The sequence below is a fragment of the Roseibium aggregatum IAM 12614 genome, from assembly GCF_000168975.1.
Lineage (GTDB): Bacteria > Pseudomonadota > Alphaproteobacteria > Rhizobiales > Stappiaceae > Roseibium > Roseibium aggregatum.
The window spans coordinates 115,344-162,809 of sequence record NZ_AAUW01000018.1 but is presented as its reverse complement, the minus strand read 5'-3'; the positions used below and the strand labels follow the sequence as shown (position 1 = coordinate 162,809).

Here is a 47,466-nt window from a genome sequence, read left to right as displayed (position 1 = left end):
TTGAAACCACCCCAGAATATGATGCCCATGATGAAGCCGCCGAGGGTCAGAAAGCCGAGGCTGTAGTGCACGCTCGGGCGGCGGATGGTGGTCCAGAGCCTTTTGAGGAAGGCCAGCATCATTTGGCTCCCTCTTTTGATTTCACATATTCGAGAACTTCATCGACATCGACGAAGTCGTTTTCGACCAGTGGCCGGGCGTCGGTCTGCGGCACGTGGCATTGATTGCAGAAGTACCGGCGGGGCGTGACGGACGCCAGGAACTGGTTGTCCCGGTTCATGAAATGCGTGATCGACACCATCGGAGCCTGGCTGACTTCAACGGCTGTGCGGGCATGACAGCTCAGGCACTTGTTGGAGTTCTTGTCGATCTGATAGCCCTCGATCGTGTGCGGGATCAGAGGTGGCTGTTCGGGGTAATTCCGCACCTGGCGAATGTCGGAGTTCACCGGCTTGGGCATGGGGGCGGGCGTCCCGTTTTCAGCCAGCGGTGTTGTCGGGCGCAGGGTTGCGATGTTTTCCTGGGCGACTGCAGCAGCAGCAACAAACAGGGCGGCGCAGGCAAGGCCGATTGCAAAGCGTTTCATGGCTCACCTCACACTGCTTCTACGCGCACGGCGCATTTCTTGAAGTCGGTCTGCTTCGACAGCGGATCGGTCGCGTCCAGCGTGACCTTGTTGATCAACTGACGGGCGTCGAACCAGGGCACGAAAATCAGCCCCTTGGGCGGTTTGTTGCGGCCTCTGGTTTCAACACGGGTGAGGATCTCCCCGCGTCTGGATTTGATGCGCACTTCCGCACCGCGCCTCAGGCCAAGAGCTTCGGCATCGTCCGGATGCATGAAGCAGAGGGCGTCTGGCACGGCCTTGTAGAGTTCAGGCACGCGCTGCGTCATCGATCCGGAGTGCCAGTGCTCCAGCACCCGGCCGGTGGACAACCAGAAGGGATATTCTTCGTCCGGGCTTTCCGCGGGCGGTTCAAAGGGCAGGGCGAAGGCGACCGCCCTGCCGTCCGGTTTGCCGTAGAAATCGAACTCCGCTCCCTCTTTTACGTAAGGGTCGTATTTGCCGTTGTAGCGCCAGCGGGTTTCCTTGCCGTCGACCACGGGCCAGCGTAGCCCGCGTACCTGGTGGTAGGTATCGAAATCCGCCAGATCGTGGCCGTGTCCGCGGCCGAACTGGGCATATTCCTCGAACAGGCCTTTCTGGATATAAAAACCGAATTCGTCGGCTTCGCGGTTGGCGTAGTCTTCCGCCCGCTCGCTGTTGGAAAAGGCGTTGACGTTGCCATTTTCGAACAGAACCTCGTACAGGGTCTTTCCCCTGTAATCGGGATTGTCGGCCAGAAGCTCGGGCGGCCAGACTTCGTCCGTTGTGAACCGTTTGGAAAATTCGACGAGCTGCCACAGGTCGGACATGGCCCCTTCCGGTGCGTCGACGAGCTGGTGCCAGAACTGGGTGCGGCGCTCGGCATTGCCATAGGCGCCTTCCTTTTCAACCCACATGGCAGTTGGCAGCACAAGGTCGGCGGCTTCTGCCGTCACGGTCGGGTAGGCATCGGACACGACGATGAAGTTTTCCGGATTGCGATATCCGGGCAGGCCTTCTTCCATCATGTTCGGGGCGGCCTGCATGTTGTTGTTGACCTGCACCCAGTAGCAGTTGATTTCGCCGTCCTTGAGTTTCCGGTTTTGAAGGACTGCGTGCGCACCAATCCATTCCGGAACGGTTCCGGACGGCAGTTTCCAGATCTTTTCGGCTGTTGCCCGGTGCTCGGGATTTGCGACCAGGAGGTCGGCAGGCAGGCGATGGGCGAAGGTGCCGACTTCGCGGGCGGTGCCGCAGGCAGACGGCTGACCCGTCAGGGAGAAGGGCGAATTGCCGGGCTGGGCGATTTTGCCGGTCAACAGGTGGATGTTATAGATGAGGTTGTTCATCCACACACCGCGGGTGTGCTGGTTGACACCCATCGTCCAGAGGGACATCACCTTGGTGTCGGGATCGGCATAAAGCTCCGCGATCTGTTGTAGCCGCTCCTTCGAAACGCCGGATTTTTCGGCCGCGTAGTCCAGAGTGTAGGGCTTTACGAATTCGGCGAAATCCTCGAGCGTCATCGGCTCGGAATCGCCGCTGCCGGCATTGGCTGCTGCCGCTTCAAGCGGATTTTCCGGACGCAGACCATAGCCGATGTCCTGTGCGCCCTTGCGGAAATTGACGTGCTTGGAGACGAAGTCCTCGTTCACCGCGCCGGACTGGATGATGTGGTTTGCAATGTAGTTGGCGATGATCAGGTCCGTCTGGGGAACGAAGACGCCGGGAATGTCCGCCAGATCGAAGCTGCGATGTTCGAAGGTGGACAGCACCGCAACCTTGACATGCGGATGGCTGAGACGCCGGTCTGCGATCCTGGTCCACAGGATGGGGTGCATCTCGGCCATGTTGGAGCCCCACAGCACAAAGGCATCTGCATTTTCGAAGTCGTCGTAGCAGCCCATGGGTTCGTCAATGCCGAAGGCGCGGATGAAACCGACGACCGCCGAGGCCATGCAGTGGCGAGCGTTGGGGTCGATATTGTTGGAGCGGAACCCGGCCTTCATCAGTTTGGAAGCCGCATAGCCTTCCCAGACCGTCCATTGGCCCGAGCCGAACATGCCGACGGCCTTCGGGCCCTTGGCCTTCAGTGTCGCCTTCCATTTCTCGGCCATGATGTCGAAGGCCTCGTCCCAGGACACCGGTTCGAAATCGCCGTCCTTGTCGAACTTGCCGTTCTTCTTGCGCAGGAGAGGTGTCGTCAACCGGTCCTTGCCGTACATGATCTTCGACAGGAAGTAGCCTTTGACGCAGTTGAGGCCTCGGTTCACCTCCGCCTCCGCGTCGCCGTGGGTCGCAACCACGCGGCCAGCCTTGGTCGCGACCATGATGGAGCAGCCGGTGCCGCAGAACCGGCAGGCGGCCTTGGACCATTTCAGGTCGGTCAGATTCGCCTGAGTGACAAGGTTCTGCGCGGCGGCAGGCACGGGAAGTCCCGCCGCGGCCGCAGCAGCCGCAACCGCCTGCGCCTTGATGACATCGCGTCTGCTTATTCCGCTCATTTTATGTCTCCTTGAAGGGAGGTGGGTGCTGCCTCGGGCGCACCGTCTGTCTGGTGATAAACAAGGGAAGCGCTGACAACGCCGGTGAGCAGCTGGATATCGGTGAGAGCCTGTACGATTTCCGCCTCGTTGGCGGTTTCCAGCGTCACGATAAGGCGGCCCTGCTCATCGGAATGGGCTATCTCTGCGCCGTCGATGGCAAGCAAATTGCGCTCGACTTGCGATATCGCCTCGGCCCGCGCGTGGACGAGAAGACTGGCTATGTGGACTGTTGCGTTCATGCTGTCTCCACATCCTCTTCGGGTTGGGCAATCGCCAGGGCATCCTGCGGACAGACCGGCAGGCAGGCGCCGCAGCCCGTGCAGGCGTCGGTTTCAATGCGAAGCCGGCCAAAGGGTCGTTTGGTGAGATCTATGCGGATTGCCGAAGTGGGGCAGATATCCCGGCACACCTGGCAGGCTATGCCGTGATCCTGCAGACACCCTGGCTGAAATTCAGCCTTCATTGGCCAGGCCGGCGTGCGCTCCGTGTCAAAGACATCCTGTGCACAGGCGTCTGCGCATTTGCCGCAGAAAGTGCACTCGCCGCCATCGAAGACAACTTCTGGCCGAACGGTGTCGTCCGGTCTCAGGATGGACTCGGGGCAAGCCTTGCTGCAGGCGTTGCAACCGGTGCAGCGCGCAGCAACCAAGGCTTCGTCCGTCCAGGGCGGACGAAGCCTATTGATATCCGGTTGGCTGGGCAGTTTCAGAAATGCTCTGCGGCTGGCCGAAAAATGTGGATCGGGTGACATGGAATCAGCCCGTCGGCGGTCCAAGGACCAGCTGAGTCATCCAGATAATAAAGCCGTAGCCGCCAACAATTACGACGGAAAGCGCCGGTGCCAGCACAACGGCCAGCAGGATGAACGCAATCCGTTCGTCCCGTTTGCTTGGAACACTGTTCTCCGCCATAGCCTCTCCCTCAGCTTGCGGTCGATCAGGAATTAGGCACGGGATGTTGGTCTTGTTGTTCGTACCTGATGGAAACTTAGGCAGAAGATAGGTTGTTGATATATACGTATTACTACTTATAAGATAGATATATATGTTCGAATGTATTCGATTTTGAAATATTTTAAGGGTGCTTATTTAGTTTTGGAGAGCGCAATCAACGAACATATATCGTAAGTGCAAAATATTTTCCGAATTCTCAGGAGCAGATTTCTTGAAAAAATCTCCGGAACATTTTCCGATCTTATTTTTGACGTCAAAACTAAAATCTATGCCAAGTAAAATTAACAAAGCACTGACTGATGTCAGTGCTTTGCGCTGTTAGTGCTCGAGAAGCTATTGAAATGTCTTCAAGTACGCAATGACGTTCTCAATTTCCTCGTCCTTGCGCAGACCGGCAAAGGACATTTTTGTCTTTGGGACGACATCCTTGGGTTTGTGCAGATAAGCTGTCAGGGTTTCTTCGTCCCAAACTAGGCCGCCTTCGGCCTTTTCGGTCATGCTGGCGGAGTATTTGTAGCCCTCGACCTGGCCTGCAGGCGCGCCGACAATCCCGTTGAGGGCCGGTCCGACCTTGTTCTTGGCGCCGTCACCAACCGCGTGGCAGGCCTGGCATTTCTTGAAGATCTTTTCTCCGGCAGCAGCGTCGCCGTCAGCCCAGGCAGGAGCCGCCGCGAGGAGACCTGCAAGCGTGACAAGGCAGGTGAGTGTCTTTCTCATGATGTTTCCTTTCCTGATGCCGACACATTGCCGACAATACGGTCGGCGGACGGCTTCGGTGTTTTGTCATGGTGCCCGGGCAAACCCTGTTTGCCCGGCCTGACCGGTCCGTCTCCAGGCCTCATTGTCGGACGGACGAGGTCATGGTGATGGTGCAAAGCCAGAAAGCCGGTGATCGCCTTTCACATCCTTGACATCCGTCAAGCGGCCCCGCGCCTATTCGGCGGCAACGGGCTGCCTTGCCAGATAGCATTGCGACCAAAGCGAATGCAGTGCGCAGACCAGCCGGTCGACATCACCGGATGTGTGAACCGGCGAAGGGGTGATCCGAAGCCTCTCGGTTCCCTTGGGAACGGTCGGGTAGTTGATCGGCTGGATGTAGATGCCGAAATCTTCCAGAAGCGTGTCCGACAGGAACTTGCACTTCGCCGGATTGCCGACGATCACCGGTATGATGTGGCTGGGATTGTCGACATGTGGAATGCCGAGGGTATCGAGACGCCGTCGCACCCGGGCGACGATGGCCTTGTGGGCCTCCCGTTCCACCGAGCTTTGCTTCAGATGCCTGATGGACGCCGTTGCGGCCGCTGCTATGGCGGGGGGAAGGGCCGTGGTGAAGATGAAGCCGCTGGCGAAACTTCGCACGAAATCACAAAGTTCGGCAGAAGCTGCGATATATCCGCCGACAACGCCGAAAGCCTTGCCAAGCGTTCCTTCGATAACGGTCAGGCGGTCCATCACGCCTTCCCGCTCTGCAATGCCGCCACCGCGGGGCCCATAAAGGCCGACGGCATGGACCTCGTCCAGATAGGTCATGGCGCCATACCGGTCGGCAAGGTCGCATATCTGTGAAATCGGAGCGATATCCCCATCCATGGAGTAGACGCTCTCAAAGGCGATCAGCTTCGGTTTTGCCGGGTCTGCAGCCCTCAGTTTCGCCTCCAGGTCATCCAGGTCGTTGTGTTTCCAGATCACCTTTTCAGCACGGGACTGGCGAATGCCTTCGATCATCGAAGCATGGTTCAGGCCGTCGGAAAAAACGATGCAATCGGGGATCTGCGATGCGAGCGTGCCGAGCGCAGCCCAGTTTGAAACATAGCCGGACGTGAAAACCAGGGCAGCTTCCTTGCCATGCAAGTCTGCCAGTTCGGCTTCCAGAAGCACATGATCGTGCGTGGTGCCGGAAATGTTGCGGGTTCCACCTGCTCCGGCGCCACAGCGGTCGGCAGCCTCGTGCAAGGCCGCCAGAACCTTCGGGTGTTGACCCATACCGAGGTAATCGTTGGAGCACCAGATGGAGACATCCTTTGTGCCGTCGTCGCTGGTCCATTTTGCTTCCGGAAAATTGCCGCGCTTGCGCTGAAGGTCGATGAAGACACGGTAGTTTCCGGCGTGCTTCAGATCCGCAAGACGACTTTTGAAAAAGGCTTGATAGTCCATGACGTCCCCGCTTTCTCAAGTGTTCGGTAGACGCTAGTTGCGGGGCAGGGCAGGCTGAATGACAATAGTCAAGAAAGACACAAATCCGTCGATGATCCGAGCTTGCTATTGTGCAAAGTCACTAGCTCGGGCTAGACGTTCTTGCACATCACTTGAGCAGGACCTTCACCGATGCCCACTGATCGCCAGCGGAAAATTGCCCAGAACTCCCTGCTTCTCAAAAGCTTCCCGCAGGAGATCTGCGACATGGTGCTCGGCATGTCGAGCTGGCGGACCTACGACCGAGGCGAGACGTTGTTCCTGCATGGCGAGACAGCGCAAGCAATTCACATCGTCATGGACGGCTGGGTCAAGCTGTACCGGATCGCCCCCAATGGCGGCGAGGCGGTGGTGAATGTCTTTGCCAAGGGAGAAAGCTTTGGCGAAGCTGTTGCGTTCCGCGGGCTTGCCTATCCGGTTTCGGCGGAAGCGGTAACGGCTTGCGAAGTCATGCGCATACCAAGCACGGCCGTTCTGGAGGCCATGCGCAAGGACCCGGACATTGCGGTTTCCGTGGTGGCTTCGACCTTCATTCACCTGCACTCCCTCGTTTCGCAACTGGAGCAGCTTAAGGCGCAAACCGGACCGCAAAGGGTCGCCGAGTTCTTGCTGGAATTGTGTGAGCAGGAAAGTGGTAGCTGCGAAGTGACCCTGCCTTACGACAAGTTCCTTATTGCGGGCCGTCTCGGCATGAAGCCGGAAAGCCTGTCGCGGTCATTTGCACGGTTGAAATTTGCGGGCGTCCGCATCAATCGCAATCACGCGGAAATCAAGGATATCGAACGGCTGCGGGCCTTCTCCGAAGAGGATCCCGTAGACGCCTGGACCAAGGGCTGACGATGAAACTGGAAACTGCTCTAGCGGCTATCGACAGCGCGAATGCTGCTGACCCCAACCAGGAAGGCGGCAAGCCCGCGGCCTTGCTGTATGGGCAAAGAATGAGCGAAGAGCTGGACCGACTCTATCCGGAGGCAACCGATCCGTTGAAGATTGCGGCCAGGGGCCAGCACATCGAGCGCTGGATCACTCCGCGCCAGTCCTACCCGGAAGGCAAGGCCGGCTATCACGCCTGGCGCCGGGATCAGGCCCATCACCACGTGGACCGCGTCGGTGAAATCATGGCAGAGGCAGGCTATTCACCGGAAGAGATCGAGGCAGCGGCGAAGATGCTGCGCAAGGAAGGCCTCAAGCGGGACGTGGATGTGCAGGCGCTGGAAAACGTGATCTGCTTTGTGTTCCTGAAATGGTATTTCGCCCCCTTTGCCGCCAAGCACGAGGACAGCAAGGTGCTTGATATCGTGCAGAAAACGGCGCGGAAAATGTCTGAAGACGGACGCGCGCGGGTGCTTGCCGAATTCGATCTGCCGCAGCAGCTTGCCGACGCTTTCAGGGACTGAACCCCGGTGCCACGTATAGCACAAGCAACAGCAGGCAAAAGAACCCGATTACCCAACTGAAGCCGGACAGCCAGACAGGTGCCTGCCATAGCCCGAGATATCGGGCCAGGATAATCCGCGCCTTGAGGAATGCCAGCAGCAGCAGAAGTCCACCGAAAAGTACCGGACTGAAATGGCCGGTCCCACCTGTCGTCACCAGAACGGTGGCGGCCGACAGGCCCAGCAGAGCGATCCAGGCCAGTGTAACGGAGGGCAGGGTCATCTTTCTCTATCCCAGGACATAAATCACCGGAAACAAGAGCACCCAGATGAGATCGACCATATGCCAGAAGGCGGTTCCGGTTTCGATGGTGCGAGGGTCGTCTTTCCAGGCAACCAGACCAAGCACAACGATCCCCGCGAGCACATGAGCGGCGTGGAACCCTGTGAGCAGGTAATAGAACATGAAGAAGGGATGGGTCTCCGTGGAGATCCCCTCCGCAACCTTGGCTGCATATTCCTGCACCTTGATGGCAAGGAACACACAGCCGAGAGCCATGGCTCCAAAAAGGTGCAACCGCGCGGCGGTCCGCTTCATTGCGAGCCGAAGCTCAAGGCTCCGGGCGGCCAGAAAACCGCTGGTGATCAGCACGATCGTGTTGATGCCGGCAAGTGCCGGATCGAGATGGGTCCTGGCGGCGGCAAATCCTTCCGGATCGGATATCCTGACGCCCATGAAGGCGGCGAGACCGGCACCGAACACCAGCAGTTCACTGACGATGAGCACCCATATCATCAGTTCTCCGGGCAATTCGTCGACGATGCCGGCGTCGACGTCTCGTTCCGGCTTCGGTGTCGGAGCATGCATCAGTGGCTCTAGCCTCCGACAATCTGGCGGTAGATCTGCGGCAAGGCCTGCGTCAGCCGGTCGGGATGCGGGATAACGGCAAAGCCGCCTTGCCCGAATAGCCGCGGGAACCACGACTTTGCCGACTTGTCGATGGTGACGCCAAAGACGGATTGGCCTGCCCTCCGGGCTTCGCGTACCGCCATCCTGGTGTCTTCGATGCCGTGCCGTCCCTCATAGTGATCGAGATCGTTCGGTTTGCCGTCCGTGATCACCAGAAGGAGCTTGCGTTTGCGCGACTGCGCCGCCAGATCGGTGGACACATGACGAATGGCAGCCCCCAGACGCGTGTAGAAGCCGGGCCGCAGCGTGCCGATCCTCTGTTCGACAAGGGCATTCATCGGTTCGTTGAAGCCCTTGCAGGATTGGAGGTACACGCGCTGCCGTTTCAGGGATGAAAACGCAGTGATGGCGAAATCATCCCCGCAGGCGTTCAGACCCCAGGCAAGAGCGGTCAAGGCTTCCCGTTCGATATCGATCACGGCGCGTCCGGTGACGGCGCTTTCGGTCGAGCGGGACACGTCAAGCAGGATGGAAACCGCAAGATCGCGCGCTTCCGGACGGGTCTGCAGCCAGATCCGTTCTGAGCCGGTCCCACCTGCCATCCGCTCCGCTTCGGAGCGCACGGCAGCATCAAGGTCCAGTCCGTCTCCCTCCAGGTGTCCGCGTGTCGTTACCCGGCCAGGCCGAAGGGCTTCGAACTGTTTCTTCACCGAGCGGATGCGCCGTTTTGCGACGTCATCCATGCCGGCCGAGCCTTTCTCCGGATCCGCTTCCGCAGTGCTGGTCAGAACGCAGACGTGGTCCGCCAGATAGCGGCCGCTGCGAGTGTCCCATTCCGGGTAGAGATGCCGTCCGGACAGTCTTTCGCGATCAACGTCTTCCGGTGCCAGATCAAGATGCAGTTTCAGGCGTGTTGCCGGTGCCTTTGAGATCTGGCCAAGGCCGATCTCCTCCTGATCGTCAGCCGCCTTCTTGGCGCTGTCGTGGTCGTCGTCATCGACACGGCGATTGAGATTGAGAAACTCTGCCCAGCTGAGAATGGCTTCGAATTTGTGCAGGATCAGGCTGTCCTTGCGTTCTGCCTGGTCTGCCTTGCGCCTGCGGGCGCGCACTGTCTTGCCGGTCGCTTCCTCTGGAGGGCCGTCTGTCTCTCGGCTGTCGACTTCGTCTCCCGCGGAAAACACGACCTCTCTTAGATCCGGCCAGAGCGGCACCGGCCGGAAAGGACGATATCCACGCGGGGCGGTTATCTCCTCGAACGAATTCCGGTCGACCCGATTCAGCAGTTCCAGGACATCGCCGGGAGGATGCGCGGGGTCTCCCAGCATATGACGCACGAGCCTGTCGACCCTTGCTTCCATTGCCGGTAACGGGGCCTGTGGTCTTGTTGCCAGCACCTGCTGGCAGAGCGCGGTGTAAAGGTCCCGCAAGCCTGGAGCCTGTTCAAGTGTGTCCCGAACCATGGCGGAAATCGCCCTGAGGGACTGCAAATCCGCCCGGATCGGGTCCGTTTCGGCGATATGGGTTGGTGCATGGGCCGCAAGCGCCGTCAGCCAGACATAGAGGGCTGCATTTGCCTCCCGCATCGGGAACTCTGCAAGACTGGCCGGCAGTCGCAGGATTTCTCCATCAAAACTGGTGCGTGTGACGGTCTCGGCTTCCGTGCCGAGCCGCCGCAGAAATCCGAGGCGGTGGCGCGAAACCTCCTGGGCGACCGGGCGAAGCTCGACGCTGTGAGCTCCCCCCAGTCCCCGGAAAAGGACAGCAAGCCGCCCGCCGACCTCATCGAGGCCGACCGCGGCTCCATGATGCACCTCGGGTGCATCCAGGCGGCTTGCAAACGCGTGCCACAGTTTCCCGATGGTTTCTTCGGGTTCCCATGGCTCGATGTCGATCTTGCCCATCGGTCTGGCCTCACCCAAACACGGCCGTGACAAGATCAAGGAGCCCGCGTTTCACGTCTTCATCGTCGGTCAGCGGTTCGATCATCGCGGCTTCGATCGCCCTTCCGACAGGCATGTCCTGGGCAATCAGCGTTGCCGCATAGACGACCAGCCGTGTCGACACGCCTTCCTCAAGATCCTGGCCTTTCAGCGCCCTGAGTTTTCCGGCCAGGCGCACCAGCGCGGCGGTCCGGTCGCGGTCGAGGCCGCTTTCCTCGCAAACGACTTCGGTTTCCAGATCCATTGGCGGGAAATCGAATTCAAGCGAGAGGAAACGCTGTCGGGTCGACGGTTTCAGGGTCTTCAGGATGTTCTGGTAACCGGGATTGTAGGAGGCGACGAGCATGAAGCCCGGTGCTGCCACCAGCTCCTCTCCGGTCCTGTCGATCGGCAGGGTTCGGCGATCATCCGTGAGCGGATGCAGCACGACCGTCACATCCTTGCGGGCTTCCACAACCTCGTCGAGATAGCAGATCGCGCCCTCCCTTACAGCCCGGGTCAGCGGTCCGTCCATCCAGACCGTCTCGCCGCCCTTGAGAAGATACCGGCCGATCAGGTCGGCGGCGGCGAGGTCGTCATGACAGGCGACCGTATAAAGCTTGCGGCCGAGCCTTGCCGCCATGTGTGCGACGAAACGGGTCTTGCCGCAGCCAGTTGGGCCTTTCAGCAGAACCGGCAGGCCGTTCCTGTGCGCGGCTTCGAAGACATCGCATTCGTCGCCTTGCGAGAGGTAGAAGGGGGCAGATGCCGCCCCCTTTGCCCTGGAGACACTTGCTTCCATGTCCATCACTCCGCCAGTACGCCGGCTGCTTCACCCGGCTGGATGACTTCGCGGCGTGGAACCGCAACTGCGTAGATGAAAAGGATCGCGCCAAGTACAAAGGCTGCACCGGCCCCGAACCGCATCCAGTAGAAAACGGCCAGCTGGTCCTGAACGTCCATGTAGTATTCGCCCATGACACGTTGCAGGTGGGTTTGCACTGTTCCGGCGAACGTCAGGACGAAGGTCATGAAGGACATGCCGCCGGCCATCAGCCAGAAGGACGCCATGTTGAGCACCTGGTTGTAGGGATCCCGGCCACGCAGAAGCGGCATGGCGTAGGTGATGATCGCCAGGTTCAGGGAAACATAGGCGCCGAAGAAGGCCAGGTGCCCGTGGGCAGCGGTGATCTGCGTGCCGTGGGTGTAGTAGTTCACGCCATGCAGGGTGTGCAGGAAGCCCCAGACACCGGCACCGAAAAAGGCGAGCGTGGCACAACCGAGCGACCACAGCAGCGCAGCCTTGTTGGGGTGGTCCCGACGACCCTTCCAGACCATCACGAAAGCAAAGGCCATCATGGCGAAGAAGGGGATCACTTCCAGCGAGGAGAAGATCGAGCCGATCCACTGCCAGTATCCGGGAGTGCCGATCCAGTAATAGTGGTGACCGGTGCCCAGGATGCCGGAGAACAGCGCGGCAGCGACGATGACGTAGAGCCATTTTTCGATGACTTCGCGGTCGACGCCGGTCAGCTTCAGCATCAGGTAGGCAAGGACCGAGGCCATGATCAGTTCCCAGACACCTTCGACCCACAGGTGCACGACGTTCCACCAGTACTGCTTGTCGAGCGAGAGATTGCTCGGATTGTAGAAACTGAACAGGAACAGGAGTGCCAGACCCCACAGGCCCAGAAGCAGGATGTTGGTGATCGCGGTCTTCTTGCCTTTCAGCACCGTCATGGTGATGTTGAACAGGAAGATCAGCGCGGCAACGACGATGCCGACCTTGACCCATTTGGGCTGTTCGATGAACTCGCGGCCTTCCTTGCCCAGCAGCCAGTTGCCTTCAAACAGGTTGAAGACATAGGTGAGAACAACGCCAAGCGTGCCGACCACCAGGATGATGAGCTGCAGATAGGCGAGCTTGGTGGAATGGATTTCCCGTTCCGCTTCTTCCGGGATCAGGAAGTAGGCGGAGCCCATGAAGCCGAGCAGCAGCCAGACGATCAGGCTGTTTGTGTGCAGCATTCGCACGATGTTGAAGGGGAGCAGCTCCGACAGAAAGTTCGGAGCCACATAGATATAGCCCGCGAGCAGCCCGCCCAGAACCTGGACGGCGAACAGGCCGAGCGCCACGGCGAAATACGCCAGCGCAACCTTTTGAGATTGATATTTCATCTTGGGTTTCCTCAGCGTTCGAAATCAGCCGGCATCGTTCGGCGGCCAGTCCTGGGCGTCGATCTTGTCTGTCCAGATCAGGAAGTTCGAGAGATCGCGGATCTCTTCGTCCGTTAGGTGGAACTGCGGCATCTGCCGGCGGCCTTCGATGCCGGAGGGCTGGGATTCCATCCACCCTTTCAGGGTCTCGAAAGCCAGCTCCGGGTCGTCCAGCACGCCCCAACGGGTCATCACGTTGCCGACTTCGGGGGCGAAATACGCGCCTTCACCCAGGATCGTGTGACAATTGATGCAGGCCTTGTCTTCCCAGACCCGTTTGCCCGCGGCAACGCTTTCGGTCAGCGTCGCCGCATTCGTCGACGTGCTGGTGATGTAAAGGTGGCTGTGCGCCGACAGCCCCACAAAGATGATGATGAAGAAAAGCGACCCGCCATAGAATATGTTTCGGGCCATGCTTTTGGTCATGACTTCGCGCATAGCGCGCTCCTTTCCCCGGAGTTGATCCTGCCGGGAGGGTGACAGCGCGCAGCCGCATTTCCTTAACCAAAGTCAAGTGGACCGGAAAGCAGTACCAAGGGAGATGCAATTCACCAGCAAGGGCCAAGAGGAAGCCCCGAATGTTGCCTCAAAACGCAAGCCCCCTGCGACAATTGTGTCGTTCTGCAAAGGGTGACGTGGTGTTTTCCGTATTGATTTCAGAAGTTTGCAAAAGGAGAAGTCTCCCGGTTTTGCTGGAGTGCGAAGCAGATCAAACCTGCCTGAAAGTCTCAAGTTAACGAAAGTCAAGGAAGCAGACCCTGCCTGCGCGCACCGTCCGACTGCCTCACCAGTCGAACGGAGACTAATCATGATCTCGACAAGAGCCATTCGGAGAAATGCGCTGCTGATGAGTGTGGCTTTCACACTCGGACTGTCGGCAGTCGGCGTTTCTGCGCAGGACAAGCCGGCGGACCACGGAAGTGGTCCCTCGGCTGCCTATGAGCCTAGCATGTCAACACTCGGCCAGCTGAAGGTCGAGATTCCGGGGCGCAAGGAAGGCGATCCCGTGATGACGCCTGACGAATACCAGAATGCAAACCAGATCTATTTCGAACGCTGTGCGGGGTGTCACGGCGTGCTGCGCAAGGGCGCGACCGGCAAGCCGCTGACCACGGACATCACGCGGGAAAATGGTTACGAATATCTGCGCGACTTCATCACCTACGGATCGCCTGCCGGCATGCCGAACTGGGGAACCTCGGGCGAATTGACCGACGAACAGGTCGACATGATGGCGCGCTACATCCTGCTGGAACCGGCGTCACCGCCTGAATTCGGCATGGACGAAATGCGCAAGAGCTGGAAGGTTCTGGTTGCACCGGAAGATCGTCCGAAAGAGAAGATGAACGCTATCGACATCGATAATCTCTTCTCGGTCACGCTGCGCGACAGCGGCCAGGTCGCCCTCATCGACGGTGAAACCTATGCCATCCATGCGGTGATCAACACCGGTTACGCGGTTCATATTTCGCGTATTTCCGCCTCCGGCCGCTATCTTTACGTGATCGGGCGCGATGCGCTTGTGAACATGATCGACCTGTGGATGGAAGAGCCGGCAACAGTGGCGCAGATCAAGGTCGGCACCGAAGCCCGCTCCATCGAAACATCGAAAATGAAGGGTTGGGAAGACAAGTATGCGATCGCCGGTTCCTACTGGCCGCCGCAATATGTGATCATGGACGGCGACACTTTGGAGCCGCTCAAGATCAAGTCCACCCGCGGCATGGTCTACGACGATCAGACCTACCATCCCGAGCCGCGTGTCGCCTCCATCGTGGCGTCGCACTACAACCCGGAATTCATCGTCAACGTGAAGGAAACCGGCAAGATCCTGCTGGTCGACTATTCAGACATCAAGAATCTGAAGACGACCGAGATCGAAGCGGAACGCTTCCTCCACGACGGCGGGTTCGACAGCACCAAGCGTTACTTCCTCGTGGCTGCCAATGCCCGCGGCAAGGTCGCGGTCGTCGACACTAAGGAAGGCAAGCTGACAGCCTTGCTCGAAACAGGCGGTCAGACACCTCACCCGGGACGCGGTGCCAACCTGATCCACCCGACATATGGACCTGTCTGGGTCACGTCGCACCTCGGCGATGAAACCGTTGCCCTGATCGGCACGGATCCCGAAGGCCACCCGGACAACGCCTGGAAGGTCGTTCAGACCCTCTACGGTCTCGGCGGCGGCTCGCTCTTCGTCAAGTCCCATCCGAAGTCGAACCATCTCTACGTGGATGCACCCTTGAACCCGGACGCGGAAGTTTCGGGAGCGATCGCGGTGTTCAATGTCGACGACCTGACGCAGGAAGAGCCCGAATACAAGGTTCTGCCAATTGTCGAATGGGCGAATGTCGGCGAAGGCCAACCGCGCGTCGTTCAGGGCGAGTTCGACCAGGCAGGCGAGGAAATCTGGTTCTCCGTCTGGAACGCCAAGGACAAGGAAAGCGCGATCGTCGTCGTTGACGACAAGACGCTCGAGCTGAAGCACGTCATCAAGGACGAACGGCTGATCACACCGACCGGCAAGTTCAACGTCTTCAACACGCGCGCCGACGTCTACTGACGTCCCGCCGGGAGAGGCGGAACACCGCCTCTCCCTTTTTCTTTCTTCCATGCCGCCTGCAGGAGCAAACGATGAAACAGCCAGGTAAGGTCTATCTGATGGGAGCAGGCCCCGGAGACCCGGAGCTTCTGACACTCAAGGCCCTGCGTATGCTCCAGGAAGCGGATGCCGTTGTATTCGACCGGCTGGTTTCGCCGGAAATCCTGTCGCTTGCACCGCACACCGCCCTGCAGGTGCCGGTGGGAAAATCTCCCGACAATCATCCCGTTCCTCAGGAGCGGATCAACGAGATCCTTGAAGAGCTTGCTCTGGAAGGCATGACCGTTGCCCGCCTTAAAGGTGGGGACCCTTTGATCTTCGGCCGGGGTTCCGAGGAAGCCGAACACCTGATGTCGCGCGGAATCGTAGTCGAATACGCGCCAGGCATAACCGCCGCCCAGGGCGCGGCCTGTGTCACGGGTGTGCCGCTCACCCATCGCGGTTTGGCGACCGGCGTTCGCTACGTGACCGGTCACCGGCAAGCGAACGGGGTTCTCGATCTCGATTGGAAAAGCCTCGCCTGCGAAGACACCACGCTGGTTGTTTACATGGGCGTTGCCAACATCGGGCAGATTGCCCTGCGCCTGATTGCTGAGGGACTGAGCGGGACAACCCCCGTACTTGCCATCGCAAACGCGACGACACCGCGTGAAACCAGGCTTTATTCCGAACTCGACAGGATCGCGATCGATGTGCGCGACGCCAGGCTCAAGGCACCTGTGCTGTTTGTTGTCGGCAAGGTCGTGACCCTGAGTGCCGAATGGCCGGCAACAACCTTTGACGCCATGCTCAGTGCCGTGGACAGCGGCACAGCCGGAAGGCTGGTCCATGCTTAAGACGCTGCTCACCATTGCCTTTTGTCTTCTGGCCATCACCAGTCTGGCCCTTGCAGAGGAACAGGACACGCCTGCGTCATTGGTCAATCTGGTGCGCCAGGACTGCGGCTCGTGTCACGGCATGACGCTGAAAGGCGGCCTTGGACCAGACATCCGGCCGGATGCACTTGGCCACTACGACATCGACACCCTGTCCACGGTGGTTCTGGACGGCATCCCGAAAACGGCAATGCCTCCCTGGCGTCCGATCCTGAGCGAGGCCGATGCGCGAAAAATTGCCGAATACCTTTTGAAGGGAGACACGAAATGAAGTGGCTATACGGAGCCGTTCTGGCGGCCATGTTGACCGGCACCGCTCAGGCGCAGTCGGTCGTTGCCACTGGCGATCTCGGTCTCGTTGTCGAACGGGCGAGCGGGTCGCTGTTGCTGGTCGATCAGTCCGAGCGCGCGTCCCTGTCACGGATCGAGGGCTTGGGCGATCTGTCCCACGCGAGCCTGGTCTATTCACCGGACGAACGCTTTGCCTATGTCTTCGGGCGTGATGGCGGCCTTTCCAAGGTCGACCTTGTCGAGAAACGGATAGCAAAACGGGTGATTCAATCCGGAAACGCCATCGGCGGCGCCATTTCGGACGACGGCTCGCTGGTCGCCGTTTCAAACTATGAACCCGGCGGCGTGCGCATCTTCGATGCTCAGACGCTGGAGATGGTTGCAGATATTCCGACGGGTTCAAAGACCATCGGTCTTGTCGATGCGCCCGGCAAACGCTTTGTCTTCACCCTGTGGGATGCAGGCGAAACCTGGATTGCGGATCTCAACACCGAAGAACCGAAGATCACCAGGATAACCGGCATGGGTACCAACCCTTATGATGGCCTGATCACCGGTGACGGCCGTCTCTACATCACCGGCCTGTTTGGCGAAGACGGATTGACCGCACTCGACCTGTGGCAGGAAAATCCCGAGCCGATCCGGGTTTTGCCCGGATACGGCCGCGGAGAAGCGGAACTGCCGGTCTACAAGATGCCGCATCTGGAAGGCTGGGCACGTGCCGGCCAGGAGTTTGTCCTGCCTGCCGTCGGGCACCACGAGGTTCTGTGGATCGACGGAGACACGCTCGCTGAAACCGGACGCACCAGAACCCATGGCCAGCCGGTTTTTGCCATGGCGCGGCCTGATGGCCGCCAGGTCTGGGTGAATTTCGCTCATCCGCTCAATGACACCATTCAGGTGATCGATACGGTCACGAAGCAGGTCGTGCACGAATTCAAACCCGGCCCTGCCGTCCTGCACATGGAATTCACGCCGCGCGGCAACGAGGTCTGGGTCTCGGTGCGCGATGCCGGCAAGGTGATGATCTACGACACCCGGACCTTCGAGAAGACAGGCGAAATCGACGCCGACAGCCCATCGGGTATCTTCTTTACCGCCCGGGCACACAGGACGGGGTTGTGAGCCATGACAAACCTCATCCATCCGATCGACCTGAACCTTCTCGACAGCTGGCAACGGGACTTTCCGTTAGTGCCGAGACCTTTCGAAATCATCGCCGCTGCTACGAATTGCCCCGAGGAGGACGTTATCGAGCGGTTTAATGATATGGCCGCGACCGGCCGGATCACCCGTGTCGGGGCTACCTGCGCGCCGAACACGGTTTCGGCGAGCACGCTTGCGGCCATGTCGGTGCCGCACGACCGCATTGAAGACGTTGCCGGAATTGTCGGAGCTCAGCCGGGCATCAATCATTCCTACCTGCGGGAGAACTACCGGAACCTCTGGTTTGTTGCCACCGGACCTGACCGTGACCACGTCGACAGGGTTCTGGACACCATTCGGGAACAGACGAAGCTTGCCGTTCTGGATCTTCCGATCATCCGTCCGTTCAACATAGACCTAGGCTTCAGCTTGAACGGCGGCCTGGGCCGGCCACCAGTGCCCCGGCCGGTCCGGTTGGAGCGACTGCAGGAGGGTGACGATGACCTCCTGCAGGCTCTGACCACGGGATTGCCTCTTTGTCGGCGTCCGTACCTGCGGATTGCGGAGGACCTCGGCCGGACGGAAGAGGACATACTGGATCGGATCGAGAATCTGCTCGAGGCGGGCATTATTTCGCGATTTGGCGTGATTGTGCGCCACCGGGCTCTGGGCTGGCGCGCGAACGCCATGGTCGTCTGGGATATCGAGCCGGACCGGATCACCGCAGCGGGCCCGGCTCTTGCGGCGCATCCGGGCGTGACCCTGTGTTATGAACGCCGGCCCGTGGCGGGCGTCTGGCCCTATCGCCTTTACTGCATGATCCACGGCCGGAGCCGGTCGCAGGCGCTGGAAGTCCTCATCAAGGCATCACGCCTGCCGGAGGTCGCGGACGTGAGACATGACGTTCTCTTCTCCACCCGCTGCTTCAAGCAGACAGGGGCGCTGATCTCTCGCCAGGGAGTTGCGGCATGACCCGGTACCTGTCTCCTCTCGAACGGACCCTGATCAACCGTCTGCAGGACGATCTGCCGCTGGTTTCGCATCCCTTTCAGGAACTGGCGCAGGAACTGGACCTGAGTGAAGAAGAGGTTGCCGGACACATCCGGACCTTGCGCGACGACGGCTTGCTGACGCGGTTCGGCCCGTTTTTCGATGCGGAAGCCCTGGGTGGCGCCTTTTGCCTTTGCGCAATGGCGGTAACGCCGGAGCGTTTCGAAGACGTCTTAACCAAAGTCAATGCCTACCCCGAAGTCGCCCATAACTATGAACGGGACCACAAGCTGAACATGTGGTTCGTCCTGGCAACGGAAAGTCAGGCCGCAATTTCGGCAACAGCCGAAGCAATCGAGCGCGACACAGGTTTGCCGGTGCTTCTGTTTCCGAAGGAACGCGAGTTCTTCATAGGCTTTCGGGTGAACGCATGACCTTGACCTCCCAGGACCGAACGATCATCGAAGCCACACAGGCCGGATTGCCGCTGGTCACCAGACCCTATGCTGTCGTTGCAGAAAGCCTTGGCCTGAGCGAAGCGGACCTGATCGAGCGCCTGAAGCACTTGAAGGCGCAGGGTATCATCCGGCGGATTGGCGCTGCTCCAAATCACTACCGTCTCGGGATGACCGCCAACGGCATGACGGTCTGGGATGTCGATGACGCGGTGGTCGACAGTCTCGGCGAAAAGGTCGGGGGCCTGCCGTTCGTCACGCATTGCTACCGCCGACCCCGGGCGCTGCCGGACTGGCCCTACAATCTCTTCGCCATGGTTCATGGAGAAACCCGCGACGAAGTGGTCGCCAAACGGTCGGAGATCTCCAGCCTGCTGGGCAAGGCCTGCCGTGCCAGCGACATCCTGTTTTCAACGCGCATCCTGAAAAAGACGGGCATGCGCCTGCGCGGCAAGGAGGGCTGAACGATGTTCCGCCTCTCGGAATACATACACCAGATCATTGACCCGACGCCTGTGCGGGCCCGCCGTGGAAACGGCGGGGTCAAGCCGGTGGTGATCTGGAACCTGACCCGGCGCTGTAACCTGAAATGCCGGCATTGCTATACGGTGTCGGCGGACGTCGATTTTCCAGGCGAGTTGACCCACGACCAGGCCATGGCGACCCTGGAGGATCTTGGACGCTTCGGCATTCCCGCCCTGATCCTGTCCGGGGGTGAACCGCTGGACCGGAAAGACCTGTTTGAGATTGCCGGGCGGGCCAGAAGCCTTGTGCGCATGCTGGCCCTGTCAACTAATGGTACCAGGTTGCACGGCGAAACTGCCGACAAGGTGGCAGAAATCGGCTTTGATTATGTGGGCATATCCATCGACGGGATCGGCGCCACCAACGACTGGTTTCGCGGTGTTGAAGGCGCTTTTCAATCTGCTCTGCGGGGCGTTCGCGAATGCAAGGCACGCGGCATCAAGGTCGGGCTGCGCTTCACCCTGACGGAGGGCAACCACGAGAGTCTGCCTGATCTTCTGCGCCTTTGCGACGATGAGGGCGTCAACAAGTTTTACCTGTCCCATCTCGTCTATGCCGGCCGGGGTGACAAGCACCGCGGCGAAGACGCCGAACACATGCGCTCCAGATGGGCGATGGACGTGTTGATGGATCGGGCATGGCAAGGTGTCAGCGGTGGCAGACCACTCGATATCGTTACCGGCAACAATGATGCCGACGCGGTTTATTTCCTGGAGTGGGTGGACCGGACCTTTGGGCCGGACACCGCTGCCCACGTGCGCGATCATCTCGCCGCATGGGGCGGCAATTCTTCCGGTCTCGATGTGGCCAACATCGACACGCTCGGCAACGTGCATCCGGATACCTATTGGTCCGACTACACCATCGGCAGTGTGAAGACCGATCCCTTTTCCGACCTGTGGACAGGGGCGGATCCGATGCTGGCGCGGCTTCGGACGAGGCCCCGCCCGCTCAAGGGGCGATGCGGCGCCTGTGCCTTCAAGGATGTGTGCGGGGGCAATACCCGTATCCGCGCACTGCAACTGACTGGCGATCCCTGGGCCGAAGACCCTGCCTGTTATCTCAACGACGACGAAATCGGGCTTGCCGGTGCCGGCGGTGACCGCCTGGCCGTGACCCCGTTCCGAGGAAAACGCCATGATCCGGCTCACCGCTTCGCTTAGCGCGCTCCTGCTGCTGACTTCGCTGTCGGTCGCAGGCCCCGCGCAGGACTACGCAGACAATTGTCAGGACTGTCACGGTGCCGGCCGTCTCGGCGGTGTCGGCCCGGCTCTGATCCCGGAAACCTTGGGCCGCATGCGCGGACCGGATCTCGATGCCGTCATTCGCGATGGTCGCAAGGCGACGCAGATGCCGGCATTCGCCGATGTTCTGAACGGCGAACAGATCGAAGCGCTGGCCGCTTTCCTGAAGGAGCCGCTGCGCGATGTTCCGGACTGGACCGAAGCGGATATTGCCGCCAGTCAGGTGATCAACGAGGACTATCAGTCTGTCGAAAAGCCTGTCTGGCAGTCCGACCCGATGAACATCACCCTGGTTGTCGAAACAGGCGATCATCACGTGAGTGTTCTTGACGGCGATACCTTCGAGACGCTCGACAGGTTCGCAACGCCGTTTGCGGTCCATGGCGGGCCGAAATTCTCGCCGGACGGGCGCTATGTCTTCATCATGTCGCGCGACGGCTGGGTCCAGAAATACGATCTCTACGCGCTTCAGGAAGTTGGCCGGGTCCGGGCAGGGCTCAACAGCCGCAACATTGCCATGAGCCATGACGGCAAATGGCTGGCGGTTGCCAACTATCTGCCGATGACGCTGACGATCCTGTCGACCGAAGACCTTTCGGTCGCAACCGTGATGGATGTTAAGGCCAAGGACGGCACGGCCAGTCGTGTCTCGGCCGTCTATCAGGCGCCCAACCGCAAGAGCTTCATCCTCGCCTTGAAGGACGCACCGGAGATCTGGGAGGTTGCCACCGATCCCGATGCTGACCCAGTCTATGAAGGGTTCGTGCACAGCCGTGAAAAAGGCATGGTCGAAGCTTTGCCGTCGTCCCAAGGGCTCTTTGCCCGCAGGAGGATCCTGACGGCGGAGCCGCTCGACGATTTCTTTTTCGATGATGATTACCGGCATCTCGTCGGGGCGTCGCGTGACGGTGCGCGCGGTGTCGTGGTCAACCTGAATGTCGGCCGTGAAATCGCTGAACTTCCTCTGGAAGGCATGCCGCATCTCGGCTCTGGCATCAGCTGGGAACGGGATGGCCACAGGGTCATGGCGACCCCGCATCTGAAAGAAGGCAAGCTGTCGGTTATCGACACCGAAACCTGGAAGCAGATCACGACGATCAAGACGGACGGTCCCGGCTTTTTCCTGCGCAGCCACGAGAACACACCCTATTTCTGGGCCGATGTCTTCTTCGGCCCGAACAAGGACAAAATCCACGTGATCGACAAGGAGAGCCTCGAAATCGTCAAGACCTTGAAGCCGGTCGAAGGCGAGACGGTCGCTCATGTCGAATTCACGAAGGATGGCCGCTACGCCCTTGTCTCCGTCTGGGAGGATGACGGCGCGGTGATTGTCTATGACGCCACCACTCTGGAAGAGGTCCGGCGTCTGCCCATGCGCAAACCTTCAGGGAAGTACAATGTCTGGAACAAGATCACCTTTTCGGAAGGAACGAGCCATTGAGGCGATCCTCGTCTCGCATGGCCAGCCGTCGCACCCGCAGGCAGGTGAAGCGTATTTGCGCGGACTTGCGCAGCAGGTCCGCGAATTCCTGCCCGGCGGCTCCATCCGCTCGGCCACGCTGGCCGCGCCTGATGCTCTTGATCGGGCCCTGGACCTTGCTGGGCCTGAGCCGCTTGTTTTTCCGGTCTTCATGGCCGAGGGCTGGTTCACGCAGACCGCATTGACGGGCAGGCTGAAGGGAACGGACGCACGGCAGTTGCCAGCGCTCGGCATTCATCCCGAGTTGCCCCGTCTGACGGCTCGCTTTCTGGAAATGACGGCTGAAAGAACCCACTGGAACGCGTCCGGCTACGAACTGCTGCTGGCAGCCCATGGTTCGGCAACTTGCCGGTCAACCGCACTAAGCACCGTCCGGTTCGCTGCAGGTCTCGCCGAATGGCTGCCGCAGAGACCGATCCGGCTGGGGTTCCTGGAAGAAGCGCCGTTCCTGGAAAATACGGCTGCCAGCTGCGGCATGAGAACCATTCTATTACCTCTTTTTGCCGGCAACGGGCACCACGTCACCCAGGATATTCCGGATGCCCTCGACGGGGCCGGGTTCGAAGGCCTGCGCCTTGCTCCGCTGATCGAGGCACCCTTCATGCCCAAACTCATCGCCTGTGCGCTTGAAAGCGCCAACCGGAAGGAATTGGCGGCGTGACCCGGATCGAAACCGGCTGGCCGGTGCGCAAACTTGTGATCTTGCTCTATCCGTTCACGGCTGCTGCCGTTGCCATCAATCTCTTCATGTTGAGCCTGATGGGGCAGGCTGTTGGTTTGCCTGCCCTGTCGCCTGTCATGTCGATCTGGCTTAGTTTGCCACTCGGCGTACCGGCCACGTGGTTTGCGGCAAAATGGGTGCGGCGACTGATGGACGAAGCAGATGGAAAACCGCCGCCGGCAAATTGATACTCTCGCGATCGGAAAAGAGACCATGCGGATGCAAAGGGAAATGCGTCAAGGAATGGGCCTGCGTATCGCAGGTGCGGCTGCCGTTGTTTTCGGCCTCATGACGGTGCTGAGTGGTGGAACCGTCCTCTTCGGTGGCGATCAACTGTCCCAATGGGCAGGCAACGTCGTCAGGTTTGTGCTGTGGTTCAATTTTCTGGCGGGCTTTGTTTATGTCGCCACCGGTATTGGGCTCTGGTTTGCCAGAGGGTGGGCCTGCTGGACGGCCATCACGATCCTGGTTGGGACCGCGATCGTTTTATGTGCGTTCCTGGTGTATGTGTCGCAGGGCGGGCCCTATGAGACGCGCACCCTCGTGGCACTGATCTTCAGAACGGGCTTCTGGGCGATCGTTACCTCAACCGCCCTGCGCGCCGTAAACCGCAGATAGAAGCTCTTCTCAGGCGTCCAGCCACCCGGTCGAACCGTCGCCTCGCACAACGAAGGCTCTGGTTGCCGGAAACTCGGCAAGGGCTTTGCCGAGGTTTTTCTCTCCAGCAACAAGGGCAGCCGTGGACAGGCCATCGGCGAGTGCGGCCGCAGGCGCTATGACGCTTGCGCCATCCAGTCCGCCTTCAATCGGCAGGCCGGTCCGGGGATCGATGATGTGCGAGCGGCGGCCCGCCTGATCGAAGGTCGTGCCGAGCCGTGCCGAACTTGCTACAGCGGCATCCGTCAGATGGATTCTGGTGCCCGCCTCTGAGCGTTCCGGCACCGGCTGCAAGGTAACGGGCCAGCCTTTGTTTGCGCCGGCGTCAGGAGCAGGGTCTTCATCCGGCCCGCCTCTGGTAACGATCTCACCGAGATCGACCACCATGTTCGTGCATCCTTTCGAGGCAAGCAGGGCAGTGACCCTGTCCGTGATATAGCCTTGAGCAATCCCGTTGAAAGACATGGCCATGCCCTTGCGGGCAAACCGGATCTCGCCCGGGCCGTAAACGACATTCCTGAAGCCCGTGCGGTCTCGGGCGGTCGCAAAATCTCGACCCGTGTCTCCGGTCGCCTGTCTGGCATAATAGGCCCACAACGGCTGAATGGTCGGGTCGAAAGCTCCGTCTGTCGCAGCATGAAGCCTGTCGCACTGGCCGAGGAGGTCGACCATTTCAAGGGAAGGTGCCGGCAACCGTCCATCCGTATTCAGCCGGACCAGTTCGCTTTCCGGGTGGTAGAGGCTGAAGATTGCCTCCAGCCTGCGAATTTCCGCATCCACATTGGCGAACAGGCGTTCTGCTTCGGCGGCACTCTGATGCAGGATATCGATCTCGGCGCCGGCACCCAGCGCGATGCCGCGCCAACGGTACAATTGGGCACGGCCGGCGGCCATCGCGATGCCTGTCGGAAGCGCAAGGCCTGCAGCACCGGCCGCGCAGATCCGCAGGAACCGGCGCCGGTTGACTGGGGACTGATTGGTCATGGTTTGTCTCATTGCGCAGCCCCTTGCATTGCATCCATCGAGAGGGAGGTGGCGGCGGACACATCGACGGCGCTCAACACATAGTCTGTGGGGATATCGTCGAAGCGCACGACGTTGCCCTTGTTCTCCTGCGCGAAGGCGTCGGCTCCGGCTTGCGTGCCAAACGGGATTGCCTCGGGAGCGCCCATGCCGCCTGCCACACTGCTGCCGATGACGAACCAGGCCGCATCCGCGTCGATCCAGTTGTCAGTGCCCGGCTGGGTCCAGCTTTCCGCCCGTTCCATGTCGTTGACATAAACGGCGGCTATATCCTTCGGCTCTTCGGGAGAACGCAGGAAGGCAACCGCGTCACGAACTTGCGTAAACCAGAGTGGATTGGGAATTCCTGTCAGGTGGATCTGGGCCTTGGGGCCATCATGCTCCAGAACGGTCATCTGGCAATAGTGACCGGCCGCTTCCGGTGTCAGATGCATGGCATCCGGTTTGGCAATCTGGACCTCTTCCTGACAGGCAGCCAGGAACCCGAGCAAGAAGATGGAGATGAGCGCGCGTTTCATGGCGCAATCCTTTTTATCAAAAGAGCGGAACCGGCCATGGCCAGACCGGCCAACACGGTCAGGGAGCCAAGGGCGAGCAAGGGATCGAAGGGCAGGGCGTCTGCCACCCCGGCCATGCCGCCCATCAGGTCGCTTGTACCGAGAGCCGCGAGGTTGAAGAGGCGGAAGGCATCAGCCGGGTTGAGCAGGATGGCATAGGGGAAAACGTCGGACGCGAAGACGCCGCTGGGATTGGCAACGAGCGCGCCCAGGAGCGCAAGGTCATACAGGACGACCATCATCAGCCAGACAGCCACCGAAGCCGCTGCTGCGGTGCGCGACTGGCGCGTCAGCGAGCTCAGCACATAACCTGTCGCAAGAAAGCAGGCTCCGAGAAGGATCGAGGTTGCGATCAGCCGGACAAAATCCGCAAGCCCCGAGAGGGAGCCGTAGCCCGCTGCCACAAGCAATCCTGCCGTCAGTCCGTAGCCGACGACCAGGGCAAATGCGAGAACCAGCGTGTGGCCGACGGCCTTGCCGATCAGGAATTCGACACGGGAGATCGGACAGGACAGCGTCATCAGCAATGTGCCGCGTTCGATTTCGCCGCAGATCGCGTCGAAGGCAAGCAGTAGTGCAATGAGCGGCACAAGATAGACCGACAGGCTGGCCAGCGAGGCAACGGTGATGGTCAGCCGGTCGACGCCGAGGGTTCCCGCGGGTGCCGAGCCGAGCAGGGCGAGCGCCAGTGAAAACACGGCCAGGATCATCGCCGCAAGCAGGATCCACCGGTTGCGGATACCAATGCGGATCTCTTGCCCGGCGACTGTGAAGATTCTGGAAAACATGGCTCAGGCCTCCTTGCCAGCGGCGCTGGAAAAATACCGGTAGACGTCATCGAGGCTCGGTGCGTGCACATCGACATCCTCAACCAGGCTGCCAAGAGCGCTGATCGCCGAAAGGGTCCTTATCTTGTCGTCCGCGTTGCAGTTGAATTCGACAGAACGTCCGTTCATCTGTCCGCCGCCGAGGCTTTCGGAGACATGGGCGAGATCCTCTGGCCTTGTCCAGACCTTCAGCCTGATCGGCAACCCGGCCTGGGCCCGCAGGCGGCTCAACACATCGTCCGCGACGAGCCGGCCCTTCGACAGGATCAGGATCCGGTCTGTCCGTGCTTCCAGTTCGGTGAGGGCATGAGACGACAGCAGAACGGTGGTTCCCTGTCCCGCGATTTCACCAATCAGTTCGTAAACCGTCTGCCGGGAGATCGGATCGAGGCCTGTCGTCGGTTCGTCGAGCAGGATCAGTCTTGGCCGGCCGATGAGTGCCTGGGCGAGACCTAGGCGTTGTCGCATGCCTTTGGAATATGTGCCGACCCGCCGTTTCGCAGCCTCGGCCAGGCCGACCCTTTCGAGCAGCGGCAAGGCCTTGGCCGGGCTTTCGCCCTTCAGTCTGGCATAGAAGGTCAGCACTTCCTTGCCGGTGAGCGAAGCGGGAAAGGCGACCGATTCCGGCAGATAGGCCGTGCCGACACGGGCATCGTGACTGCCGGGGGCAGCTCCCATGACGGTGACGTCGCCGTGATCGCGTTTCAGAAATCCGAGCACGATCTTGAACAGTGTCGTCTTGCCGGCGCCGTTGTGACCGAGCATGGCAACCCGTTCACCTGCGTTCAGCGAAAAGGACACGTCGTCGACGGCCTTGTGGCCGGAAAAGGTCTTGCAGACTCCATCCACGCGGAGGGTCGGTGCAGCGAGGGACGTTTCGGTCATCCTTGAACTCCCGAATTCGGTGTCGCCCGCACTGGCGGATGCATCAATGGGGCGTTGTCGACGATGCCGCCTGGCAGCAAGGCCGGAAATTGAGATTGGGTCCAACGCAGCAGCTGAACGGCCGGACTGCCGACCAGAAGCTTGGCAGAGGGTTGGGTCCACAGGACCTGGTCGACCATGTCGTTGGGCCGGTAGGCGGTGTCGGCGATGCCGTCGCCGTTCATGTCGAAGGCCGGGTGGTCGCTCCAGTAGTTGCCACGCCCGTCCGTGCTCCAGTCAAGCTGGCGGCTGCCAACATATTTCACCTGGGTCTTGTTGCCGATGAAAGCATTGCCCTTGAAGGCGTTGTTCGCGGAGCCCGCCGTGAAGTGAACACCGATGGGGCAGCCTTCGAAGCTGTTGTCAGTCACCGTGTTCTTGTTGGCGTTGTACATGAACAGGCACTTCTCGCCGCCGCCTTCGACCTGGTTGCCGGAGATCTCCGCGTGATTGGCGTAGTTGAGCATAAGGCCGTGATTGCGGTCGCCGAGAGAGACGTTGTTGCGCACCTTCAGCCGGTCGGAGAACATCAGCGCGTAGCCGATGTCATTGCCTTCAGAAACGTTGTTCTCGATGACACCGTTGTTGCCATGCATGTAGTGAACGGCAAAACGCAGGTCTTCGAACCGGTTGTTGCGGAACGTGTCCTTGGGGCTGGTGTTGACGAAGATGCCGTCGCGGCCGTAGCGGATCGTGTTGAATTCGGCCAGAAGATCAGGCGCATTCCAGACGTAGATGCCGTTGCCGCGCTCGTTCATGCGCAGGTCCTGGCGGCCTTCGATCAGGTTGTTCGAAACGGTCGCATTGCGTGCGCCATGGACATCTACTCCGGTCAGGTTGTCGAGGATCCGGTTGTCACGCACGATGGCGCGATGTGCGGTCTTGGTCAGCTTGACACCCGCATCCAGCGTATCCTGAGACAGGCCGGAGCCGGTCAGTTCCAGCCCTTCCACGACACTATCGGGCGCGTTTATGGTGACGACGCTGCCGGAGCCGTTTCCGGCAATGCCTGCCTTGCCCGCTCCACTCAGCGTCAAGGGCTTGTCGAGAACCACGGGGCCCTCATGCTTGCCGGGGGCAAGCCGGAGAATATCCCCGGCCTGTGCTTGTTGAAGTGCCTGCTGCAAGGCGCCCTTTTCGGACGGCACCTGCCATTCCTCGGCCTGTAACGGACCGCAGACGGTCAGGCTCGCCACAGCAGCGGCGGACAATGCCAGAGAATTGAAAAGGGCGCGATGCATGGCTCAGGTGTTCCTCGGTTCCACGAACATCCGGCCGCGCATTTCCATGTGCAGCGCATGGCAGAACCACTGGCAATAGTACCAATGGACACCCGGACGTTCGGCGACAAAGGTGACCGAGGCGGTCGCCTGCGGGCCAACCTCCATGGCAATGCCGTAATTGGACAGGCAGAAGCCGTGGGTCAGGTCATCGATATCGTCGATGTTGGTGACGTAGATGGTCACTTCGTCGCCCTGTTTCACCGTGAATTTTTCAAGGCTGAAAGTCGGCGCGACAGAGTGCATGTAGACACGCACCTTGTTGCCGTCGCGGATGACGTCCGCAGCATATTCCAGCTCGACGCCGTCGGCGGCTGCCTGTTTCTTGGCATCGTCAAACCAGGGATGGTTGCGATCCCAGACAGTTGCCGGATTCAGCTTCGACGCATGCACGATGATGCTGTCATGAGGTTCGGCGAACGTCGGCCCGTCATGAACGACCTTCATGTCGTCGGTGGAAATGTCGATGAGCTGTTCGTTCTCCGGTTTCAGCGGACCGACGTTCAGGAACCGGTCCTTGGAGAACTTGTTCATCGAAATCAGCCACTTGCCGTCCGCTTCCGCGGTTTCACCCATGGACGTGGAGTTGTGGCCCGGCTGGTAATGCACATCGACCTTCGAGATGATCGGATCGACATCTTCACCCGCATAGGCGCGGATGGCCTTGTCGACATTCCACTTCACGATCTGGCTGTCGAGGAACAGGGTCGTGAATGCGTTGCCCTTGCCGTCGAAAGCCGTGTGGAGCGGGCCAAGGCCGAGCTGAGGTTCGGCGACAACAGCCGAGCGTGGATCGGCATTGTCAGAGAAGAGCGCGTCGACCTTGGTCACGTCGATCACCGTGCAGGTGGGCGACAGCTTGCCGTTGATGACGATGTGCTTCTTGTCCGGAGCCGCGTTGCAGCCGTGCGGGCTGTTCGGAACCGGGATATAGCGGGTGAACTGGGAATTGGCTTCTTTCCGGCCGTCGACGATCGGCACACCGTTGAGTTCCCGGTAGTTGCCCGCAGCGACGGCTTCCTCGATCGCCTTGATGTTGAAGACGACGCAGTGATCCAGTTCGCTCTCGGTCATTTCGGCAAGGTTCATGCCCATTTCCGAGTTGTAGCTGGTCGAGAAGGCATATTTGCCCTGGTAGTCGGCGTCGCAGTTGTCGAGGTTGCCCGACACTATCACCTGCCAGGCGACCTTCATCTCGTCACCGTCGATGGCGGTGAACAGGCAGGAATATTGGGACGGATCGTCCAGGATCTTGCCGTCGTTGACCAGCGGAGCTTCATGCTCGCCGTTCGCAAAGACATAGCCGGTACGCGGATATTTCTGCGGCCGCATGCCGTGAATGTCATGCGCGTTCGGGATCTCGATGATCTTGTCGCACTTCATCGTGGTGCAATCGATGCGGGCGACGCGCGTATTCGCCTTGTCGTTGGCGAAGATGTAGCGCCCGTCATAGGTGCCGTCGGTGAAGGACATATGCGGATGGTGCAGGTCGCCGTTGTCGTAGGTGACCTTGCCCTGGGCTGCGAGATACGCCTTGGTTTCCGGCAGCAGACCTTCCGTCAGGATCTTGAGAGACTCGTTGGTCTGGCCCCAGCCGGTTGCCGAGCAGCGGTTGAAGACCGGAACGCGCATCAACTCGCGCATGGACGGGAAACCGAGAATGCGCAGCTCGCCGCTCTGGCCCGAAGACCAGAAGCCGTAATATTCGTCGAGTTCACCCGGTGAGAGTTCGAACTTCTGACCGTCTCCCTGCGCATATGCAAGGTCTGCACCGCTCAGGGCAACAGCGCCCATTCCGGCAACAATGGCGGTCTTGGCTGATCCGCCCAACAGATCCCGGCGGGATACGCCGCGCTGTTCGTGAGTGTCCTTCATGGCTGATCTCCTTAGGTTGCCTTTTGAAGGTTATTTGGCCGGCACTGGCGTTTCCGCCTTGGCATTCGTGTCCGGCTTGACGAGACCGGTCTGCACCTCGAACCGCCGTCTTTTCGCGAGCTTCTTGATGCAAACGGGACATTTCTGGTCGTGCTGATACAGAACCTGGCAGTGCAGGCAGTTCAGGCACTCGTTTGGATTGATGTTGCCTTCCGGATGGATGGCCTGGACCATGCATTCCTTGGCGCAGCGGTTGCAGGGGTTGCCGCACTCGCGATACCGCTTCAGCCAGTCGAACATCCGCAGACGGGCAGGGATCGCGAGGGCTGCGCCAAGCGGGCACAGATACCGGCAATAGAACCGCTCGATGAACAGGCCGGCTGCCAGAAGGGCCACCGCGAACAGGACAAACGGCCAGGCGCGCTGGAACTTCAGGATGATGGCCGTCTTGAAGGGCTCGACTTCGGCGTAGTGTTCGGCAACATCGAGTGAGTAGAGCGACAGTCCGAACAGACCCAGGAAGATAATGTATTTCACCGGCCACAGGCGTTCATGCAGACCCCAGGGCACTTCGATCTGCGGGATACGGCACAGCTTGGCAATACGGTTGGTCAGCTCCTGCAGCGCGCCGAAGGGGCAAAGCCAGCCGCAATAGGCACCGCGTCCCCAGAACAGAAGGGCAGCGGCCACGGAGAACCACAGCAGGAACACCAGGGGGTCCATCAGAAAGGCGTCCCAGCTGAAGTCGCTCGTGAGGGCCGAGAAGAATGCCAGCACGTTGACCACCGACAGCTGGGCATTTTCCATCCAGCCGAGCCAGACCAGCGTGAAGGTGAGGAAGCCGATGCGGAACCAGAAGGTGAAACGCTCGTTGCGGGTCACCTGCATCTGGAAGAAGAACACCAGCGTGAGCACGGCGATGGCAGCCCCGAGGATCAGGACGTCCGTCTTGCGGTCATTCCAGATGCGTTTCCAGAGCGCCTGGACACCCGTGTCCTTGTCGGAGGCGGCTCCATTGGACTGCCCTGAAGCTGCGGCAGGCGCTGCGGCTGGTGCAACGGTCTTCAGATAACTGTCGGGCAGGCGGTAGCCGAGATCGAATGTAAGGAACACCTTCTCGATCGGGCCGACCGGACGCTGCACGAGCAACTGCAGCCGGAATTCCCTGGCAGGTTCGAAACCTGAGTCCGCTGGAATGATGAAGAGGTCCATTTCCGAAAAGGCCGGGGCACCGTCAGCGGCGATGGTGCCGACCCGGTTGTGCTGGCGATCATGGAAACGCACCGAGACGTCGTCCTGGATGAGCTGGATGCGATCGAAGATCCCGCCCCGTACATAACCCGAACCCTTGAAGGAGTAGCGTCCCCGGCCGGCCACCAGAATGGCGTGGTCACCGTCGTTCAGCCGGGCCATCAGGTTGGCATATTCCGCTTCGCCCAACAGCGACAGGCCGATTGAAGGCACATCTGCAAGGGCAAGATAAAGGTCGATGAAGGTGTCTGTTTCCGGGCCTTTCTCAGGCCGGTCGACCGCACGTTTGTCTCCCTGAACCACGAAGGATTCGTTGATCTGCGCGACATCGAGGGAGAGGCGCCGAACGGAGCCGTCACCTGTCAACGTCATCCAGTCAATGATGTCGGTCTTGCCGGTATCGACTTCCCTTTGCGGGCCGGTCTCAGCGACCTCGGAAGCAAGGCCACCCAATCCCAGGGTCCGCGCAACCTTCAGGCCCGAACGGATGATGGAATCGTCGATGACCATGATGGTCACGGTCGCGCCGGAAATGATGTCGAGATCATGCGCAGAACCGCCGCTGGCAGCTTCCGCCTTCAGGTCCAGACCTGCATAACCTTCCGTCACCGCCCGGATTTTCTTGTCGGGAATCCCGATCAGGACAATCGGTTCGGAGTGTTTGACCAGTCGAACCCCAGTGATGACGGCGTCCTTGTCGACACCGACCAGTGTGTGGATCGGCTTGCCGGAATAGCCCGTCGTGGAGACGAAGTCTGACGTAAGGTAAACCCAGCCAAGCGTATCCTTGCCGTTCAGGGCTGGTACGACCGGAACATCACTCTTCAGCGGCCCGAATGTATCGGCACCCGGCACGAGTTCGCCCGGCGCAACCTTGTCGAGGTACTGCTGGACCAGCGCATCATCTGCCTTGACCGGTGCGGTTCCTGCCAGGCCCAGCACAACAGCGAGGCTCAGAATGGCGAACAGAAAAATGTGACGGGGATGACCCACGAGACGCGCTCCAAGAAGTCGTGTGTTTTCTCTCAGGGCCAGTTGTCGGCCTTCGTGACCTGGAACTTCTTGACGATTGTCAAGCGTGTCGAAAATGATTTTGGGAAGACGAAAAAAAAGCGCTCACTTGTGGTGAGCGCCTTGAAAAGTAAGTTTATTTTCGTATTCGAGGTGTTGTGAGTATCGGGAAATAGACCCAGGCATATATCCCGAAGGCCAGGATCCACAGGCTGCCCGACAACAGCATGGTTTCGAAATAGTCGAGCGCGGTAAGTCCAAAACTTCGCACCAGCGCAGCGGCGATCAGAAGCACATAAGCGATCACGATCGGCCGCGACACCTTCAAGGGCAAACCCGCATGACCGAGCGAGGCGCGGGTCATCATCGCAAGCGTCATGCTGCCGATCGCCCCGGCTGCAAGCAGATGCAGGGCAGCCGTTTCGGAGTATTCCCCGGTCAGTAAAGTCACGCCGTAAACCAGATACCCGGCCCCAAGCAGCAGATAAGCGGCATGCAGGATCCAGAGAATCGGCTCCCCTCGTGCCGCCCACCCCTGCCAGCCGACAAGGCGTAACAGCGTGACCAGTCCGGCCGCCAGACATAATCCACCACGCAGCACTTCCGGCACAAACGGCAGGAAGGCGAGGGCCGCGAGCAGGACGAGCAGGATACCGGCCCGGTCCAGCCAGACACGTGACACGGGCAGGGGCCCTTGATGGCCCGCCCGAAGCAGGGCATTGCGCGTGAACGCCGGCACGACCCTGCCGCCGATAATCGCGATCATGGCCGTGCTGGTGAAAATTCCCATTCGAACACCTGCCTGGGCGGTGTCGTCCGTCCAGCCGATCCACTCCAGATGCATCATCAGATTACCGGTTAGGAGAGCCGTCAGCAGCGCCAGGAACACCATGTTCCGGGCCTGGGATTTGCGAGCGAGACGCCCCAGCACGGCAGTGGAGAGGACCGGGACAAAGGCAAGATCCACCGCGGCAACGATCACCGGGTCTATGCTGTTTGAAAACCAGATGGCAAACCGTCCCGCGAGCCAGACCGTGCCGCTGGCAATGACAAACAGCGAACCGGCTTCCTTCGTTCCGGTCCAGTTGGGGACCGCGGTCACGAAAAATCCCGCAATCACGGCAGCCGTGTAACCGAAAACCATTTCGTGCGCGTGCCAGAGATGCGGGGCCATGGACATGGGTGTGGAGACAAAGGTCCCTCCGGCAGCGTGAACGCCGAGCCAGACTGTCCAGGCAAGCATGGCGAAAACCGAAAAAATACCGGCGGACAGGAAAAAGAACCTGAACCCGGCGGTTAACACGGTCGGGATCCGGTTAGGGGTGCCCAATGCCCCAAAACGATGAGTTGCCATCATGAGCTTGCCTTTCGGGGTGTTTCTGCCGGCAGGCCGGCAAATGCAGCTGAAGATGAAACAGGCTGAATGGCCCTTGGCTCATGATCCCAAGGCAGGTCCGCCAGTGTCTTGACCATCGTCAAGTCGGATTGGATTTATGACTATAAAAGTCATGTATATCGAAGGAGCCGCCTGGTTCCGAAGTCGTGTTCCTGAAGAGAGCGCCCCTGCCATGCCCAGCCTCAACTGGCTCAATTTTATCGCGGCCTTCCTGGTCTTCTTCGCCTCTCATATGGTTCTGGTCAGGCCTCCGGTACGTCCAGTTCTGGTCGCCTTGCTTTCGCCGCGCGGGTTTTCACTCTGCTATTCGCTGCTTTCACTGGCGATCCTGTGGTGGCTGATTGTTGCGGCCCGTGATGCGCCATACGTTGCGCTTTGGTCTTGGGAGCCCTGGCAGACCTTTGTACCCGTACTGATGATGCTGCCCGTCTGTCTGATCCTCGCCTTCGGGATCGGTGTGCCAAACCCGTTCTCCTTCGGCGGACGGCACAACAACAGGTTCGATCCCGAACGTCCTGGCATCGTCGGCCTGATGCGTCACCCCATTCTGGTGGCTGCGTTTCTGTGGTCAGTGGCGCATGTTGTTCCGAACGGAGATCTGGCGCACGTCATCCTGTTCGGAACGTTTGCGGTCTTCTCTCTGGCGGGCATGAAACTGATAGACCGGCGAAAACAACGGGACTTGGGCATGGCGTGGCCGGCACTGGTTGCCGATATCAAGCGTTCGTCCAGACCGGCAAAGGTCAACTGGCAACCGTTCCTGAGCAGGGCAACAGCAGGACTTGTGCTCTACGTCGTCCTGGCTGTGGCGCACCCCTTGTTTACAGGTGTCGATCCCGTGGCGACACTGATGCCGTAAGGCGCCGGCTTTCAGATTTTACCGGAAATTCTGGCAAGTTCCGTCAGCCGCCGCGCGCAGCGATCCGCCATATCCGCCAGAAACTTGAGGCTTTCGGCATGATCAATCATCTCCTGCCGCGTCAGCGGCTTTCGGCTGAGGTGTGCCAGATCGCCCAGAAAGGATATGCCGGAAACCATATGCGCATACTCGGTCTCGATATTGCCGGTCAGGTCTTTCTGCAGCTTGAGCTTTCGCCAGGTTTCTATCGCGACAATGGTCCGGTCCAGTTGTTCCTTGCACGTGCAGGGCATGTCCAGGCGCTGCAGTTCGCGGTGAATCTGTTCGATGACATCCGGAAACGGGTCGCTGCGCGGTCCGGTGTCCGGCATCAGGCCGGGAGTGTCGCTTTCTTCCATCCGGCATCTCCTGCGAGATAGGCGTTGCAGACAGGCCCAGGCAGGCCTTGGCTGGCGAGATCGGCATTCAATTCGTCACATGTCAGATCGCCATCCAGAAACCGCCTGAAGCTTCCTGCGACCTTCGCCATGTCTACCGAATGAGGAGACAGACGCAGCCGGCGGATACCCGTCGCCTGTAATTGTCCGCTGGTTACGCCCGCAACATGAACGGCATCCGACAGGGTCTGAATTCCGTTTGTCGCCAGGAACCTGCGATCGTCCAGGGTAGCGATATTCATTCCATCCGGATCCCGGTCACAGACAAACTGACAGGCATCCTTGCGCAGCCCATGTGCCCTGGCGTGATAACAACGGGAGGAGAGCGCGAGAGGCAGCCTGCCGAACGCAAAGAGTTCGATGTCCACCTCCGGCACAAGCGCGGCGATTTTCTGGATCGAAACAAGAGGCAGTTCGACCGGAGGACACCAGGCTGTCGCACCTCTGTCGGCAAGCAATCTGAGGCTGGCTTCGTTGTAGACATTCAGAAACGGGCCTGCCGTGAATTCCAGGCCGGCGCGGCCCGGGACCATCGACAGATCGTTGATCTCAATAGGCATGTCATAGCCGGCCTGCTGACGCAGAATCTCTCGCTCCCGCTTGTTGACGGGTTGCGCAAGTCCCGACAGAACCACCTGTTTTCCGGCCTTGGTCAGCATCTCTATGACATCCGGCCAGATTGCATCGGTGAACGGCATGCGCTTGCCGCACACGACTTCACCCAGATACACGCGGTCGATATCCGCTTCCTCGGCGATGCCGCGGTAGAAGTCGAGAAGCCGGTCTGCCGGCCAGTTGAAGAAGCAGGGTCCGAGCGCAATTTCAATATTCGAATGGTCCGGCATCACTTATCGCCATGTTTTCTTGTAGGAGCCGGCGGTCTGACGGCCGCCTTCCGAAAAGGCTTTCAGCGCGCCGATGGCGGGGCCGGGATCGCCGCCGTCCGAAAGACTGTCGACCGCCTTGCGGAAGGCTCCGACGACGCCCGCGATATAGGCCTTGCCGCGCTGGCGACCTTCGATCTTCAGCGCGGTGACACCCGCCTTGGAAAGTTCTCCGAGAAGTTCGAAGGCATTGAGGGAAACCGGGTCCTCGAACAGGTAACCGGTTTTGCCTTCCGCAGTGAACTGGCCCTTGCAGAGCGTCGGATAACCGGCTGCCTGGCCCGCCTCGAAACTGTCAATGGTGAACCCGCCGAGCCGCGCCAGAAGTCTGCCATCTGCGTCTTCGGTATAGTCGACATGTTCCGGCGGCGAACACACGCCGGTCAGGTTCGGCGACTTGCCCGTGGCGTAGGAGGAAAGCGAGCATCTGCCTTCCGTCATCACGCAGAGCCCGCCGAAAACGAATACCTCGGTTTCGACATTGATTTCCTTGTTCAGTGCAGCGATTTCCGGCACGGACAGGACCCTGGGCAGGACGACGCGCTTGACCCCGAAAGTGTCCGCATAAAACCGGATCGCCTCGGGCGTATTGGCGGCTGCCTGCACGGACAGATGAAGCCTGAGATCAGGATGGTTGCTTGCCGCATGGTCGAGGACGGCAAGATCAGCGGCAATGACCGCGTCGGCCCCGCTTTGCGCAGCGGTGTCGACAGCCTCACGCCACAGATCGACATCTCCGGCCCGGGCAAAAGTATTGATCGCGACCAGCACCTTCGACCCCTTGCGGTGGGCAAAGGCGACACCATCCGCCAGCTCTTCCGGCGAGAAGTTCAGCCCGGGAAAGTTGCGCGCGTTGGTCTCGTTCGCAAGGCCGCAATAGATCGCATCGGCACCAGCTTCCGCGGCTGCGCGCAAAGCAGCAGGTGTTCCCGCCGGGCAAACCAGTTCCATCTGCTTTGCTTCGGTTGATCTCATGAGAGTTTCTGCCGGGAACAGTCAGCGTGGGCGGATTTTTGCGCAAAGGCACGAACCTGGCCAAGCAGCTTGTCGCTGATGGTGTTCACCCAGTCGGCCGACTGTCCGCTCAGGCCGAAGAATTCACCCGGAGTGAGGTCTGCCTCCTCCAGCGTGTTGCGCAGGGCCAATACGTGTTCTGTCCTGCCTTCGATACGAAGATCGCGGCTGAAGAACAGGGCATCGCCATCATAGGTGCCGTCCAGTAGCCCCAGCAGCGCCAGAAAGGGGGCGCGCACGATCGCCCTGGCATCGCCGATCCGGCTCTTGTCGCAGATCCGGACCCTGGAGTTGTCCGGGTCGAGTGACAGAAGAAAGGCGTGAGGCAAATCGTCCGGTACGATCGCAATCGGCACCCGGACAACGTCGCCGAGCCTGCGGATCAGGTCCGGGCGACGTGCGACGAGGCGCCTCGTGAGGGTCGACAGCAGCGCTTCCATCGGAGGTTTCGGCAGAGGCGCAACAAGGGAGGAAACAAGCGGTGGCAGGCTTTCCGAAGAGGGGTGTGTTTGCATCCGGATCTCACTTTCTGTGAGCGGAGCCTAGACCGGCATCGGCCCTCGCCAACTTGACAATTATCAAGGCGGGCATCGGTCGTTCTGCCGATATCGCCGGATACTCTGAGCAGCGTGTTGCCACACGCGCATGTCTTGCTGGAAACACGATGCAAAAGACCGGTCGCAATCTGCCTCCCTTTCCTAATTTGCTGAAATTCATGGATTTTCTGGGTCAAGAGGACGATCTTCAGACCCTGAACACCCCAGTGGACCTCCACTTGGAAGCAACCGCCTTGCATCAGAAGGTGATCGGAAATGCCGGTCCTGCAGTCCTGATTTCCAACCCCATCCGGGCAGGCAGGGGCGGTTTTGCCGCACCCCTCCTGATCAATCTTTTCGGCACCTCGAAGCGCGTTGCGAACGGACTGGGTCTGTACCCTGAAAACCTGCCCGACCTGGGGCACTTTCTGGCCAGCCTGCGCAGTCCGCAGCCGCCCGCTTCCTGGCGGGACGCTGGAAACCTGATCCCGATGGCAAAGGCCGGGCTCAACGCGCGGCCGAAGATGACGGGCGTTCCCAAGGATCTTCACCGGGTCGAGCCGGATCTCTTTCAATTCCCCGTCCAGACCTGCTGGCCGGACGATGCCGGACCGCTGATCACCTGGGGAATGGTCGTCACCCGTAATCCCGGCAAGGACGACCCCAGGAGCTATAATCTCGGCATCTACCGGATCCAGGTTCTGGACAAGGACAGGGCAATCCTGCGCTGGCTGCCGTTTCGCGGCGGTGCACAGCATTACCGCCAATGGCAGCACAGAGGCGAGGCAATGCCTGTTGCCGTGGTGATCGGCTGTGATCCGGCAACCTTGCTGGCGTCTGTTATCCCGGCCCCGGGGAACGTGAGCGAACTGGCGCTGGCCGGCATCTTCAACGGCACTCCGTCAAGGCTCGCTCCCTGCGACACGATCGGTCTTCATGTCCCGGCGAGTTCCGAGATTGTCCTGGAAGGGGAAGTTCAGCCGGGAGAGACGGCGCTCGAAGGGCCTTTCGGCGATCACACCGGTTACTACAACGAAGCCGCCAATTATCCAGTCTTCCGGCTGAGGGCCATGAAGATGCGCCGGGACTGCGTCTATCTGTCGACCTTTACGGGCAGGGCACCCGACGAACCCTCTGTTATCGGCGAGGCCATGACGGATCTCTTCCGCCCGCTGCTGCGCCAGGCAGTCCCGGAAATTGTCGATGTTCATCTGCCCCCGGCGACCTGTTCCTACAGAGTGGCCATTCTTCAGATCGCCAAGACATATCCCGGTCAGGCACGGAGGGCGATGATGGGCTTCTGGTCGCTCTTGCCACAGTTCTCGATGACCAAATACGTGATCACTGTCGATCAGGACATCGACATCCGCAACTGGGACGATGTCATGTGGGCTGTCGCGACCCGGTCTGACCCTGAGCGCGACCTGCTCGTTCTGACCGGAACACCGGTCGATCAACTGGACTTTGCCAGCCTGCGCGAGGGCCTCGGTGGCAAGCTCGGCGTCGATGCGACGATCAAGACAGGCGCAGAGACGACACGGACGTTTGCGGAGAAACTGACCATGCCGTCCGAGATGGAAAAGCGAGCCGACAACCTCTTCGCGCAGCTATTTCAGACATCTGGTTCCGAGGTGCGCCCATGAGCCCGCGCAAACGTCTTGTAATCGGCATCTCAGGGGCATCGGGCGCGGCAATTGCACTTGAACTTCTGCGGCTGTGCAAGGCACTCAAGCTCGAAACCTTCACCACGGTGAGCGCGGCGGCGGAACGGACGATCCAGCTTGAGTTGGGTGAGGCAGCCCGCCAGGAAATCCACGATCTCGCGACGCAGGAATATGCCGTTTCGGATGTTGCCGCCGCCATATCCAGCGGGTCATATCCCGTGGACGCCATGATCGTTGCGCCTTGTTCCATGCGCAGCCTCGCAGCCATAGCCTATGGCACGGGCGAGGGACTGCTGGCGCGTGCTGCCGATGTCACACTGAAGGAACGCAGGCCGCTTGTCCTTCTGGCACGAGAAGCCCCGCTCCACGAAGGGCACCTGGAGGCAATGCTCAAGGTTACCCGCATGGGAGCGATCGTCGCACCGCCCGTGCCGCCGTTTTATCTGGGCCTACTCACGCTGGAGGAAATGATCCGGCAAATTGCTGCCCGCGCGCTTGCCATGGCTGGTGTCGATCCGGGAAACGCTCTGCAGCGTTGGACAGGTGACCCAGCCTGAAACTGCATCTCTGACAGCCGCCAGCCGTCAACCTGTGATGTTTCGCCGCGACCAGGCCTCCTGTCAGACTTGACTATGGTCAAATAGCCCGGTTGCTCCCGGTGCTACGCCCTTTTTGGAACAACAAGGGCTCTGCCGATGTCTGAACCTGACCTGCAAACCGAGAGTGGACACTTCCTGCCGCCACCGGCGGCCAAAGGCACGGACGTTCTGACGCTGGCGCATGCAGAGCCGGGCAAGGCGTATCACGTTGTCTGCCTGGGCGAGACCCGCCACGCGCGCATGGAACTTCTTGCGGCCGGGCTTGCACCTGACACGGTCATCAATCTTCTACGCGGCAACGGTTCGCGGCCGCGCATCGTGGCCTGCGGTGACATTCGTGCCGCCATCGGCGCGGATCTGGCCTTGGCAGTTCATCTTTCGCCATGTGGCTGCGGGTGCGACTGTGACAGCAATGGCGAACAACAACAAGAGCACGAACAAGATTTTCCGGGGAGGGACGTCTGATGGGGTGTTCCAGTTGTGCGGCACCCGGCTGCGTTCGGCGGGATCTGCTGCCCTGCGCACCGGCACAGTACCGGGTTTTTCTGCTCGGCCCTGCCAACTCAGGCAAGTCCACGCTGTTCAACATGTTGACTGGCGCCCGGCAAACGATCGGCAACTGGCCTGGCGTGACCGTCGATCGAAAGAGCGGAACGGCTGTCATCAAGGGCCTGACCGTTGAATTCGTTGACCTGCCGGGAGTTTCAAGCCTGTCCGCTCCCCAAGCGGAGCGAATAGATGAGAGGGTTGCCAGAGACGCGCTCGTCAACGTTCCACACGATGCCCTGATTGTTGCGGTGGACCTGTCCGCGCCGCATCGCGGATTGTCCATGTTGCTGCAGGCGCTCGGCAACGGCGTGCCGGTTATTGCGGTTTTGACGAAGGCCGACTGCTGGACATCCGCTGCCGTGGACACGGCCGCTCGGATTCTGACCGAACAGTTGAATGTTCCTGTGGTTGCCGTTTCCGGCAGAACACTTTCCGGGCTCGATCAGCTCCATGACCAGCTTGCACGCTGTTTGCAAGACGGGGAGCGGGGGGTCTCTCCACCCCGGACATCCTTGCCCGGCAACGTCTCCGACGCTTTGCGGGTTTTGCAACAGGTGCTGGCCGGCAGGCCCGAATATGAAAACGCCAACACCGTAGCCGCATCGCGCCGGTTGATGGAACGGGACTGGTTGACGGAAAAACGCGCGAGACAAGACCTTCTTGAAATCCGTGACCGGTTGATCGAGGACACCGGCGCCGTGGAAGGCGTGCCGCTCGACCAGTATCTGGCGGATGCACCCCTTGCACAGGCAACCCTTCTGGTGCGCCGCATCGACATGCCGCCTCCCGCGGGGCGAAGATTTCTGTCCGACCGGTTCGACCGGATCGCCCTTTCGCCATGGTTAGGCCCGGCGCTGTTTCTTGGGGTGATGTATCTCCTGTTCTTCCTGACGATCAATGTGTCCGGCGTCTTCATCGATCTGTTCGACGGGCTCGGTCAGGCCGCCTTTGTCGATACGCCTGCGCTTGTGTTCCATCAGCTTGGGCTGTCCGGCACGGTCGCCGATATTGCCGTCAGCGCGATCGGTACCGGCATCCAGACGGTCGGGACATTCGTTCCGGTGGTCGGTTTCCTGTTCCTGTGCCAGATCTTTCTGGAGGAAAGCGGATACATGACCCGTGCCGCCGTGGTTGCCGACCGTGTGATGCGTCGTCTCGGCCTGTCGGGCCGCGCTTTCCTGCCGCTTGTACTCGGCTTCGGATGCACAATTCCTGCAGTGCTGGCGACCCGGACACTGGACACGCGCGCCGAGCGAATTCTGACATCGATGATGGCGCCCTTCATGTCCTGCGGTGCGCGCCTTCCGGTCTATGCGCTGTTCGCGGCTGCATTTTTCCCGGTTGGCGGCCAGAATGTCGTTTTCGCGCTTTATCTGATCGGCATGGCGGCAGCGCTATTCACTGGCTGGATGCTGGCTCCCCGGCTGACCCTGAAGCGGCCCCGACCCCTCGCAATAGAACTGCCTATCTACCAGATGCCTCCACTTTCCAGGGTCCTGCGCCTCTGCTGGGCCCGGATCCGGCAGTTCGTCGCCGAGGCCGGCAAGACCATCGTCATCGTGGTTGCGCTCCTGTCGTTTCTGAACTCCGTCGGGCCCGATGGCAGCTTCGGCAATGAGGACAATGGCACCTCCATACTGGCGCTCACAGCCCGGCAGGTTACGCCCGTTCTGGAACCCATGGGCGTCAGTGCCGACAACTGGCCGGCAGCGGTCGGTCTTTTCACCGGTATGTTTGCCAAGGAAACCGTAGTGGGTACCCTTCAGGCGCTTTACGCCTCCGGCGAACCGGCAGGCGACGTGGTTCCTAATCCGATGGAAACCGCACAAGCCGCAGTGCTTGCCCTGGGCGAATCCCTGCTTGGCCTCGCGGACGCCCTGCTCGATCCGCTGGGACTGGATGTAGGTGACATTTCCAGTTTTGAAGCCGCAGCCGGCGAACAGAACGTCCAGCCTGCCGTCTTTGCTGAAATGTTCCGATATTTCGGCAGCAAAGGTGCCGCTTTTGCCTACATGCTGGCCGTATTGCTCTACATCCCCTGCGTTGCGACCCTTTCAGCGATTGCCCGTGAAATCGGCGCAGGGTGGGCTGTCTTCGCTGCGGCCTGGACAACGTTCGTTGCTTATTCAGCGGCGACCATCGCTTATCAGCTCAGCCAATTTTCTAACAAACCGGAAGAAGCTGTCTTCTGGCTGTCATTGATGACATTTCTGCACGGATTGTCCTATTTCACCGCAAGAAACTTTGCCATCTCAGTCCGAGCTGAAGAAAGCGCATTCGGTTGATGTTGGTCCGCATTTCTGAAGATCGTGAACCAACTGTTTCGCGTCACCAAGCCGGACGTTCGCTGGTTCTCGGTCCCTTGGATGTTCTGGCGCCGGTATTTTGAGGTGCTGCCGCCCTGCGGACTGCGCGATCAAGCTTGCGCCCTTGGAGTTGGCTTTAAGAACCGTGTTTTGAAAGCAGGGGCATGAAGCAGGAAAAGAGTTCTGCCTGTGATGAAATATTGCATTTTCGGTAGAGCTGCTTGCGAATGACCTTGACCGTCTGGAAGCTGATCCCCAGCCTCAAGCCGATTGAAACCGAAGAGTGTCCGCGCAGGATCAAAAGCGCCACCTGCGCCTGGCGCGGGCTGAGTTTGACGTCCAGTTCCTGCTCTCCTGCCGTGATCAATGTGCTGGTGAGATCGGCTTCGGAATACTCGCCCCCCCCTTCAAGATCGGACCAGTGCTGCTCGATCAGGCTACAGACGATCGGTGCCAGGTCTGCCGCCAGAACAAGATCACGGCTGGAATACTTGCGTGCCGAAGACGCATCTCTTCCAAGGCAGACATGAACCGAAACCCCATCGGAGGGGTAGGCGACATACGCTATTTCATCGATGAGCGTCGTCCGCTGGTAATAGGCTGCGAAATACTCGTTTCGATGGAACTGGTCTGGAGCGATGTCCTTCAGGCGGTACAGCCCGCGCGGCGCCTTCTCCACATGCAGGGCATGAAAGGGATCAAGCAGATAGATCCCGGAGACATAGTCGGTGTCGAGCTTTTCATGAACGCGCTTTTCGACCGATTGCGCAAAAAGCACGTCCGGCTGCCTGTCCTGGAAATAGGCGAGCATTGTGGTGTTGTCGATTTGGAAGCATCGGCTGAGCCATTGAAAGAGCGTGTTTTCAAACGTGTTTCTGCCGATGGACGCGATGGCTTCGCCGAGAAGTTTCTCTGCTGAATTGGGAAGATGCACCGCATACCTCTTTGGGGGTATATACCCCCTCATTTTAAGTTTTTACGCTCCAATTTGTAAATTGAGGGGTATCACCAAGAGGTGCGTATGACCAGTCCCGGGATTGCAGTCTCTGTCGATCGAGTCGTCAAACGCTACGGAAGCGTGACCGCCCTTCACGGCGTTTCACTGGATATCCGGGAAAACGAGTTCTTCACCCTGCTGGGGCCGTCGGGCTGTGGCAAGACAACATTGCTGCGGGCGATAGCCGGATTTGAAGACGTTACGGAAGGCCATATCCGCCTGAAAGGAAAGGATCTGGTTGACCAGCCTCCTTTCAAGCGGCCGGTCAACACCGTATTCCAGCAATATGCTCTGTTCCCGCATATGAGCGTGACCGAAAATGTCATGTTCGGCCTGTTGCGCAAGGGCTGGAACCGGCAGGAGGCGGAACGCCGTGTGCGTGATGTGCTGGAGCTGGTTCAGCTGTCTGATTTTGCCGCCCGTAAACCCGGTCAGCTGTCCGGCGGCCAGCAGCAGCGCGTTGCGCTTGCCAGGGCCCTTGCCCCGCGGCCGGAAGTCCTGCTTCTCGACGAGCCGCTCTCCGCCCTCGATCTGAAACTGCGGCAGGCTGTGCGCATGGAGCTCAAGGCCATTCAGCGTGAAACAGGCATTGCCTTCATCTTCGTGACCCACGACCAGGAAGAGGCGCTGACCATGTCGGACAGGATTGCGGTCATGTCCTCAGGTCACGTGCAGCAAGTGGGCCCGCCCAGGGAAATCTACGAAGCCCCGATCAATCGTTTCGTCGCGGACTTCATCGGCGAGACCAACCTGCTGGACGTGACGGTCGAGTCCGTCAACAACGGTATGGCCAAGGTCCTGTTGCCTGGAAACCGGAGCTTCGAATGCCCTGCTGCGGCCGTAGATGCACGTGGCCCGGGGCATTTGTCCGTGCGCCCGGAGCGCATATCCATTTGTGCCGAGGCGGCGGGGGACCTGATCGCGACGGTCACGGGGCACACCTATCTTGGCACTGACAATCAGCTGCACGTGAAGCTGGTCGACGGCGAGGTCATGAGTATCCGTTTGCAGAACACGGAAAGCACGCTCCTGCCGAAAGCCGGGGACGTTATCGGTCTCAATCTGGAAGCAGACGCCGCGCGTCTGCTGGCAGACTGATGGCGGCCGGAGCGCCTGTCGGCGCGGGCGGTACGTCCCACATCTACCAGGGCAGCGGCTGGAAACTGCTGGCACCCTCCTGGATCATCATTGGCATCTTCCTGCTTGCCCCCGTTGTGATGATGGCTGTCTATTCCTTCCTGACGAAGGAGTTCCGGGGCGGCGTGATCTGGGAGTTCTCGCTAGACGCCTATGACCAGTTCTTTTTCGATCGCGGCCTCTTCGGCGATGAACCTCCCACCCTGGAATGGACCTATATCGGCATCTTCTGGCGATCAATCTGGCAGGCTGGCCTCGCCACGATCACCTGCCTTCTGATCGGTTTTCCGACGGCCTGGTTCATTGCCACGAGAAATCCCGAGTCCCGTTCGATCTGGCTGTTTCTCGTCACCATTCCCTATTGGGTCAACCTTTTGATCCGGACGGTGTCGATGAAGTTCCTGATCCGCGACACCGGCCCCCTGAACGAATTCCTGCTGGCGCTGCATGTCATTGAAGAGCCGCTCGGCCTGATCAATACGAACTTCGCCGTGCAGCTCGGCCTCTTCTATTCCTACCTTCCCTTCATGGTGCTTCCGATCTATGCGGCCGTGGAGCGCTACGACTTTTCTCTCTCCGAGGCTGCTGCGGATCTTTACGCAGGCACCTGGACGATCCTCTGGCTGGTGATCCTGCCAGTCGTCAGGCCAGGCATCATCGCAGGCTGCATCCTGGTTTTTGTTCCCTCTCTCGGAGCCTTTCTGGCGCCGGATCTTCTGGGCGGGGCCAAAACCTTCATGATCGGCTCGCTGATCGAGGAACAGTTCAAGGGCAACGCCGGGAACTGGCCGTTCGGTGCCGCAGCCTCCATGATCCTCCTGACCATCGTGATGTGCGTTCTGCTGGTCTATGCCCGCAATCAGAACAAGGCGGAGGTGCGCTGATGGCCGGCTCGACAAACCTGCGCCGCTTTCCCGGTTTTCTCGCGGTCACGATCGCCTGTCTTTTCGTGCTCTATGCGCCTCTGATTGTCGTTGCTGTCTATTCCTTCAATGCGTCGACCTCGATCACCAATTGGGGCGGCGTCTCCCTGACCTGGTATCTGGATGTCTTTACCGGGCCGGAAGCACCGAAGTTCCAGCAGGCTGCACTCAACTCCCTGATCATCGCGGTTTGCGCCTCGGTCATCGCAACCATCGTTGCCACCCTTGCGGCCGTCGCCATGACCCGTGCCGGCGGTTTCCGGGGCAAGACGCTGTCCTTCGCGCTGATCAATCTGCCCCTGATGGTGCCGGAGGTGGTCACCGCCGTGGCGAGCCTGGTGTTTTTCTCCGCAATCGGCTTCACCACCGGACTGACGACCATCCTGATCGCGCACACCGTCTTCTGCATACCATTTGCCTACCTGCCCATTTCGGCGCGCATGCAATCGATCCCGGACATGTACGAGCAAGCCGCGATGGACCTTTACGCCACGCCGCGCGAAGCGTTCAAACTTGTGCTGCTTCCCTTGATGACGCCGGGCATTCTCTCCGGCTTCCTGCTCGCCTTCATCATCTCCCTCGACGACTTCCTGATTACGAACTTCGTCAAGGGCGCCGGTATCGAGACCCTGCCGACGGCCATTTTCGGGTCCGTCAAACAGGGCATCAAACCAAACATAATGGCCATTTCCACCCTGATGCTCGTCGTATCGGTGGTCTTCGTTTCCCTGTCCTGGCTGGTCGGCCGGATGGGGCAAGAAAAAACATAAAAAGCTGACTCAGCAACCAACCAGACAGAGTGGAGAATTTCATGAGGAAACTACTCGCATCAACTGCCGTGGCCCTGTTGGCCCTGACTGCCGGAGCCCACGCCGAAGGCAAACTCTCGATCTACCATTGGTTCGAGTACATCCCGCAGGAGCTGCTCGACAAATTCGCCGAGGAATATGACGTCGAAGTCACCATGGACACCTTCGACAGCAACGAGGCCTTGCTCGCCTCGCTGAAGGCGGGAAAGCTGGGAAGCTACGACGTGGCCGTGCCCGGCGACTACATGGTCAAGATCATGCGGGACGAAGGCATGCTGGACACCTTCGAGGCGTCCGAACTGCCCAACTTCGGCAACATCGAAGACAGATGGGTGGACGTGGAATTCGATCCGGGCCGCAAGAGTTCAATTCCCTATCAGTGGGGGTCAACCTCGTTCTCGGTGAACAAGGTTCTCTACAAGGGCGAACTCGACAGTCTTTCCCTGATCTTTGACGCGCCGGAAGAGTTGAAAGGCAAGATCAATGTGCTGGATACGGCCGGCGAAACGCTGACCCTGGCATCGCTCTACCTCGGCATTCCCCAGTGCACATCCGACAGGGAGCACCTCAAGGAACTCAACGCCCTGGTCCAGAAAGCCAAGGCCGACTGGGCCTCGTTCGGGTCTGACGTTGCCAAGGATGTTCTGGTCTCCGGCGATGCCGCGGCCGGCATGATCTGGTCGGGCTTTTCCGCCAAGGCGCGCTCGGAAGGGGCCAACATCGAATATGTCTTCCCTAAGGAAGGCATGATCGTGTGGATGGACAACGTCGTGCTTCTGAAGGACGCCCCCAACCGTGAAAACGCATTGAAGTTCATGAACTTCCTGCTGGAGCCGGAAAACGCCGCTGCTGTCACCAACTACGCGCAGTACACCGCAGGCGTGAAGGGGGTCGGCGAATTCCTCAAGCCGGAAGT

General features: G+C 59.9%; 49 protein-coding genes and 1 pseudogene (1 of these 50 cut by a window edge). 23 read left to right on the top strand and 27 right to left on the bottom strand.

The window, feature by feature from the left end; all coding sequences use genetic code 11:
- Positions 1–118: 118 nt before the first annotated feature.
- The 8 genes and pseudogenes from SIAM614_RS22530 to hemA all read right to left on the bottom strand — a co-directional run bounded on the left by SIAM614_RS22530 (position 119) and on the right by hemA (position 6,242).
- Complete coding sequence (locus SIAM614_RS22530) at positions 119–586, bottom strand: nitrate reductase cytochrome c-type subunit (RefSeq protein WP_006938190.1); 468 nt, start codon at positions 584–586, stop codon at positions 119–121.
- Positions 587–594: 8 nt separating this feature from the next.
- Positions 595–3,090 (bottom strand): nitrate reductase catalytic subunit NapA, encoded by a 2,496-nt coding sequence (gene napA, locus SIAM614_RS22525; RefSeq protein WP_006938188.1) that lies wholly within the window; start codon positions 3,088–3,090, stop codon positions 595–597.
- Positions 3,087–3,371 carry a chaperone NapD gene (locus tag SIAM614_RS22520; protein ID WP_006938187.1) on the bottom strand — a complete coding sequence of 95 codons (285 nt, stop codon included), beginning with the start codon at positions 3,369–3,371 and terminating at the stop codon, positions 3,087–3,089. The genes napA and SIAM614_RS22520 overlap by 4 nt, the downstream gene beginning before the upstream one ends.
- Positions 3,368–3,595 (bottom strand): 4Fe-4S binding protein, encoded by a 228-nt coding sequence (locus tag SIAM614_RS33015; protein ID WP_229597995.1) that lies wholly within the window; start codon positions 3,593–3,595, stop codon positions 3,368–3,370. Before SIAM614_RS33015 ends, SIAM614_RS22520 begins: the two co-directional genes overlap by 4 nt.
- A 45-nt stretch (positions 3,596–3,640) precedes the next feature.
- Positions 3,641–3,883, bottom strand: a pseudogene (locus SIAM614_RS33555) (4Fe-4S dicluster domain-containing protein); the annotation flags it as partial.
- A 4-nt stretch (positions 3,884–3,887) separates the two neighbouring features.
- On the bottom strand, positions 3,888–4,043 hold the full coding sequence (napE, locus tag SIAM614_RS22510) for a periplasmic nitrate reductase, NapE protein (protein ID WP_006938185.1): 156 nt from the start codon (positions 4,041–4,043) through the stop codon (positions 3,888–3,890).
- Between the two features lie 375 nt (positions 4,044–4,418).
- The gene (locus SIAM614_RS22505) at positions 4,419–4,802 is read right to left on the bottom strand and encodes a c-type cytochrome (protein WP_006938184.1); all 384 of its coding nucleotides are present in this window, start codon (positions 4,800–4,802) and stop codon (positions 4,419–4,421) included.
- A gap of 216 nt (positions 4,803–5,018) precedes the next feature.
- Positions 5,019–6,242 carry a 5-aminolevulinate synthase gene (hemA, locus tag SIAM614_RS22500; RefSeq protein WP_006938183.1) on the bottom strand — a complete coding sequence of 408 codons (1,224 nt, stop codon included), beginning with the start codon at positions 6,240–6,242 and terminating at the stop codon, positions 5,019–5,021.
- Positions 6,243–6,413: 171 nt separating this feature from the next.
- On the opposite strand from hemA, the gene SIAM614_RS22495 reads away from it, so the two are divergent.
- A complete protein-coding gene (locus tag SIAM614_RS22495; RefSeq protein WP_006938182.1) occupies positions 6,414–7,118 on the top strand; it encodes a Crp/Fnr family transcriptional regulator in 705 nt (234 codons plus the stop codon).
- Positions 7,119–7,120: 2 nt separating this feature from the next.
- A complete protein-coding gene (locus tag SIAM614_RS22490; protein ID WP_006938181.1) occupies positions 7,121–7,678 on the top strand; it encodes a DUF4202 domain-containing protein in 558 nt (185 codons plus the stop codon).
- Here SIAM614_RS22490 and SIAM614_RS22485 read toward each other — a convergent pair.
- Genes SIAM614_RS22485 through SIAM614_RS22460 form a run of 6 tightly spaced genes read right to left on the bottom strand, consistent with a single transcriptional unit; the run spans position 7,668 to position 13,144 of the window.
- On the bottom strand, positions 7,668–7,940 hold the full coding sequence (locus tag SIAM614_RS22485) for a hypothetical protein (RefSeq protein WP_006938180.1): 273 nt from the start codon (positions 7,938–7,940) through the stop codon (positions 7,668–7,670). The genes SIAM614_RS22490 and SIAM614_RS22485 overlap by 11 nt on opposite strands.
- 6 nt (positions 7,941–7,946) lie before the next feature.
- Positions 7,947–8,525: a cytochrome c oxidase subunit 3 family protein gene (locus SIAM614_RS22480; RefSeq protein WP_006938179.1), complete on the bottom strand. Its 579-nt coding sequence runs from the start codon at positions 8,523–8,525 to the stop codon at positions 7,947–7,949.
- An 8-nt stretch (positions 8,526–8,533) separates the two neighbouring features.
- Positions 8,534–10,471 carry a nitric oxide reductase activation protein NorD gene (locus tag SIAM614_RS22475; protein ID WP_006938178.1) on the bottom strand — a complete coding sequence of 646 codons (1,938 nt, stop codon included), beginning with the start codon at positions 10,469–10,471 and terminating at the stop codon, positions 8,534–8,536.
- A gap of 10 nt (positions 10,472–10,481) precedes the next feature.
- The gene (locus tag SIAM614_RS22470) at positions 10,482–11,291 is read right to left on the bottom strand and encodes a CbbQ/NirQ/NorQ/GpvN family protein (protein ID WP_208984075.1); all 810 of its coding nucleotides are present in this window, start codon (positions 11,289–11,291) and stop codon (positions 10,482–10,484) included.
- 5 nt (positions 11,292–11,296) lie between these two features.
- Positions 11,297–12,667 carry a cbb3-type cytochrome c oxidase subunit I gene (locus SIAM614_RS22465; protein WP_006938176.1) on the bottom strand — a complete coding sequence of 457 codons (1,371 nt, stop codon included), beginning with the start codon at positions 12,665–12,667 and terminating at the stop codon, positions 11,297–11,299.
- 24 nt (positions 12,668–12,691) lie between these two features.
- Positions 12,692–13,144 carry a c-type cytochrome gene (locus SIAM614_RS22460; protein WP_006938175.1) on the bottom strand — a complete coding sequence of 151 codons (453 nt, stop codon included), beginning with the start codon at positions 13,142–13,144 and terminating at the stop codon, positions 12,692–12,694.
- A 370-nt stretch (positions 13,145–13,514) separates the two neighbouring features.
- Between SIAM614_RS22460 and SIAM614_RS22455 the strand changes: the two genes are divergently transcribed.
- The 12 genes from SIAM614_RS22455 to SIAM614_RS22400 all read left to right on the top strand — a co-directional run bounded on the left by SIAM614_RS22455 (position 13,515) and on the right by SIAM614_RS22400 (position 23,653).
- A complete protein-coding gene (locus SIAM614_RS22455; RefSeq protein WP_040440845.1) occupies positions 13,515–15,269 on the top strand; it encodes a cytochrome D1 domain-containing protein in 1,755 nt (584 codons plus the stop codon).
- 71 nt (positions 15,270–15,340) lie between these two features.
- Entirely contained in the window at positions 15,341–16,144 is an 804-nt protein-coding gene (gene cobA, locus SIAM614_RS22450; protein ID WP_006938173.1) for a uroporphyrinogen-III C-methyltransferase, read from the top strand.
- Positions 16,137–16,454, top strand: a complete 318-nt coding sequence (locus SIAM614_RS22445) for a c-type cytochrome (protein ID WP_006938172.1) — start codon at positions 16,137–16,139, stop codon at positions 16,452–16,454. The genes cobA and SIAM614_RS22445 overlap by 8 nt, the downstream gene beginning before the upstream one ends.
- The gene (locus SIAM614_RS22440) at positions 16,451–17,599 is read left to right on the top strand and encodes a cytochrome D1 domain-containing protein (protein ID WP_006938169.1); all 1,149 of its coding nucleotides are present in this window, start codon (positions 16,451–16,453) and stop codon (positions 17,597–17,599) included. Before SIAM614_RS22445 ends, SIAM614_RS22440 begins: the two co-directional genes overlap by 4 nt.
- Before the next feature lie 3 nt (positions 17,600–17,602).
- A complete protein-coding gene (ahbB, locus tag SIAM614_RS22435; protein WP_006938168.1) occupies positions 17,603–18,592 on the top strand; it encodes a siroheme decarboxylase subunit beta in 990 nt (329 codons plus the stop codon).
- Entirely contained in the window at positions 18,589–19,044 is a 456-nt protein-coding gene (locus tag SIAM614_RS22430; RefSeq protein ID WP_006938167.1) for an Lrp/AsnC family transcriptional regulator, read from the top strand. The genes ahbB (SIAM614_RS22435) and SIAM614_RS22430 overlap by 4 nt, the downstream gene beginning before the upstream one ends.
- Entirely contained in the window at positions 19,041–19,529 is a 489-nt protein-coding gene (gene ahbB, locus SIAM614_RS22425) for a siroheme decarboxylase subunit beta (protein ID WP_006938166.1), read from the top strand. The genes SIAM614_RS22430 and ahbB (SIAM614_RS22425) overlap by 4 nt, the downstream gene beginning before the upstream one ends.
- A gap of 3 nt (positions 19,530–19,532) precedes the next feature.
- Positions 19,533–20,753 carry a heme d1 biosynthesis radical SAM protein NirJ gene (gene nirJ, locus SIAM614_RS22420; protein WP_006938165.1) on the top strand — a complete coding sequence of 407 codons (1,221 nt, stop codon included), beginning with the start codon at positions 19,533–19,535 and terminating at the stop codon, positions 20,751–20,753.
- Complete coding sequence (locus tag SIAM614_RS22415; protein WP_006938164.1) at positions 20,728–22,275, top strand: nitrite reductase; 1,548 nt, start codon at positions 20,728–20,730, stop codon at positions 22,273–22,275. The genes nirJ and SIAM614_RS22415 overlap by 26 nt, the downstream gene beginning before the upstream one ends.
- Complete coding sequence (locus SIAM614_RS22410; protein ID WP_050789460.1) at positions 22,232–22,975, top strand: CbiX/SirB N-terminal domain-containing protein; 744 nt, start codon at positions 22,232–22,234, stop codon at positions 22,973–22,975. Before SIAM614_RS22415 ends, SIAM614_RS22410 begins: the two co-directional genes overlap by 44 nt.
- A complete protein-coding gene (locus tag SIAM614_RS22405) occupies positions 22,972–23,223 on the top strand; it encodes a hypothetical protein (RefSeq protein WP_006938162.1) in 252 nt (83 codons plus the stop codon). Before SIAM614_RS22410 ends, SIAM614_RS22405 begins: the two co-directional genes overlap by 4 nt.
- Entirely contained in the window at positions 23,198–23,653 is a 456-nt protein-coding gene (locus tag SIAM614_RS22400) for a hypothetical protein (RefSeq protein WP_006938161.1), read from the top strand. The genes SIAM614_RS22405 and SIAM614_RS22400 overlap by 26 nt, the downstream gene beginning before the upstream one ends.
- 9 nt (positions 23,654–23,662) lie before the next feature.
- Here the strand turns inward: SIAM614_RS22400 and SIAM614_RS22395 are convergent, their stop codons facing one another.
- The 8 genes from SIAM614_RS22395 to SIAM614_RS22355 all read right to left on the bottom strand — a co-directional run bounded on the left by SIAM614_RS22395 (position 23,663) and on the right by SIAM614_RS22355 (position 33,794).
- Entirely contained in the window at positions 23,663–24,676 is a 1,014-nt protein-coding gene (locus tag SIAM614_RS22395; RefSeq protein ID WP_040440844.1) for an FAD:protein FMN transferase, read from the bottom strand.
- An 8-nt stretch (positions 24,677–24,684) separates the two neighbouring features.
- Positions 24,685–25,233 (bottom strand): nitrous oxide reductase accessory protein NosL, encoded by a 549-nt coding sequence (locus SIAM614_RS22390; RefSeq protein ID WP_006938159.1) that lies wholly within the window; start codon positions 25,231–25,233, stop codon positions 24,685–24,687.
- Entirely contained in the window at positions 25,230–26,060 is an 831-nt protein-coding gene (locus SIAM614_RS22385; RefSeq protein WP_006938158.1) for an ABC transporter permease, read from the bottom strand. Before SIAM614_RS22385 ends, SIAM614_RS22390 begins: the two co-directional genes overlap by 4 nt.
- Before the next feature lie 3 nt (positions 26,061–26,063).
- Positions 26,064–26,984 carry an ABC transporter ATP-binding protein gene (locus SIAM614_RS22380; protein WP_006938157.1) on the bottom strand — a complete coding sequence of 307 codons (921 nt, stop codon included), beginning with the start codon at positions 26,982–26,984 and terminating at the stop codon, positions 26,064–26,066.
- A complete protein-coding gene (locus tag SIAM614_RS22375) occupies positions 26,981–28,264 on the bottom strand; it encodes a nitrous oxide reductase family maturation protein NosD (RefSeq protein ID WP_081455316.1) in 1,284 nt (427 codons plus the stop codon). Before SIAM614_RS22375 ends, SIAM614_RS22380 begins: the two co-directional genes overlap by 4 nt.
- Before the next feature lie 3 nt (positions 28,265–28,267).
- Positions 28,268–30,178, bottom strand: a complete 1,911-nt coding sequence (nosZ, locus tag SIAM614_RS22370; protein ID WP_006938155.1) for a TAT-dependent nitrous-oxide reductase — start codon at positions 30,176–30,178, stop codon at positions 28,268–28,270.
- 30 nt (positions 30,179–30,208) lie between these two features.
- Positions 30,209–32,422: a NosR/NirI family protein gene (locus tag SIAM614_RS22365; protein ID WP_006938154.1), complete on the bottom strand. Its 2,214-nt coding sequence runs from the start codon at positions 32,420–32,422 to the stop codon at positions 30,209–30,211.
- Positions 32,423–32,576: 154 nt separating this feature from the next.
- Positions 32,577–33,794: an NnrS family protein gene (locus tag SIAM614_RS22355; protein WP_081455321.1), complete on the bottom strand. Its 1,218-nt coding sequence runs from the start codon at positions 33,792–33,794 to the stop codon at positions 32,577–32,579.
- A 139-nt stretch (positions 33,795–33,933) separates the two neighbouring features.
- On the opposite strand from SIAM614_RS22355, the gene SIAM614_RS22350 reads away from it, so the two are divergent.
- Positions 33,934–34,695 (top strand): NnrU family protein, encoded by a 762-nt coding sequence (locus SIAM614_RS22350; RefSeq protein ID WP_229597993.1) that lies wholly within the window; start codon positions 33,934–33,936, stop codon positions 34,693–34,695.
- Positions 34,696–34,706: 11 nt separating this feature from the next.
- On the opposite strand, the gene SIAM614_RS22345 is transcribed toward SIAM614_RS22350, so the two are convergent.
- Genes SIAM614_RS22345 through ubiT form a run of 4 tightly spaced genes read right to left on the bottom strand, consistent with a single transcriptional unit; the run spans position 34,707 to position 37,545 of the window.
- Positions 34,707–35,093, bottom strand: coding sequence for a hypothetical protein (locus tag SIAM614_RS22345; RefSeq protein ID WP_006938146.1), 387 nt, complete (start codon positions 35,091–35,093; stop codon positions 34,707–34,709).
- The gene (ubiV, locus tag SIAM614_RS22340; RefSeq protein ID WP_006938145.1) at positions 35,066–35,977 is read right to left on the bottom strand and encodes a ubiquinone anaerobic biosynthesis protein UbiV; all 912 of its coding nucleotides are present in this window, start codon (positions 35,975–35,977) and stop codon (positions 35,066–35,068) included. The genes SIAM614_RS22345 and ubiV overlap by 28 nt, the downstream gene beginning before the upstream one ends.
- 3 nt (positions 35,978–35,980) lie before the next feature.
- Entirely contained in the window at positions 35,981–36,967 is a 987-nt protein-coding gene (gene ubiU / locus SIAM614_RS22335; protein ID WP_040440870.1) for a ubiquinone anaerobic biosynthesis protein UbiU, read from the bottom strand.
- Between the two features lie 20 nt (positions 36,968–36,987).
- Positions 36,988–37,545, bottom strand: coding sequence for a ubiquinone anaerobic biosynthesis accessory factor UbiT (ubiT, locus tag SIAM614_RS22330; protein WP_050789458.1), 558 nt, complete (start codon positions 37,543–37,545; stop codon positions 36,988–36,990).
- Between the two features lie 149 nt (positions 37,546–37,694).
- On the opposite strand from ubiT, the gene SIAM614_RS22325 reads away from it, so the two are divergent.
- From SIAM614_RS22325 to feoB, 4 genes are all read left to right on the top strand, one after another.
- Entirely contained in the window at positions 37,695–39,209 is a 1,515-nt protein-coding gene (locus tag SIAM614_RS22325; protein WP_050789457.1) for a UbiD family decarboxylase, read from the top strand.
- Entirely contained in the window at positions 39,206–39,787 is a 582-nt protein-coding gene (locus SIAM614_RS22320; protein ID WP_006938134.1) for a UbiX family flavin prenyltransferase, read from the top strand. The genes SIAM614_RS22325 and SIAM614_RS22320 overlap by 4 nt, the downstream gene beginning before the upstream one ends.
- Before the next feature lie 138 nt (positions 39,788–39,925).
- A complete protein-coding gene (locus tag SIAM614_RS22315; RefSeq protein ID WP_006938131.1) occupies positions 39,926–40,294 on the top strand; it encodes a ferrous iron transport protein A in 369 nt (122 codons plus the stop codon).
- Positions 40,294–42,663: a ferrous iron transport protein B gene (feoB, locus tag SIAM614_RS22310; RefSeq protein ID WP_006938130.1), complete on the top strand. Its 2,370-nt coding sequence runs from the start codon at positions 40,294–40,296 to the stop codon at positions 42,661–42,663. Before SIAM614_RS22315 ends, feoB begins: the two co-directional genes overlap by 1 nt.
- A 157-nt stretch (positions 42,664–42,820) precedes the next feature.
- Here the strand turns inward: feoB and SIAM614_RS22305 are convergent, their stop codons facing one another.
- On the bottom strand, positions 42,821–43,618 hold the full coding sequence (locus tag SIAM614_RS22305) for a helix-turn-helix transcriptional regulator (RefSeq protein ID WP_006938129.1): 798 nt from the start codon (positions 43,616–43,618) through the stop codon (positions 42,821–42,823).
- Positions 43,619–43,705: 87 nt separating this feature from the next.
- Between SIAM614_RS22305 and SIAM614_RS22300 the strand changes: the two genes are divergently transcribed.
- The 4 genes in view from SIAM614_RS22300 to SIAM614_RS22285 are tightly spaced (at most 41 nt apart) and all read left to right on the top strand, a layout consistent with a single transcriptional unit that may run on beyond the window.
- The gene (locus tag SIAM614_RS22300) at positions 43,706–44,779 is read left to right on the top strand and encodes an ABC transporter ATP-binding protein (protein ID WP_006938128.1); all 1,074 of its coding nucleotides are present in this window, start codon (positions 43,706–43,708) and stop codon (positions 44,777–44,779) included.
- On the top strand, positions 44,779–45,702 hold the full coding sequence (locus SIAM614_RS22295; RefSeq protein ID WP_006938127.1) for an ABC transporter permease: 924 nt from the start codon (positions 44,779–44,781) through the stop codon (positions 45,700–45,702). Before SIAM614_RS22300 ends, SIAM614_RS22295 begins: the two co-directional genes overlap by 1 nt.
- A complete protein-coding gene (locus SIAM614_RS22290) occupies positions 45,702–46,511 on the top strand; it encodes an ABC transporter permease (RefSeq protein WP_006938126.1) in 810 nt (269 codons plus the stop codon). The genes SIAM614_RS22295 and SIAM614_RS22290 overlap by 1 nt, the downstream gene beginning before the upstream one ends.
- A gap of 41 nt (positions 46,512–46,552) precedes the next feature.
- A protein-coding gene (locus SIAM614_RS22285; RefSeq protein WP_040440841.1) for an extracellular solute-binding protein crosses the window boundary here: on the top strand, positions 46,553–47,466 show its 5' portion. Its footprint extends 115 nt past the window's final position; only the first 914 of its 1,029 coding nucleotides appear in the window; it begins with the start codon at positions 46,553–46,555; the stop codon falls past the right edge of the window.

Bases quoted from the DNA above. Each gene is read 5' to 3' on its own strand.
- SIAM614_RS22400 (WP_006938161.1), top strand. From the start codon at position 23,198: ATGGAAAACCGCCGCCGGCAAATTGATACTCTCGCGATCGGAAAAGAG.
- SIAM614_RS22485 (WP_006938180.1), bottom strand. From the start codon at position 7,940: ATGACCCTGCCCTCCGTTACACTGGCCTGGATCGCTCTGCTGGGCCTG.
- SIAM614_RS22380 (WP_006938157.1), bottom strand. From the start codon at position 26,984: ATGACCGAAACGTCCCTCGCTGCACCGACCCTCCGCGTGGATGGAGTC.
- ahbB (WP_006938166.1), top strand. From the start codon at position 19,041: ATGACCTTGACCTCCCAGGACCGAACGATCATCGAAGCCACACAGGCC.
- SIAM614_RS22290 (WP_006938126.1), top strand. From the start codon at position 45,702: ATGGCCGGCTCGACAAACCTGCGCCGCTTTCCCGGTTTTCTCGCGGTC.
- ubiU (WP_040440870.1), bottom strand. From the start codon at position 36,967: ATGGAACTGGTTTGCCCGGCGGGAACACCTGCTGCTTTGCGCGCAGCC.
- SIAM614_RS22410 (WP_050789460.1), top strand. From the start codon at position 22,232: ATGTCTGGAACAAGATCACCTTTTCGGAAGGAACGAGCCATTGAGGCG.
- SIAM614_RS22530 (WP_006938190.1), bottom strand. From the start codon at position 586: ATGAAACGCTTTGCAATCGGCCTTGCCTGCGCCGCCCTGTTTGTTGCT.
- SIAM614_RS33015 (WP_229597995.1), bottom strand. From the start codon at position 3,595: ATGAAGGCTGAATTTCAGCCAGGGTGTCTGCAGGATCACGGCATAGCC.
- cobA (WP_006938173.1), top strand. From the start codon at position 15,341: ATGAAACAGCCAGGTAAGGTCTATCTGATGGGAGCAGGCCCCGGAGAC.
- SIAM614_RS22440 (WP_006938169.1), top strand. From the start codon at position 16,451: ATGAAGTGGCTATACGGAGCCGTTCTGGCGGCCATGTTGACCGGCACC.
- SIAM614_RS22390 (WP_006938159.1), bottom strand. From the start codon at position 25,233: ATGAAACGCGCGCTCATCTCCATCTTCTTGCTCGGGTTCCTGGCTGCC.
- SIAM614_RS22350 (WP_229597993.1), top strand. From the start codon at position 33,934: ATGACTATAAAAGTCATGTATATCGAAGGAGCCGCCTGGTTCCGAAGT.
- SIAM614_RS22490 (WP_006938181.1), top strand. From the start codon at position 7,121: ATGAAACTGGAAACTGCTCTAGCGGCTATCGACAGCGCGAATGCTGCT.
- ubiV (WP_006938145.1), bottom strand. From the start codon at position 35,977: ATGCCGGACCATTCGAATATTGAAATTGCGCTCGGACCCTGCTTCTTC.
- ubiT (WP_050789458.1), bottom strand. From the start codon at position 37,545: ATGCAAACACACCCCTCTTCGGAAAGCCTGCCACCGCTTGTTTCCTCC.
- SIAM614_RS22495 (WP_006938182.1), top strand. From the start codon at position 6,414: ATGCCCACTGATCGCCAGCGGAAAATTGCCCAGAACTCCCTGCTTCTC.
- SIAM614_RS22460 (WP_006938175.1), bottom strand. From the start codon at position 13,144: ATGCGCGAAGTCATGACCAAAAGCATGGCCCGAAACATATTCTATGGC.
- SIAM614_RS22295 (WP_006938127.1), top strand. From the start codon at position 44,779: ATGGCGGCCGGAGCGCCTGTCGGCGCGGGCGGTACGTCCCACATCTAC.
- napE (WP_006938185.1), bottom strand. From the start codon at position 4,043: ATGGCGGAGAACAGTGTTCCAAGCAAACGGGACGAACGGATTGCGTTC.
- SIAM614_RS22325 (WP_050789457.1), top strand. From the start codon at position 37,695: ATGCAAAAGACCGGTCGCAATCTGCCTCCCTTTCCTAATTTGCTGAAA.
- SIAM614_RS22320 (WP_006938134.1), top strand. From the start codon at position 39,206: ATGAGCCCGCGCAAACGTCTTGTAATCGGCATCTCAGGGGCATCGGGC.
- ahbB (WP_006938168.1), top strand. From the start codon at position 17,603: ATGACAAACCTCATCCATCCGATCGACCTGAACCTTCTCGACAGCTGG.
- hemA (WP_006938183.1), bottom strand. From the start codon at position 6,242: ATGGACTATCAAGCCTTTTTCAAAAGTCGTCTTGCGGATCTGAAGCAC.
- SIAM614_RS22415 (WP_006938164.1), top strand. From the start codon at position 20,728: ATGATCCGGCTCACCGCTTCGCTTAGCGCGCTCCTGCTGCTGACTTCG.
- SIAM614_RS22480 (WP_006938179.1), bottom strand. From the start codon at position 8,525: ATGCATGCTCCGACACCGAAGCCGGAACGAGACGTCGACGCCGGCATC.
- SIAM614_RS22315 (WP_006938131.1), top strand. From the start codon at position 39,926: ATGTCTGAACCTGACCTGCAAACCGAGAGTGGACACTTCCTGCCGCCA.
- SIAM614_RS22385 (WP_006938158.1), bottom strand. From the start codon at position 26,060: ATGTTTTCCAGAATCTTCACAGTCGCCGGGCAAGAGATCCGCATTGGT.
- SIAM614_RS22465 (WP_006938176.1), bottom strand. From the start codon at position 12,667: ATGAAATATCAATCTCAAAAGGTTGCGCTGGCGTATTTCGCCGTGGCG.
- SIAM614_RS22375 (WP_081455316.1), bottom strand. From the start codon at position 28,264: ATGCATCGCGCCCTTTTCAATTCTCTGGCATTGTCCGCCGCTGCTGTG.
- SIAM614_RS22395 (WP_040440844.1), bottom strand. From the start codon at position 24,676: ATGACCAATCAGTCCCCAGTCAACCGGCGCCGGTTCCTGCGGATCTGC.
- SIAM614_RS22475 (WP_006938178.1), bottom strand. From the start codon at position 10,471: ATGGGCAAGATCGACATCGAGCCATGGGAACCCGAAGAAACCATCGGG.
- SIAM614_RS22345 (WP_006938146.1), bottom strand. From the start codon at position 35,093: ATGGAAGAAAGCGACACTCCCGGCCTGATGCCGGACACCGGACCGCGC.
- SIAM614_RS22355 (WP_081455321.1), bottom strand. From the start codon at position 33,794: ATGGCAACTCATCGTTTTGGGGCATTGGGCACCCCTAACCGGATCCCG.
- SIAM614_RS22470 (WP_208984075.1), bottom strand. From the start codon at position 11,291: ATGGAAGCAAGTGTCTCCAGGGCAAAGGGGGCGGCATCTGCCCCCTTC.
- napA (WP_006938188.1), bottom strand. From the start codon at position 3,090: ATGAGCGGAATAAGCAGACGCGATGTCATCAAGGCGCAGGCGGTTGCG.
- nosZ (WP_006938155.1), bottom strand. From the start codon at position 30,178: ATGAAGGACACTCACGAACAGCGCGGCGTATCCCGCCGGGATCTGTTG.
- SIAM614_RS22455 (WP_040440845.1), top strand. From the start codon at position 13,515: ATGATCTCGACAAGAGCCATTCGGAGAAATGCGCTGCTGATGAGTGTG.
- SIAM614_RS22430 (WP_006938167.1), top strand. From the start codon at position 18,589: ATGACCCGGTACCTGTCTCCTCTCGAACGGACCCTGATCAACCGTCTG.
- SIAM614_RS22300 (WP_006938128.1), top strand. From the start codon at position 43,706: ATGACCAGTCCCGGGATTGCAGTCTCTGTCGATCGAGTCGTCAAACGC.
- SIAM614_RS22505 (WP_006938184.1), bottom strand. From the start codon at position 4,802: ATGAGAAAGACACTCACCTGCCTTGTCACGCTTGCAGGTCTCCTCGCG.
- SIAM614_RS22445 (WP_006938172.1), top strand. From the start codon at position 16,137: ATGCTTAAGACGCTGCTCACCATTGCCTTTTGTCTTCTGGCCATCACC.
- nirJ (WP_006938165.1), top strand. From the start codon at position 19,533: ATGTTCCGCCTCTCGGAATACATACACCAGATCATTGACCCGACGCCT.
- feoB (WP_006938130.1), top strand. From the start codon at position 40,294: ATGGGGTGTTCCAGTTGTGCGGCACCCGGCTGCGTTCGGCGGGATCTG.
- SIAM614_RS22520 (WP_006938187.1), bottom strand. From the start codon at position 3,371: ATGAACGCAACAGTCCACATAGCCAGTCTTCTCGTCCACGCGCGGGCC.